This is a genomic window from Nocardiopsis eucommiae, assembly GCF_965344335.1.
GTDB classification, from domain to species: domain Bacteria; phylum Actinomycetota; class Actinomycetes; order Streptosporangiales; family Streptosporangiaceae; genus Nocardiopsis; species Nocardiopsis eucommiae.
On the sequence record NZ_CBDRIY010000011.1, the window covers coordinates 1 to 57,671 of the forward strand.

Sequence of the window (57,671 nt, forward strand, 5' to 3'; positions counted from 1 at the left end):
CCCCCCCCCCCCCCCCCCCCCCCCCCCCCCCCCAGGGCGCCGTCCCGGTCGCGGGGCGGCCCCCACACCCCTTCACCGACGATCCGCATGGCTCCGAAGCCCAGGCGGTGGACGGGCAGGTCCCCTCCGAGGAGGAGGGTGCCCGCCTGTTCTGCGACGGGGGGAGTGGTGTGTGCGTCGGTCACTGTCTTCCTTCCACTGCGGCACGACGGCCGGGTTCGTGCCATGGTGCCAGGTCGGCGGGGGCGCGACCCGTGTCCGCCGCCCGTGTCGCCCCGGCCGGGGTCCGCAGGATTCCAGGTGGCGCGGGGGCACGCAAGGCGTCCGGGGCCCGGACCGGGGGCTACCGGAAGGCGTCGAGGTGGTCGTCGACCCACCGGGCGTAGGTGCGCCCGGGACGGCCCATGACCCGTTCGTAGTCCGGTGACACACAGTCGTCGGGGGCGGCCGCGTCCTCCTCGCCGGGATCCGACTCCCACAGCAGCCAGTCGCAGATCTCCGGTGGGACGCCCTGGGCGAGCCATAGGTCGCGTGCCTCGGCCAGGGTCAGCGCCACGAACGTGATCTCCCGTCCCAGCGCCCCGGCGATCACGGCGGCGCGTTCGGCCGGGGTGATCGGTTCGGGGCCGGTGATCTCGTATGCCCGTCCGTGGTGGCCGTCCTCCAGCAGCGCGACCGTCGCCACGTCCGCCATGTCCGCCTCGTGCACGGGCGCCCCGGGCTCGTCTCCCCGGGGAGCCCGGACCACCCCCTCGGCCCGGATCGAGTCGGGGAGGGAGTCGAGGTCGTTCACCATGAACTCGCCCCCGCGCAGGTGGGTCCACTCCAGACCGGAACGCTCCACCGCCTCCTCCACGGGGCGGTGGTGCAGGTGGCCGAAGTCGTGCTCGGCGTCGGGGTCGGTCCGGACCGAGGCCGAGGACATCAGGACGATCCTGCGTACCCCGGACCGACGGATGCGGTCGACGACCTCCTCGGCGGTCTCGGGGTGCGGGTAGAGCAGGACCGCGTCCACGTCGTCGAAGACGCCGTTCAGGGTCGCGGGACGTTCCAGGTCGCCCTCGACGGGGTCGACGCCCTTGGGGAAGATCCGGCGGGCGGGGTCGCGGCTGAGCGCGCGGACGGCGGCGCCGCGATCGAGGAGTCTCCGGACCACCAGCGAGCCGACGGTTCCGCTGGCTCCGGTCACCAGTACGCGCATGGCGCGGGTTCCTCTCCATGAGTCGATGGGGTCACCGTCGATCATAATGGGACATGAGAGTCCCATAAAGAGGGTTCAAGGTCCCTTTTTGGAGCACGCGGTAGGTTGGCGCCATGACGAGCACGGAGAACCCGAGGGCAGGGGTGCGAGCCCGGACGCGGGGGGCGATCCTGCGCGCCGCCGCCACCGTCCTGGCCCATGACCGCAACGCCCCGCTCTCGGAGGTGGCCGAGGCTGCGCGCGTGGGTCGCAGCACCCTGCACCGCTACTTCCCCGACCGCGACGGGCTGCTGGCCGCGACCTACGAGGAGGCGCTGTCGGAGATCGGGCGGGTCATGGAGGAGGCGCGTGTGGAGGAGGGGTCGGCTCTGGAGGCCATGCGGCGCGTGGTCGCCGCCCACGTGGAGGTGGGGGACTGGGTGGTCTTCGCCTTCGGTGACACCGCCAACGAGGTCTTCGACGACGCCCCCGACGCCGCCGACCCCGAACCCGAGATCCTCACGGATCTCGTGCGCAGGGGGCAGGCGGAGGGCGTCTTCGACCCGGACGCCGATCCGGCCTGGGCGGTCCAGGTCCTGTGGGCGCTGGTCTTCACCGGGCTGGAGCGGGCCGGGCGCGGGCAGATGCCCCGGCACGCGGTGGCCCCGGCGGTCGTGCGCACCCTGGAGCGGGGGATCTGCGTCCGGACGTGAGCGGGGGGGCGATCGGGGAGCGCGACCGTTCAGCGGCCGTGCCGCTCGGGGGCGGTCGTGTGCGCCTGGAGGACCGGTGGGGTCAGGGCCACGCGGTGCTCTCCGCAGTGGCACCGCTGGTAGACGACCATGCCCTCACTGGTCGGATGGGAGGAGTCGGTGGTCCAGAGGTGTTCGTGCTCGGTCATGGCACCCAGTCTGGTGTAATGGCATTATGCATCTCAACCCTTACGGGCAGGGGCCGCTCTCCCTGGCCGTGGACCTGGCCAACCGGCCCTGCTCCGACACCGCGGACCTGGAACGGCGCTGTGCCGAGGTGGGCTTCCTCCTGGAACGCCCGGTGGGGGAGCACGACCTCTCCGAGGTCCGCGCCTTCCTGACCGGGTGGGCCGCCGTCGTGGACAGCGCGGACCCGCCCGCCCGGGCCGAACGCCTCAACGCCCTGCTCACCGAGTACTCGGGTCCGCCGAGGCTCACCGACCACGCGGGCACCGGCTGGCACCTGCACTACCGCCCCGACGACCTGCCCGCCCACCGGCAGATCGCCTCCCTCATCGCCGTCGGCACCGCCCTGCACCTGACCGGTCGCGGTATGCACCGCCTCGGCCGCTGCGCGGCCGGGGGCTGCGCGCACGTGTACGCCGACTTCTCCCGCAACGGGAGGCAACGGTACTGTTCCCCCGCCTGCGGCAACCGCGACGCCGTCCGCCGCCACCGCGCCCGCACGGGCGCGGAGACCGAGGGAGCCGACGCCGGGCTCTGAGCCGTGCGCCCCCTGTCACCGCCGGGGACGCGGGGTCGCCCGTACCGTCTCACCAGCGAGGATGTGACACTGGTGCGATGGAAGAAGGTCTCCCGCGTTTCGACGCGAGCAGCCAGCGCGCGCTCGCGGATCTGCTGGTCCGGTTGGAGGAGGGAACGCACCCGTCCACGGACGACGTCACCGCCCTCCTGGGGCCCGTCGACGGCGCACTGGTCGAGCGGGTCAGGAGCCTGTCCTCGCGCCTGGCGCGCCTGCGGCGGCGCGAGGGCGAACTCTCCGCGCTGATCGCCAGCACACGCGACCTCGTCGAGGTGCGGGACGTGGAACCGCTGCTCAGGCGGCTGGTCGACCGCGCGCACGACCTCGTCGGAACGGACGTCACCTACCTGTCCGTCCACGACAGGGAGACCGACGAGCTCTTCGTGCGCGCCAGCCGGGGGACCGTCTCCCCGCGCTTCCCGGGCCTGCGGGTCCCGGCCGGAGCCGGGATCGCCAGCCGCGTGGTGCGCACCAACACCCCCCAGTGGACCTCCGACTACGGCGTGCGGGACGACTTCGACCGCGATCCGGGGATCGACGCCGCCATCGCGGAGGAACAGCTGCGCTCCCTCGTCGGGGTGCCGATGTCCGCCAACGGCGAGATCCTCGGGGTCCTCTTCGCCGCCGACCGCGCCTCCCGTCCCTTCGCCCGTGAGGAGATCGCCCTGCTGTCGGCCTTCGCCGACCAGGCGGCGGTCATCCTGCACACGGCACGCCTGTTCGCCGCCGCCACGGAGGCGGCGGACCGGGCCGAACGCCACTCCGAGGCGATGGCCGCCGCCGCCCGTGTGCACGAGCGGCTGACCGCGCTGGTCCTGTCCGGGCACGGACCACACGAGGTGGCCCTCACGCTGGCCGAATCCCTGGGACGTCCCGTCGCGGTCGCGGACCGGGACCACCGCACGGTCACCCGCACCTCGGAGGCGGCGGACGCGTGGTGGCCGGGCGGTCGACTCGCCCCGGCGGTCGCGAGGGCCCTCGCCCGCAGCCGCGAGTCCGGACACTGCGCCTCGGTGGAGGGCCCGGGCCCGGACGTGGTGGTCGCCGTCTCCGCCGGGGCCGAACTCCTGGGGGTGCTGCTCGTGGGGGCCGGCGACGCACCTCTGAGCGACGTCGAGCGCCGCACCATCGAACGGTCCGGGCAGATCCTCGCCCTCCTCACCATGCAGAGCGAGGCGGTCACCCACGCGGAGGAGCGGGTGCGCGGGGAGCTCGCCCTCGACCTGTTCTCCGGTGCCGCGGACACCGACACCCTCCGACGACGGGCCTCGGCGCGCGGCATCGTCCTGGACCAGCCCTGGACCGTGGTCGTCGTCCCCGTCCCCGACCGCCACCGGCACGCGGCGTACCGGTCCCTGGCCGTCCACGAGGGGTGGATGGCCGCGGCCCAGGGGGAGGGCGTGAGCGTGCTGGTCCCCGGCCGGGACCCGACCGCCGCCGCCGAACAGGTCGCCCAGCGGGTCGGGGCGGCCACGGAGGCGCCCGTGCTGGCGGTGGGCTCCGCCGTCGGCTCCCTCGCCGACCTGCCCGCCGTCCTCACCGAGGTTTGGGAGTGCGCGGCGTTCCTGCCCGCGCTGGGCGTGCGCCGTGGGGCCTTCGAGGTGGACGACTACGCGCCCTACCTGGCGATGTTCGGCACCGACGGTGGTCGTGCGCTCTCCTTCGTGGACCGCGTGATCGGACCCGTCGTCGCCTGGGACGCCCGGCACCACTCCGACCTCACCGGAACCATCACCGCCCTCGCCGGAAACGGCGGGAGCGTGACCCGTGCCGCGCGCGCCCTGTACGTCCACCCCAACACGGTCAAACAGCGGCTGGAGCGGGTGACCTCGCTCCTGGGCGAGGACTGGCGGTCCGCCGACTCCCTGTTCCGGGTGACCGTGGCCACCCGCCTCCACCTGCTCCGACAGGGCGGGAAAGTGACAGGGTGACCGCGGGTTTCCTGTCCGTTTCGGACATGTCGCCGAGGTGAACGGCGCTGCTTGGATGGACCAATCCGCAGTGACGTACCCCACACCGGGGGCGCCCCTTCCCTCAGGAGTGAATCCACACGTGGTGCAAACCAGCAGGTTGTCCGGTTTCCGTTCCCTCAGCGTCCAGGAGCGGCGCGCGAGCCTGGCCTCCGTCAGCGGCCTGGACGCGTCCGTGTTCGACGCCCTCGACCAGCACGGCCTGAGCGTGGCCGCCGCCGACCACATGATCGAGAACGCCGTCGGCGTGATGGGTGTCCCGGTCGGCGTCGCCACCAACTTCACCGTCAACGGACGTGACGTCCTGGTGCCGATGGCCACCGAGGAGTCCTCGGTGGTGGCCGCCGCGAGCAACGCCGCCCGCATCGCCCGGGTCCTGGGCGGCTTCCACACCAGCGCGACCGGCCCGGTGATGCAGGCACAGATCCAGGTCGTGGACGTGGCCGACCCCGAGGCCGCGCGTCTGCGGGTCCTGGAGGCCCGCGCCGAACTCGTCGCGCTGGCCAACGAGCAGGACCCCCGTCTCGTCGAGGTCGGCGGCGGCGTGCGTGACCTCACCGTCCGCACGGTCACGGCGTTCGACGAGACCTACGTCGTCGCCCACCTCGTGGTCGACGTGCGCGACGCCATGGGGGCCAACGCCGTCAACACCATGGCCGAGGCGGTGGCGCCCCGGCTGGCCGAGGCCGCCGGGGGCCGTCCGGTCCTGCGCATCCTCACCAACAAGGCCGACCTGCGACTCACCCGCGCGCGGGCCGTGCTGGACACCGAGGCCCTCGGGGGCGAGGCCATCGCCACCGACATGATCCACGCCTACCGCCTGGCCGCCGCCGACCCCTACCGCGCGGCCACCCACAACAAGGGCATCATGAACGGCGTCTCCGCCGTCGTGCTGGCCACCGGCAACGACACCCGCGCGGTCGAGTCCGGGGCCCACTCCCACGCCGTCGACGCGCAGGGCCGCTACACCTCGCTGTCCGCCTTCGAGCGCGACACCGACGGCAACGTCGTGGCCACCCTGGAACTGCCCACCCCGGTGGGCCTGGTCGGAGGCGCGACCCGCACCCACCCCGCGGCCCAGGCCGCCGTCGCGCTCACCGGGGTCGCCGACGCCACCGCGCTCGGTGAGCTCGTCACCGCCGTGGGCCTGGCACAGAACATCGCCGCCGTGCGGGCCCTGGCGGGCGAGGGTATCCAGCGCGGCCACATGTCCCTGCACGCCAGGAACATCGCCGTCGCCGCCGGAGCCAGCGGCGACGAGGTCGACCGCGTCGTGGCGGTGCTCGTCCAGGAGAAGGCCATCCGCCAGGACCGCGCCGAGGCCGTCCTCAGCCAGCTGAGGGGTCGATGATGTCCGGGCCCGCGACGGAGCCGGAGGAGGACGGCGGCCGCCTGCTGGAGATCTGGGGCGACACCGTCGACTCCCGTCACACGATCTGGGCCATCGCCCTGGGCGTCGGCCTGACTGTGCCCCTGTACCTGGGCGCCGAACTGCTGTTCTCCCGGCTGGTGGACGACGCGACGGTCGCCGGGACCTACGCCCTCCTCGTCGGGCTGGTCGGCTGCCTGCTCGCCGGGTTCGTCGGTGCCCTGCTGTTCGCGCCCAAGCGCGTGGTCACCGAACACGCGCCCACCGAGGAGAGCCGCCGCGCGGCCATGGACGCCGTCGAGGCCGACTACGGCCCGCTCGGCGACCCCAGCGAACTGTCCGAACCCGTGCGGAGTGAGCTGCGGGCGCTCGGGCTCTACGACGACCTGCTGGCGCAGCACCGCCGCCGCGAGGAGAGGGAGGCTCCGTGAGTCCCGAACTACTGACCGACGCCTCCTGGGCCCTGGGCATGGGCCTGATCGGCGCCGTGGTCTTCGCCTTCATCGGCCTGGCCTCCTACACCGACGAGACCGCCACCATCGCCCCGCTGACCCTGCTGGTGGTCCTGCTCGGTGTCCCGCCCGCGGGTGTGTTCACGTTCTTCATGGCGGGGATCGTCGCCAAGCACATCACCCACGCCATCCCCACCGCACTGCTGGGCATCCCCGGGGACACGCTGGCCGTGCCCATGCTCAGGGACGCCCAACTGCTCCGTGAGCTCGGGGTGCCGCACATCGCGCTGCGCAAGGCGATCTCCGGTGGCGTGGTCGCCGCCTTCCTGTCGGTGCCCCTGGCCGTGCTGTTCGCGTGGGCCCTGAGCCCCTTCGCGGACGCCATCGGAGAGGCGGCGCCGTGGATCTTCGTGGTCGCGGCCGTGCTCATCGCCTACACGTCCAAGGGCCGGCTGGCGGCGGTGCTCGCCCTGATCCCGTTCGTGCTGCTGGTCGTGGGCATGCAGGCCTTCGTCTCCCAGACGACCGGAGGGACGCTGACGATCAGCTTCTTCCTGGGCATCGCCACCGGGCCGCTGATCGCGGACCTGTTCCTGTCCCTGGCGCCCTCGGGGCGGGAGTCGCTGCGGCGCCGCGCCCGTCGCCGCTTCGACCTGGCGCCCGACACCCGGACCTGGTCCGGCCGCATCCCCAACCCGCTCAAGGTCCTGGACCGCAAGCAGGTCGGGTACACGAGCGCCGCCGCGGGCGTGTCCAGCGCGACCTTCGTGTTCTCCCCGGTCGCCATGACGGTCCTCATGGGCGAGATCGTCGGCGCCCGGATCAAGAACGGGTACCACCGGCTCACCACGGTGATGTCGGTGCGCAACGGCACCACGGAGTCCACCTACATCGCGGAGACCCTGATCCCGCTGATCGCGCTGGGGCTGCCCCTCTCGCCGATGGCCGCCGGGCCGGCCGCGCCGCTGTTCAACGCGCCGCCGGTGCACACCGTCAACACCGAGACGGGGGAGACGCACAACCTGCACGACCTGCTGTCCAGCGGCGAGTTCCTCCTCTACGGACTGCTGGGCGTGGTCATCGCCTCCGTCATCGCCTACCCGTTCGCGATGACCTACGCGCACCGGGCGGCCTCGTTCGTCATGCGACGGATCTCGCACGAGGCGATCATCGGCGCCTTCGCCGGGCTGATCCTGGTGATCTGCCTGTACGAGGGCGGCCTGCTCGCGGTGGGAGTGACCCTCACCGTGGGCCTGGTGGGCGGGCTGTTCGGGAAGATGTTCAACATGCACAGCGGCGTGCAGTTCATGGGCTTCTACGTCGCCGTCCTGACCGTCCCCCAGCTGCTCGCGCTGGCGGCCTGAACCCCCCGGACGCTCCGCGGCCCGACCCCGTCCTGGTCGGGCCGCGGAGCCGTGTCCGGGGTCAGCGCGCGGTGTCGCGTCGGGCCACCGAGGCGAGGTCGGCCTCGATGCGCGCGGTGGTCTCCAGCAGGGCGGGGAGCAGGTCGCGCCGGACGTCCTCGATCGAGGCTCGGTTGGCCTGCGCGGACACGTTGGTCGCGGCGATGACGTGACCGCTCGCGTCGCGGACGGGGGCGGCCAGCGAGCGTAGCCCCTCCTCCAGTTCCTGGTCGACGATCGCGTACCCCTGTTCGCGCACGCGCAGGATCTCGGACCGCAGGTCGGCGGGGCGGGTGAGGGTGAACCGGGTCAGCGGCCGCAGCTCCACCCGGTCCAGGTAGGCGTCGAGCTCGGCGTCTCCGTACCCGGCCAGCAGCACCCGGCCCATGGAGGTGGTGGAGGCGGGGAAGCGGGTGCCCACGGCGATGGACACCGCCATGATCCGCGAGGTCGCCACGCGGGCGACGTACAGGACGTCGTCCCCTTCGAGCACCGACACCGAGGCGGACTCGCGGACCTTCGCGGAGAGGTCCTCCAGGTGCGGTTGGGCCACGTCGGGCAGCCCGGCCGAGGCGACGTACGCGTACCCCAGCTCCAGCACGCGCGGTGTGAGGGCGAACATGCGGCCGTCGGTGCGTACGTACCCGAGGTCCACCAGCGTCAGCAGGAACCGCCGGGCCGCGGCCCGGGTGAGGTCGGTGACACGGGCGACCTCGCTGAGGGTCATCGACGGGCGCTCGGCCGAGAAGGCGCGGACGACCATGAGGCCCCGCTCCAGGGACTGCACGAAGTGTGCGCCGCGTTCGGGGGCGTCTTCGGTGGTCATGGGGCCTTCCAGGTCCGGGTGCGGGGGTCGTGTCGGTGCCGCGTCGGGTCGCGGCCCTCGCGATGTTCTCATACCGAACAGTCGGGCCGTGTCTTGACCCGTCCAGGGATCGGCGCTAACGTCGTACCCGATTGTTCGCACTGTGAACATTGATTCGCTATACGAACGGGAGGGTCGCCATGGCCGTGCCCCTGGACGAGGCGGTCCGGCGGCTCGTCCGCGACGGTGACACCGTCGCTCCGGAGGGGTTCACCCACCTCCTTCCCGTGGCGGCGGGGCACGAGGCCATCGGCCAGGGCCTGCGGGACCTGACCCTGGTCCGGATGACACCCGACCGCACCCCCGCGCCCACCGATACCGAACCGCCCGTGCTCCGCGCCCTGACCAGCGTCGCCTGAGACCCGGTGGGCCCTCACCACCCGGGCCCCGAACCGCGTCCTCGGCCGGGACGGACCGGCCCCCCACCACCCCCCCCACGGCGGCGCCACCGCGCCGGGCCACCCCCTCGGGGCCTCCGGGCCCGTCCGAATGGAAGGACCACATGTCCACCACCCCCGACGGCGGCGGGCCGTACGTGCCCGGCTACGTGCGGGACCACGGTTCCCACCCGCCCCTGGACTACCCCGGCTACCGGAGCACCGCGCTGCGCCACCCCCGGCGCCCGCTCACGCCGCTGCCGCACACGCTCACCGAGATCACCGCGCCCGTCCTGGGGGAGGACCGCCTCGGCCCCCACGACCACGACCTCACCCGACAGCACGACGGCGAACCCCAGGGACAGCGCGTCATCCTGCACGGCCGGGTCCGCGACAGCGGAGGCCTCCCCGTCCCGCACACCCTCGTGGAGATCTGGCAGGCCAACGCCGCCGGACGCTACCGCCACGCCGGGGACACCTGGCCCGCCCCGCTCGACCCCCACTTCAGCGGGGCGGGGAGGGTCCTCACGGACGCCGAGGGGCGGTACCGGTTCGTCACCGTCCGGCCCGGTGCCTATCCCTGGAAGAACCACCGGAACGCCTGGCGTCCCGCCCACGTCCACTTCTCGCTGTTCGGACGCGCCTTCACCCAGCGCCTGGTCACCCAGATGTACTTCCCCGACGACCCCCTGTTCTTCCAGGACCCGATGTGGCAGTCGGTCCCCGACGAACGTGCGCGCGAACGCATGCTGGCCCGGTACGACCACGACGCGACCGAACCCGAGTGGGCCCTCGCCTACCGGTGGGACATCGTGCTGCGTGGACGCGAGCAGACCCCGTTCGAGTCCGAGGAAGAGGTTCAGGAGGAGGACGAGTGAACGCCCGGACCACCGAAGACGAGGTGCCCACCACCCCGTCCCAGACCGTCGGCCCCTACCTGCACCTCGGCCTGCCGTGGCCGGACGGCCCCTTCGCCGTGGCGGAGGGCACGCCCGGCGCGGTCCACCTGCGCGGCACCGTGTACGACGGGGCGGGCGCCCCGGTCACCGACGCCCTGGTCGAGACCTGGCAGGCCGACCCGGACGGGCGCTTCGACCACCCCGACGACCCGCGCGGGGCCCGCTCCCTGCCCGGGTTCCGGGGGTTCGGCCGGTGCCCCACCGACGCCACCGGCTCCTACGGGATCCTCACCCTCAAGCCGGGCGGCGTCCCGGGACCCACCGGCGCGCAGGCGCCCCACGTCGACGTCTCCGTCTTCGCGCGCGGCATGCTGCACCGGGTCGTCACCCGCCTGTACTTTCCCGAGGAGGAGGCGGCCAACGCGGCCGACCCCGTCCTGAACTCGATCGAGGACCCGGCGGCCCGCGCCACCCTCGTGGCCCACAGGGAGGAGGACGGCTACCGCCTCGACATCCGCCTCCAGGGGGAGGGGGAGACCGTCTTCTTCGACGTCTGACCGCGCGCCCGTCCGACCCAGGGAGCACCCATGACCGGCCTGTTCGACGGTGTCCTCAACCACGGCCCCCTCGGACCGCTCACCGACGACACCGCCTGGATCCGGGCCATGCTCGACACGGAGGCCGCCCTCGCCCGAGCCCTGGCCGACACCGGTGTCATCACCCGGGAGCGGGCCGAGACCATCGCCGCCACCTGCGTCGCCGCCCACTATGACCCGGCGGCCCTGGGGCGGGCCGCCGCGGGCGGTGGCAACCCGGTCATCCCGCTGGTCGGGCAGCTCACCGCGGACGTCCGTGAGGTGGACCCCGAAGCGGCCCGTCACGTCCACCAGGGCGCCACCAGCCAGGACGTCATGGACACCGCCGCCATGCTCCTGGTCCGCAGGGCCGGTCACGCCCTGCGCGCCGAACTCGCCGCCCTCACCCAGGAGCTGCGCGCCCTGGCCGACCGGCACCGCACCACCCCCGTGCCCGGTCGCACCCTGCTCCAGCAGGCTCTGCCCACCACCTTCGGAGCCGTCGTCGCGAGCTGGACCTCGGGCCTGACCGGTGCCGCCGAGCGGCTCGGCGAGGTGCTGGACCACCGCCTGGCCACCCAGCTCGGCGGAGCCGTGGGCACCCTCGCCTCCCTGCACCCACACGGTCCGGCGGTGGCGGCCGCCTTCGCCGCCCGCCTCGACCTGCCCGAACCCCTCCTGCCCTGGCACACCGAACGCGGTCGCGTCACCGAGATCGCCGGCGCGCTCGGCCGGGTGAGCGGAGCGGCGGGGAACGCCGCACAGGACGTCGTGCTGCTCGCCCAGACGGAGGTCGGTGAGGTCAGCGAGGAGGGCGGGAGCGGCGTGGGCGGATCCTCCACCATGCCGCACAAGCGCAACCCGGTCGCCGCCGTCAGCGCCCTCGCCGCCGCCCGTCAGACACCCGGGCTGGTGGCCACCCTGTTCGCCGCGCAGATCCAGGAGCACCAACGCGCCGCCGGTGCGTGGCAGGCCGAGTGGCTGCCCCTGACCGACCTGCTCCGGCGTACCGGCTCCGCGGTCTCCTGGTTGCGCGTGAGCGTCGAACGGCTCCGCGTGCACCCCGACCGCATGGCCGCCAACCTCGACCTCACCGGCGGGTCCGCGCTCAGCGAGCGCCTCACCGCCGACCTGACCCCCGAGCTCGGCCGCCTGGCGGCCCACCAGCGCGTCGGCGCGGCCTGCCGGGCCGCGGTGGACGAGGACCGCGACCCGGTCGAGGTCCTGGCCGAACACCTCCACGACCTGCGCACCCGTGACCGGATCAGATCCCTGCTCGACCCCGTCGACTACCTCGGCGCCGCACCGGTGTTCACCGACCGGGTGACGGGTAGGACCGGCCGGACGGCCTCCACCGACCAAGAAGAAGTAGGAACCGATGAGCGTTGACCTCCACCACGTCGTGAGCGGACCGGCGGACGCACCGCCCCTGGTGCTGGCCGGATCCCTCGGCACCACCCATCGGATGTGGGAGCCGCAGGTGGACGCGCTCTCCGCCGTCTTCCGGGTGATCCGCGTGGACCTGCGCGGACACGGGGCGTCGCCCGCGCCCGAGGGCCCCTACAGCATGGCCGACCTGGGCGGGGACGTCCTCGCCCTGCTCGACCGGCTCGGGATCGGTCGCGCCCACTACGTGGGCCTGTCCATCGGTGGCATGGTCGGCCAGTGGCTGGCCGTCCACGCCCCCGAACGGGTCGACGGGCTCGTGCTCCTGGCCACCTCCCCACACATGGGGCCCGCCCGGAACTGGCGGGACCGCGCCGCCCTGGCCCGGGACCAGGGGACCGTCGCCCTGGCCGACGGGGTCGTGCAGCGGTGGTTCACCCCGGCCTTCGCCTCGGAACACCCCCACGACGTCACGCTCCTGCGCGACCAGATCGTGGACACCCCCGACGAGGGTTACGCGGGCTGCTGTGGCGCCATCGAGCACCACGACGTACGGGACGACCTGCACCGCGTCACTGCTCCCACACTGGTCGTGGCCGGAGCCGACGACCCCTCGACCCCGGCCGAGGAGCACGGGGCGCTCATCGCGGAACGCGTGCCCGGGGCGCGGTTCGTGGTGCTGGAGGGCGCCGCCCATCTGCTCTCGTGGTCGCACGCGGCCCGGGTCAACACCCTCATCACCCAGCACCTGGCCGCGATCGACCGCCATGGCGCCGGGACGCGGGTGCGCCGGAGCGTGCTCGGTGACGCCCACGTGGACCGGGCCGAGGCCCGCACGAGCGCCTTCACCGAACCCTTCCAGGACCTCATCACCCGCTACGCCTGGGGCGAGGTGTGGACCCGGCCCGGACTGGACCGGCGCACCCGCAGCTGCATGGTGCTCACCGCCCTGGTGGCCAAGGGCCACTGGGACGAGTTGGCCCTGCACGTGCGGGCCGCCCTGCGCAACGGCCTGACCCCGGACGAGGTCGGGGAGGTGTTCCTCCAGACGGCCGTCTACTGCGGGGTCCCGGCCGCCAACAAGGCGTTCGCGATCGCGCAGGGGGTCTTCGACGAGGACGCCAAGGAGGCGTGAACCGGCGCCGCGCCGGAGGGGGCGGACGGCGCACCGCCCAGGAGCGCGGCCGTTCCCCGCTCCGTCGGTGGTCGGGTGTACAAGGGAGGGCATGGACCACAACGGACAGGATCTGACGGCGCGGGGCGCACGCCTACGCGAGCTGCACCGGGGGCCGGAACCCTTCGTGATCGCGAACGTCTGGGACGCCGGGTCCGCCCGGCTGCTGGGCGGGCTCGGCTTCGCGGCCCTGGCCACCACCAGCGGGGGGCTGGCGCACGGGCTGGGACGCCGGGACGGCGCCGGGCTGGTCTCGCGCGAGGAGACCCTGCGCAACGCCTCGGTGATCGCGGCCGCCACGGACCTGCCGGTCTCGGCGGACCTGGAGGACGGCTTCGGGCGCGCCCCCGAGGAGGTGGCCCGCACCTTCATGGCGGCCGGAGCCACGGGGATCGTGGGCGGTTCGGTGGAGGACACCACCGCCGACCCCGACGCGCCGATCCACGAGTTCGGGCTGGCGGTCGAGCGGGTCCGGGCCGCCGTGGAGGCGGCGCGGACCCTGCCCTTCCCGTTCACGGTCACCGCCCGGGCGGAGAACCACCTGTACGGACGCCAGGACCTGGAGGACACGATCCGAAGGCTCAGAGCCTTCGAGGAGGCCGGGGCCGACGTGCTCTTCGCCCCGGGGCTGCCGGACGCGGACGCCATCCGGGCGGTGTGCTCCTCGGTCGGCCGCCCCGTCAACGTGCTGGCCTCGGGGGCGGCGGCCGGGATGTCCGTGGCGGAGCTGGGTGCCCTGGGGGCCCGGCGGATCAGTCTCGGGTCGGGGCTGTCGCGGTCGGCGCTGGCCGGAGCGCTGGCGGCCGCCCGGGAGATCGCCGAGGAGGGGACCTTCGGGCGGATGTCGGCCGCGGCGTCGAAGTCGGAGATCGACGGAATGCTGTGAACGGGACGGCGCGAGGGGTCAGCGTTTGTAGGCCACCCCGGCCGTCTCCCACCGCTTGACGTCGGGGTCGACGGGACGTGGACGCGGCTCGTTCCCGGGGTGGCGCCAGCTGGCGCAGTCCACCAACGTCGGGTCCGCGTCCCGCCCGTCGGTCCAGGGGCTGACCGGTTCCAGGCCCTCGAACACCTGGGAGGCCTCCGCGGGGGTACGGACCCGCCCCCAGGCGGTGCCGAACTCCAGCATCATGCCGTCCATCCAGGCGGCGGCAGCCGGGTCGTCGGAGACGACGTGCGAGTAGATGACGGCGGAACCGGGCACGACCCGCTCCATGAGGGAGCGCACCATGCCGAACGGGTCGCTGTCGTCGGGCAGGCAGTGCAGCAGGGAGACCAGCATGACGCAGATCGGCTGGTCGAGGTCGATCAGCTTCTCGGCCTCGGGGGAGTTCAGGATCTCGTCCGTGTCGCGGACGTCGGCGTGCAGGAAGGCGGTCGACTGGCTGTCGCCCAGGAGCGCCCGCCCGTGCGCGAGCACGATGGGATCGTTGTCGACGTAGAGGACCCGGGCCCTCGGCTCGGTCCGTTGCGCGACCTGGTGGGTGTTGTCCGTGGTGGGAAGGCCCGCGCCCAGGTCCAGGAACTGGTCCACCCCCTGGGAGACGACGTGGTCCACGGCACGACCGAGGAAGGCCCGGTTGTCGTTGGCACAGGCGACGAGCTCGGGCATGTGCTCGGCCAGCGCCTCACAGGCCTTGCGGTCCGGCGCGAAGTTGTCTTTCCCTCCCAGGAGGTAGTCGTACATCCGCGCGATGCTCGGAGTGTCCATGTCGATGTGTGGGGGGAAGCGATCGGCCATAGAGAGAGGTACCAATCAGGACTAGTCGTGCGGGGTCATCTCCAGGCGAATCGTAACCGTGTTTCGGTGTCCTTACTGGCGTTTTCCACAAGAAAATCGATCGGGAACGTCAAGTGCCATCCCCGGTTCCCGAATAGCGCTTCGCGGAACGGTCGAAACCGGGCAGGTGATCCGCGACATGCCCTGGGGCCACGGCCCTGACACGGTCTCCGACCCCCTCCGGCAGGGGAGGTGGCGGGGGTGTGACGGGAGAGGACCAGAAGCCCGCCGGGGAAAGGGGATTGGTTGTTCGTGCCTGTGCGGCGACAACATCGATTCCGGTTTCACCGTGTTCCCGGGAATGGTCTCCGTCCCCGCCGTTCCCGAACTCGGTACCCACGGAGGAGGAGCCCTTCGCGCCGCCCGGCAGGCCCCGGACCAGTTCCACCAACGCGCGCCGTTCCCGGCCCGCCCACCGGGTCAGGACGAAGGGGTCGCGGTCGGCCTCGGCCCCCAGCGCCGCCGCGACCGCTCCCAGGTGCGCGCAACGTCCGTCCCAGTGGTCGCAGGAGCACGTCGCGACCAAACCGGCCCACCCGTCCGGCACCAGGTCCAGACCGAGCAGCGCGAACACGCGGGCCGCCGCCTCGGGCAGTTCCCCGGCGAGAACACGGGCGCGGAACAGCGGCTGCGAGGCCAGCGCCGCGCCCACCCGATCCCACTCCGGTCCCTCCCAGACGGTCCGGATCAGGCTCACCTCGTGCCCCAGGACCCGGGCCGAGACCTCACCGGGCCGCACCGAGAACCGCTCCACCGCCGAGCCACCGCCACCGGCCCCGCCCAGCGCTTCGCGCACCAGCTCCGACCAGCTCATCCCGAGACCGCCTCCGGCGCCAGCCGCACCACCTCGCGCAGGTCCTCCACCGACAGTCCGCCCAGCCAACCCTCGCCGGTGGCCACGGCGCCGTCGGCCAGCACGCTCTTGCGCGTGATCATCTCGTCCACCCGTTCCTCCACGGTGCCCACGCACACCAGCTTGCGTACCTGCACGTTCCGGCGCTGACCGATCCGGAAGGCCCGGTCGGTGGCCTGGTTCTCCACCGCCGGGTTCCACCACCGGTCCACGTGCACGACGTGGTTGGCGGCGGTCAGGTTCAGCCCGGTCCCGGCGGCCTTGAGCGACAGCAGGAACACCACCGGCCCCGCCACCGTCTGGAAGTGCTCCGTCATCCGCTCGCGCTCGGCGCGGGAGGTCCCGCCGTGCAGCCACAGCACGGGTACCCCCAGCCGGGACCTCAGATAGGGAGCCAGGCGCTCACCCCAGCGGGCGTACTGCGTGAAGCACAGCGCCTTGTCCCCCTCGGCCACCGCCTCGCCCAGGATCGACTCCAGACGGTCGAGCTTGCCCGAGCGGCCCGCCAGCGCCGAGCCGTCCCCGAGGAACTGCGCCGGGTGGTTGCAGATCTGCTTGAGCCGGGACATGGACGACAGCACCAGCCCCTTGCGCTCCTTCTCGTCGGCCTCCGCCATCCGCTCGGACAGGTCGTCCACCACCGCCTTGTACAGCGAGGCCTGCTCGGGGGTGAGCGTGCACCAGGTGCGCATCTCCTGCTTCTCCGGCAGGTCCGCGATGATCGTACGATCGGTCTTCAGACGTCGCAGCACGAACGGCCCGGTGAGCCGCCGCACCAGGTCCGTTCCCTCGCCGGTGCCCTCCTCCGCCTCGGCCCGGTCGGCCACCGCGCGCTGGAAGTCGGCCGCCGTCCCCAGCAGCCCGGGGTTGGCGAAGTCCATCACCGACCACAGCTCTCCCAGGTTGTTCTCCACCGGGGTTCCGGTGAGCGCGATCCGCGTCGCGGCGGGCAGCGAGCGCACCGCCCGCGCCTGCCGGGTGGCGTGGTTCTTCAGCGCCTGGGCCTCGTCGCAGACCACCCGGTGCCAGGGCATGCCCGACAGCTCCTCGGCGTCGCGCGCCACCACCCCGTAGGTGGTCACCACCAGGTCGCAGCCGCCCACGAGGCGCGCCAGGGCGTTGCCGGTCGGCCGGTCGGGCCCGTGCTGGACGTGCACCCGCAGCCCCGGGGCGAACCGCTCCGCCTCCTTGCGCCAGTTGCCGACCAGCGACACCGGGCAGACCAGCAGGGTCGGGCCGGGCACCGCCTCCCCGGCGCGCTCGTCGGTGAGCAGGGCCAGCAGCTGCACGGTCTTGCCCAGCCCCATGTCGTCGGCGAGCACGGCGCCCAGCCCGAGCTCGCCCAGGAACCGCAGCCAGGCCGAACCCCGGTCCTGGTAGGGGCGGAGCGTCCCCTCGAACCCCGGTGGGGAGCCCATGGGGCGGAGCGCGGCCTCGGCCCCGCCGTCCAGCAGGGCACCCAGCGGACCTCCGGCCACCACGTCCGCCACCGGCAGCGGGGTCGGCTCCGCGCCGATCGCCGTCCGCAGCGCCTCCTCGCGCCGGACCGGCCCCCGGCCGCTCCGGCGCATCAGGTCCAGGGCGGCCTCGACGCGTCCGGGATCCATCTCCATCCACCGGCCGCGCACCTGGACCAGTGAGCGCTTGAGCCGCGCCAGTTCCGCGAGCTCGGCCAGTTCCGTCTCGTCCAGCGGCTCCTGCCCGCCGGGGCCGCGCAACAACGCCTCGAAGGACACGTCCACCAGTGCGGTGGGGCCCACCCCGCCGCGACCCCGCCGTTTCGGTTCCTCGCTGACCGTCATGCGCAGCGCGAGGGCGCCGCGGCCGCTCCACTCGGGCAGGACCACGCCGAACCCCGCCGAGGTGAGCCGGGCGGCGGCCTCGCCCACGAAGTTCTGCGCCCGCGCGGTGTCCATGGTGAGACGGGCCGGGGCCAGGTCCGCCAGGGCGCGCCGGAGGGCGGGCAGGTGGCGGGCGGCCCGGCGCAGGTCGGCCAGGGCGGTCGACCCCACGTCCTCGGGAAGCCAGGCGGCGCCCTCACCCAGCCAGACCCGTTCCAGGGGCAGGCGCAGTCCGGGGTCGGAGGTGGAGCGCACCCAGAACTCCAGGGTCCAGGGGCGCGGGCCGCCGTGCGCGCCCTCGGGCTCGGGTTCGCGCAGGACGAAGAGGAGTTGGGCCCGGCCCCCGCCCCGGACCCGGGAGCGCCACTCCCGCAGCGGCCCGCGCAGCGCGCGTGCGGTGTCGGTGTCCACCCGGGTGTGCCGCCCCGTGAGGGCCGCCGCCAGCCGGGCGGCCGGCGGGACCTCGGGGCCCGGGAGTGTGTCCTCACCGGTCGCCCCGGGCGCGGCGGTGGCCAGGCGCCGGGCGACGGCGTCGGTGAGCAGTTCGAGCGGGGCCAGCACGCACAGCCGGGCCGCCTCGGCCCGCTCCGCCGGGGGCAGGTGGGCGACCGCCGCCGGAGGGAGCGCGCGGGTGAGGGCCGCCAGGTGCTCCTCGGCGGTGTCCAGGGGGGCGGGACGCCACCGGGCCAGGGGCGGGTCACCGACGAGGTCGGGCAGGACGCCTCCGGCCCGGACCAGGTTCTCGGCGAGGACGTGCACCGCGCCCAGGTGCGTCAGGGCGGGCCCGGCCGCCACGGGCAGGGAGTCGAGCGCCGACAACAGGGTGTCGGCCTCGGCAGGGGTCAGCTCCAGCCCGGGCACCGTCCAGGCGCGGAACTCGGCGGGCGCGGTGTCGTCGGTGTCGGACGGGGCGGGCGCCCCGGAGCTCCCCGGCAGCCACAGGAGCGGCGCGGTCGCGCCGGGGGAGTCGGGATCGATCCCCGCCTTGGCGGCCACCGCGCGCAGCTGCGCCAGCCCGGCGGCCCCGGGGTGCGCCCCAGCGTCAGGGGCACCCGAGGCCTCTCGGGCCCCGTCCCCGCCCTCACCCCAGAGCACCAGCGTGTCCCTGGACCACACCGCGTGCAGAACCCGCACCACACCCCCCGCACCGAACACGAACGTCGTCGGCACCCAGTATCACCGGGGCCGACGACGTTCCGGGACGCGGTCAGAGGTTGTTCGGCACGGTGTTGCCGACCGACTCGATGCCCTTCCTCAGGTCGGTGCGCCACAGCAGGACGCCGCCGATGACGAAGAAGACCACCAGCGAGAAAATGGCGGTGCGGAACCCGCCGGTCAGGTTGACCACCAGGGTGATCGAGGCCGCGCCCAAGAGCACCGACCCCCGGTCGGCCAGCTGGAACAGGCTGAAGTACTCGGCCTCGCGCCCGCGGGGGATGAGCAGCGAGTACAGCGCTCGCGCGAGCGACTGGGTCCCGCCCAGCACCATGCCGATGCCCGCGCCCAGCAGCAGGAACAGCGCCGGGTCGTCGGGCGGCAGGTAGTAGCCGCAGGTGACCAGGGCGCACCAGACGACCAGGCTGGCCAGGACGGTGTTCTTGGTACCGAACCGGCGGCCGATCCACCCCATCAGCAGGGCGCCCGCGAAGGCGACGAACTGGATGAGCAGGATGGTCGCGCTCAGGATGGCCAGGGACAGGTTGAGGTCCTGGCTGGCGAAGCTGCCCGCGAAGTAGATGACGGCCTGGATGCCGTTGTTGAACAGGACGAACGCGATGAGGAACTTCAGTGTGTTCGGGAAGTGGCGCATCTCCCGCAGGGTGCGCCAGTACTGCTTCAGGGAGGCGCCCAGTCTCGGGGGGCCCGGCTCTGCCGCCAACCTGCCGTAGCGGTTGCGCAGCATTCGGATGCCGATCACGGAGAAGACGAACCACCACAGGCCCACCGACGCGAAGGCGATGCGGACCGCGTGTCCCTCCGAGACCCCGAGGGAGTCGGCGGAGGCGAGCAGGCCCATGTGGGCGGCGAGCAGGAGACCGCCGCCCAGGTAGGCCATTGCCCACCCGGTCACGGACACGCGGTTGCGTTCGTCGGAGGTGGCGATCTCCGGCAGGAAGGCGTTGAAAACCACCAGGGACATGCCGTAGAAGGTGTTGCCCGTGATGAACAACAGCGCCGCCAGCTGGTAGTCGCTGGTGAAGTACAGCGAGCTGACACACAGGGAGCCCGCGGCGGCGAGCCAGAACAGCCAGCGCTTCTTGTGCTGGGTGTGGTCGGCCAGGGCGCCCACGACCGGCAGCATCACGAGAAGGAGGAGACCGGCGACCGTGGTCACCATCGGGTGCAGGGAGTTCGGGTGCATGCTGATCCACTCGACCCCGAGCGGGTAGAGCACCAGGCCCGGCTGTGAGCAGTCACCGGCAGCCCCCGCCTCCGAGCAGGCCAGCCCCGACAGGTAGGGGCCGATGAGCACGGTGACCACCGAGGTGATGAACACCTGGTTGGCCCAGTCGTAGGTGTACCAGCCGCGCTGTTCGCGTCTGCGCTGGGCGGGGTCGGACGCGGGGGAGTTGTCCGCCGCCGGTGGCGAGGGTGTGGTGGACATGGAGGGGGGCTATCCGTTCTTCGTGGTTCTGGGGCCGGGCTGGTTCCAGCGTCCCCGCCGGACGAGCACCTCGCGCAGGGCGACGGTGTTGTCGGTGATGATTCCGTCCACGCCCGCGTCCAACAGGCGCTCCATCACCTCGGGCTCGTTGACCGTCCACACGTGCACCTGCATGCCGAGCCGGTGCGCGGCGCGGATCACGTCCCGGCTGAGGATGGGGAAACCACCGTGGCTCATGGGGATCTGCGCGCAGACGGGGACGCGGCTGGCGGTGGGGCGCAGCAGCGGAGAGAGCGAGGCCAGCCGGAGCCGGGCCACGTCGACCGGCCCGCAGGAGGTGGCCACCCGGGGGCCGTAGAGGCGTCGGGCGCGCTCCAGACGGGCCTGGTCGAAGGAGCCCACGCACACGCGGTCCCAGGCCTGGGTGCGGCGCAGCACCTCGAGCATGGGCAGGACGGCGCCGTCCGACTTCAGGTCGATGTTGAAGCGTGCCTCGGGCCAGGCACCGAGCAGGTCCTCGAGGAGGGGGACCGGTTCCTTGCCCGCCACCCGCGCGCGTGCGACCTCCCGGTGGGGCAGCGCGGAGATGGCGCCGTTCCGGTCGGTGGTGCGGTCCAGGGTGGCGTCGTGGAAGGCCATGAGCACGCCGTCACTGGTGGCGTGCACGTCCGTCTCCAGGTACGTGTAGCCCAGGTCGACGGCGTGCTGGAACGCCACCGCCGTGTTCTCCAGCTCGGTGCGGCGCACACCCTGGTCGTCGGTGAGCCACCCGCCCCGGTGGGCGAGGGCGACGGGAACGGGGGAGGAAAGGTACGCGTGAGTCACGTCTTGAAGTATGACGGTTCCCAGGTGGCGGACGCTCGCGGAGGGGCGGCCGTGTCGACGGTCGTGAGGAACCTGGAATGCCAGGTGGCACGGACCCGTCCCCGCGCGCTCCTGGAAGGGCGTCAGGGTGTCGTTCCTCCTCCGGAAGGAATCCGTTCATGTCGCACGCCTCCCACGGCCACCCCTGCCGTCAACGGCTCTGCTCCCGCGCCACCGCCAACCCCTGGCGGCCGGTGCGGACCCCCGCCCGCACCCCGCGCGGGGGCATGACGACGGGCCGGTGCGCCGCGTCGCCGCTGGCGGGCCATCGGACCCCCGGTGACGTGCACCGGCTGGCCCAGCAGATGGCGGAGGTCCTGGTGGGCAGGCGTGCCCCGGAAGTGCTGCGCGACCACGTGACCGTTCCGGTCCGCGAGGAGCTGCGTCGTCTCCGTGGCACGGTCGACTGCGCGATGGCGCCCCGGTTGACACGCGTGTTCCACCAGCCGCTCGGTGCCGGAGGGATGGAGGCCAGCGCCGTGATCGCCTGCGACAGCCGCACCCGGGTGTTCGCCTTCCGCCTCCGCCGTGAAGGGGACCGCTGGGTCTGTACCCGCCTGGAGACCGACCGGACCGGCTGAGCACGCGTCGCCACCGCCCTCACCCGCCCCGCACCCGCCCCGCCCCGGGCCGGACGCGGGGCGGGTCCCGGCGGGGCCGGATCCCTGCCCGCGCTCCTCAAGGGGCTCCGAGCCGTCGAAACCGGGCGGGGTCCCGGCGTGCTCGCGCCGCGGCCGAGGCCCCCCGGGAGCCGTCCGCCCAGCGGGCGTGGCGCGGCGGAGGCCGGTGCGGACGCACTCAGGACGCGAAAGGTATGGATGTGACGAATCGTGCGTCGATAGGGTCCGTGTGGGATGACCCCCTGACCGGGGGCACCTTCGGTCACCGGCATCCCCGTACCCCAAGGGAAGGAGACGGCGGACCGCGCCCGCGCGGCCGCCACTCGTGTATGAAACCCGTTGACATCGCTCGCCTGCACGGCCTCAGCGCACCCTCACTCTCCCCGGACGGCACCCGAGCCGTCCTCGCCGTGTCCCGCCCCGACCTGGAGGAGGACGCCTACCTGGGTTCCCTCTGGAGCGTTCCCACCGACGGCTCCGAGCCCGCCCGCCGGATCACCCGGGGCACCCGCGACAGTGCCCCCGGCTTCTCACCCGACGGTCGCTGGATCGCCTTCCTCCGCCCCGACGAGGACAAGCGCCCCCAGATCCACGTCCTGCCCTCCGACGGCGGTGAGCCGTGGAAGATCACCGACCACCCGCTGGGCGCCGGGGCGTTCGCGTGGAGCCCGGACTCCACGCGCCTGGCCTACAACGCGCGGGTCCCCGAGGAGGGCCGCTACGTGGACGGCGCTCCGGACCAGGAGCCCCCGCGCCGGATCACCGCGTTGAAGTACCGGCTCGACGACTTCGGTTTCACCAACGACCGGCGCCAGCACGTGTTCGTGAGCGCCCCCGTCGACCCCTCGGGTGAGGTGGGTGAGCCGGTCCGGGTCACCGAGGGTGACGCCGACCACGGTCGACCGACGTGGACCCCGGACGGCACGGGGCTGGTGTTCGACGCCGCCCTGCACGCGACGCGCGACACGGACCTCGTCGGTGACCTGTGGGTCTGCCGCCCCGAGGCGGGGGCGGAGCCGCGCCGGATCACCCGGGGCGACCTGAAGGCCGGTTCGGTGAGCCTCTCCGAGGACGGCTCCACCGTGTACTTCGTCGGCGACGAGCTCGGCCCGGACCTCGACGACTTCGTCGGCCGGGGGACGGGCCTGTGGTCGGTGCCCCTCGACGGTTCCGAGGCGCCTCGGAGGCTGACCGGGACCGAGGACCCCCGGATGAGCGCGCGCCCCCGGGTGACCGGCGAGGGCGTCCTGGTCGCCGGTGAGAACCGGGGCGCGGTCGAGCTGTACCGGGTCACCCCCGGTGGCGTGCGCACCACGGTGTTCGGCGGGCGTGTCCAGGTGGGCGCCTTCGACCACGCGGGTGGTGTCACCGTGGTGACCGCCGCCGGTGAGCGCGACAGCGGCGAGCTGTACGCGGTCACCGAGGACGGCACCAAGGCGCTGACCTCCTTCACCGACCAGGAGCTGGACCCGTTCCCGGTCACCGAGCTGACCGCCCGCACCGAGGAGGGCAACGAGGTCCACGGTTGGCTGGCGGTGCCCGAGGGTGAGGGCCCGCACCCGGTCGTGCTCATGATCCACGGCGGACCGTACGCCCAGTACGGCTGGCAGCTCTTCGACGAGACCCAGGTGTACGCGTCAGCCGGGTACGCGGTGCTCTACTGCAACCCGCGCGGCTCGTCGGGCTACGGCCAGGAGCACGGTCGGGCGGTCATCGGCTCGGTGGGCGCCACCACCTCCGTCGACGTCCTGTCCTTCCTGGACGAGGCGTTGAAGGACGACCGGTTGGACGCCACCCGGGTGGGGGTCATGGGCGGCTCGCACGGCGGCTTCATGACCACGTGGATCGCGGCCCACCACGGCGAGCGCTTCCGCGCCGCCATCAGCGAGCGCGCGGTCAACGCGATCGACAGTTTCCAGGGGTCGTCCGACATCGGCTCGTACTTCCCGGAGCCGCTGTACGGCCCGGAGGAGACCTGGGCGAAGGAGAGCCCGCTCAGCCACGCGGACCGGATCGACCTGCCGTTCCTCATCATCCACTCCGAGCAGGACTGGCGCTGCCCCGTGGAGCAGGCCCAGCGCCTGTTCGTGGCGCTCAGGAAGCGGGGCCAGGAGACCGAGATGCTCCTGTTCCCGGGAGAGGGGCACGAGCTGTCGCGTTCGGGCCTGCCCAGCCACCGGGTGGCCAGGTTCGAGGCGATCCTCGACTGGTGGGACCGCCACCTGTGATCCGTCGGGGTCGGGCTCCCCGAGGAGGCCGACCCCCTTCCCCGTTCGAGTGTGATACGCGTCATGGTCACGTCGCGGCTTGGTCCGTTTGTGACCCGGCCGCCTCGGGAAGAACGGAGCGCCACCCTCGTCCCCGGCGGGGTTCCGGGCGGCGGCGTGCCCGTTCCGGGAGGGGCGGGTCAACCATGGGGAGGTAACGAACGGGTCGCGTCCGGTCCAGGGGATGAATTAGTGTTCCCCCAGGTCGGAACGCCCCAGTTCGTCACCACCAGGGTGACAGCGTACGACCTGCCGTTGCACCCCGCTCAGCAGCTGTCCTTGTCCCAGGAGCGGGGGCCGTCACGACGCCCGGCGAGTTCCCGCGACCCTTCCCGTCGCCGCCGGTATCCCTCCGCCACGCATCCCCGCGCCGTCCCTCGGCGCTCCTTCGGGATGCCCCGTGCCGGTAAACGGATGTGGGAGAAAGGCAGTCGGTGCTTTGACTCGCAACCCCGAACCCACCCGTCGCCTGACGACGGTCGGCTTCGTCGCTCTCGGCGCCGTGGTCCTGTCCTCCGGCGTGGCGCTGGCCGACCAGACCGAGTCGGAGGCCCGCGAGCGCTACGAAGAGCTCCAGGAGGAGCTCTCCGGGCTGAACGCGGACTTCAACGAGGCCAAGGAGGACCACGCCGCGACCGAGGCCGAGCTGGAGGACCTCCAGCAGCGCCTGGAGGACGCGCAGGAGGAGCTGGACGCCAAGTCCGGCCAGGTCTCCGTCATCGTGCAGGGTGCCTACACCGGCGCCACCCACAGCTCGATGGGCGTGCTGTTCGGTGGTGACGCCGACAACGCCCTCCAGAACATCGCCGATCTCGACTACCTGTCCGAGGGGCAGCAGACGACCCTGGCCGACTACGTGACCGAGGTCGAGAACGCCGAGGAGCTGTACAACGCGGCGGAGGCGACCGAGGAGGCCGCCGCCCAGTCCCTGGAGGCCGCCGAGGAGGCCGTGGCCCGGGGCGAGGCCGCGCTCGACGAGCAGGCCGAGGTCCTGGAGAGCCTGGGCGGTGTCGACCCGACCGTGGGCGAGGCCGCCGCGGACGGGGGCGCCGCCGGTGCCTCCGGCGGTACCGCCGCCGTCTCCGGTGACGTCCAGGCGGTCCTGGACTTCGCCCGCGCGCAGATCGGCAAGCCCTACGTCTGGGGCGGTACCGGGCCCGACGGCTACGACTGCTCCGGCCTGACCCAGGCCGCGTGGGCACAGGCGGGCGTGAGTCTGCCGCGCACCACCTACGACCAGGTCAACGCCGGTACCCCGGTCTCGCGCGACCAGCTCCAGCCCGGCGACCTGATGTTCTTCTACGACGTCTCGGCCCCGAGCCACGTGGGCATCTACGCCGGCAACGGCATGATGATCCACGGCTCGAACCCGTCGAAGCCGCTGGAGGAGGTCTCGCTGGCCGCCTACTGGGACGGTGTGTTCACCAGCGCCGTCCGGCCCGGCTAGGACCGGTACGCGCGGTGTTCCCCGGTCGGCCCTCTCCGGAGGGCGGGCCGGGGTTCCGTCGTTCGGGGCGCCCGCGTATCCTTCGGCGCATGGCTCGTCTCGTTCTCAGGGTCGCCGCGGGTGTCGCGGTCGTCGTCGCCCTCTTCTGGTTGTTGTCGGTGATCGTCGGCCTGTTGGTGTGGGGCGTCATGATCGCGCTGGTCGTCGGAGTCGTCCTGCTGGGCCTGCGCATGCTGAGGTCCGAGGGGTCCGACCCGCGCCGCTGACCCGGCCGTTCCGAGCCGCCGGGCGGTCGGACCACGCCCCCGTGGCCAGCCGGACCGGCCACGGTGACACAGCGAGCAGGGGTGCCACTCACTCTGTGTGGGGAAACATCGCTATAGTGACTCTGTGTCACTGAATAAGCACGTAGGGTCCCATGTTGACGGGGTGTCGCACCGTGGCCGGGTGGAACGGGTCGCGACCCGCGTCTTCCGCAACGACTGGAGCGGGCTGACACCACCCGCCACCGGCTGCTGGACACCGGAACTCACCGTCAGCGTCATCATCCCCGCGAGGGGCGGCCAGGACCACCTCGACCTGGCGCTGGCCTCCCTGTCCGCCCAGACCTACCCCGAGCACCTCTTCGAGGTCGTGGTGGTCGACGACCACTCCGCCCCACCGCTCACGCTCCCCGACCAACGCCCGCGCCGCTGCCGCGTGGTGGCCTCCCCCGACGGCGGCTGGGGCGCCGGATACGCCCGCGCCTACGGAGCGCACGCCAGCACCGGCGACATCCTCATGTGGATGGACGCCGACATGGTCGCCTGCCCCGAGTTCGTCGAGGCCCAGGCGCGCTGGCACCACGCCCACGCCGAGTGCGTCACCCTCGGCCGCGTCCGCTTCGCCGACGCCGACCCCCTCGACCCCGGGGCCCTCCTGGCCGCCGCCCGTTCCGGAGACCTCCACCGCGACCTGGACACCGGGGGCCGCCACGACTGGATCGAGCACCTGCTGGACCAGAGCGACGACCTGCGCGACGCCGACCACCTCGGCTTCCACGCCTACCTGGGCGCCGCGGCGGCGGTGCGCCGCAGCCTCTACGAGGCGGCCGGCGGCGTCGACCCCGACCTGGACCTCGGCCAGGACACCGAGTTCGGCTACCGGCTCTGGCAGGCCGGAGCGGTCATGGTCCCCGAGCACACCGCGACCGCCTGGCACGTCGGCCCGGCCTCCACGGCACGCACCCGCCTGCCCTCGGAACGCTTCCGTACCGAGGTCCTGGCCGAACTCATGCCGCACCCGCACGCCTACCGGGAACGCGTCCCCGAGGCGCGCCGCCGCACCCCGCTGGTCCACGCCGTGGTGGACGTGACGGGAGCCCCCTACGACCTGGTCCGGGGCTGCGTGGACCGGCTGCTCAACGGCACCGAGACCGACCTCGCCGTGACCCTGGTCGCCGATTGGGAGGGCGCCGGATCCGCCCCCGGCGGTTTCGACGGGCCCCAGCTGGACCTGCGTCTGATTCAGGCCAACTACCTGCGGGAACCGCGGATCTCCTTCGCCGCCACCGCGCCCAGGACCGGTTTCCCCTCGCCCTTCCTCCTCCAGGTGCCGGTGGCGTGGGGGCTGGGTGAACTGGCGCTGTCCCGGCTCCTGGCCAGTGCCGAACGCGCCCGCGCCGGGCTCACCGAGCTCTTCCTGGCGGCCTCGCCCACCCGCGACGCCGGGGTCCGGCTCTGGCGTACCCGGGCCCTGGCCCGGGCCATGCGCGTGTGCGACGACGAGGAGGACCTGGCCGACGTGGTCGCCGCGCTCCACGGCCGCTACCGCATCCACGGCGGGGAGGGCACCCTCACCGACCTCACGCTGCACCGCTCCGTCCCGCCTCCGCCCCGGGCCGCGGTCGAGTGCCCGGGGCCCGTCCCCGTCGCGCTCGTCCACGCTCATGGGGGCGACACGGAGACGGAAGCAGGGGAAGAGCGGGAGGAGAGCGAGGGCGAGGAGGAGCCTCGCCGACGGTGGTGGCGCCGACGTCGACGCCGGAGGCCACGAGCGCGGCTCCGCTCGCTCTGGTACCGGGCCTGCCGGGCCTGCGGGCGCGAGATGCCCGACGAGGACGACCCCGGTGGGGACCCGGCCGCGACCGGGTAGGTGGGGGAAGACACCGACCCGGCCGGACGGGCTCCGGCGTACCGCGCAGCACCCGTCCGTGACGCATGACCCAGCGCTACGTGGTCAGTACGTAAGGTACCGGATCAAAGGTGTGGATCGGGCGCGCCACCGGGGTGACGCGCCCCGAACCACGGTGCCGTCTAGGACCCGATCGCCTCGATGGAGGCCAGCAGGTCCTCACGCAGAGAGTCGTTGACCGGGGTCGAGTCGGTCTCCTCGGAGGCCGCCGCCTGGCCCTCCGGACTCACCACGTACCGCAGGAACGCCTTGACCCGCTCGGCCTCGGCCTGGTCGGCGTAGTCCTGGCACACCGTCTCGTAGCTCACCAGGACCAGTGGGTAGCTGCCGGGTTCGGTGGTGCCGTAGTCCAGGGCCAGAGCGAGGTCGTGCTCGCTGGTGTTGTCCTCCCGGCGGGGCGAGTCGGCCACGACCTGGGCGGCCGCCTCCGGCGAGATCTCCACGAACTCGTCTCCCACGCCGATGCTCGCGGCGGGCAGCCCGTGCAGGTGGGACATCTCCACGTACCCGATGGCGCCGTCGGCCCGCGAGACGGTGTCGGCGATACCGCTGTTGCCCTGCGCGGACTCGCGCGGGGTGATCGGCCACTGCCCGTCGGCCTCGTGCGGCCACGAGTCCGGGGCGGCCTCGGCCAGGTAACGGGTGAAGTTCTCCGTCGTGCCGGAGTCGTCCGCCCGGTTGACCTGGGTGATCGCCAGGTCCGGCAGGTCGGCGTCGGGGTTGTCCTCCGCGATCTGCGGGTCGTTCCAGCGTGTGATGTCCTGGTTGAAGATCTTCGCCACGGTGTCCGGGCTCAGGTTGAGCTCCTCGATCCCGTCGAGGTTGAACACCACCGCGATCGCCACCACGTACGCGGGCAGGTTGATCGTGTCCGACCCGTCGCAGCGCGACACGGCGTCGGCGTTCTCCTCGGGGTCCATCGCCGCGTCGGTCCCGGCGAAGGTCACCGCGCCGTCGATGAACTGGTTGCGGCCGCCGCCCGAACCGATCGAGTCGTAGTAGATGCGCGCGTCCTCGCAGGCCGACTGGAAGCCCGCGATCCACGTCGTCATCGCGTTCTCCTGGGCGCTGGACCCGGAGCCGTGCAGGCTCCCCGAGAAGCACTCCAGGTCGTCGGGGACGGCCGGGCCGGCCCCCTGGACGGCGTCGTCGCTACCGCAGGCGGTGGACGCGAGCAGAAGTCCGGCCAGCGCGGCCGAGGCCGCGCCCCGGTAGGCGTTCGAACGGCGCTGGGTGCGGGTGCGCTTGTTGGGCGGGAGCACGCTTCCTCTATCCCCTTCGTCGGAGTCGGTGGTCCTCGTCGTCCTGACCGCTGGTCGCCGGTACCCGGCACGTTGTCGCTGGTGATGGAAGACCGCCGATGAATTTAACCATTGCCGGACCAACTTCCCCAACGCGGGTGTGTGCGGAACCGGACGTGTCCGTGGCGGCACGGGGGACTCCGGGTGGACGGAAGGTGAACGAGGAGTTCTGCCCCGGTGAAAGTCGCTCCCTCCGACCCTTCGTCACCAGTCCGGGCGGGCATGTATGACACGCCGAACGACCGGGCACGGGTCCTGGGTGATGAGCGCGCACAGCACCGACCCGAACGGGCAGCAGACCCCCACCTCGACCTACCGAATCCAGCTGAGGCCCGGTTTCGGTCTTCCCGAGGCGACCGCACTCCTGGATCAGCTGCACCGGCTCGGGGTGGGCGCCGTGTACCTGTCACCCCTCCTGGCGGCCACCCCCGGTTCGGACCACGGGTACGACGTGGTGGACGCCACACGCGTCTCCGAGGCGCTGGGCGGCGAGGGCGCCCGCGCGGACCTCGTCGCGCGGGCGCACGCGCTCGGCATGGGGGTGGTCGTCGACATCGTCCCCAACCACATGTCGGTGGCCCGACCCGACGCCAACCCGTGGTGGTGGGACGTCCTCGAACACGGCCGCGACTCCGTGTTCGCCCGCTGCTTCGACCTCGACCACGACTCCGGGCCGATCCTGGTGCCGGTCCTGGCCGACGACGGTGACGACGGCCGCGCGGCCCTCGCCGAGCTCACCCTCACCGACGGCCACCTGGTCTACTTCGACCTGCGCTTCCCGCTGGCCCCCGGCACCCACAGCCCCGGAGACGACCCGGCCGACGTGCACGCACGCCAGCACTACCGGCTGGTCTCCTGGCGTCGCGGAGACAGCGAGCTCAACTACCGCCGCTTCTTCGACGTCGACCACCTCGCCGCAGTCCGGGTGGAGGACCCCGGGGTCTTCGACGCCACCCACGCCGAGATCCTGCGCTGGGGCGTCGACGGGCTGCGCGTGGACCACGTCGACGGGCTCAGCGACCCCGGGGGCTACCTCCGCCGCCTCGCGGAACGCTTCCCCGGGTGGATCGTGGTGGAGAAGATCCTCGCCCCCGGGGAGTCCCTGCCCGCCTCCTGGCCGGTCGCCGGGACCACCGGGTACGACGCCCTGCGCACGGTCTGCGGGGTGTTCGTCGACCCCGACGCCGAACCCGTCCTGACCGCTCTGGCCCGCGATCACGGCGTGCCCACCGACACCGAGGCCGTCGACCACCAGGCCCGCTCCCACGCCGCCAACGAGCTCCTGCGCGCGGAGGTGCGCAGGATCGCCGCGACCCTGCCCGGTTCCGGAAGCGCGGAGGAGGCCGTCACCGAGCTCCTCGCCTCCTTCGACGTCTACCGCTCCTACCTGCCCGAGGGCGAACCGGCCTGGGCCCGGGCCGTGCGCGCCGCCGCCGAGCGCCGACCCGACCTCCAACCCGCCCTGAAGACCCTCGACCGCACCGTCCGTGAGAACCCCCACGGGGAGACCGCCCGCCGGGTCCAGCAGACCAGCGGCATGGTCGTGGCGATGGGCACCGAGAACACCGCCTTCTACCGGGGGACCCGCTTCGTCGCGCTCAACGAGGTCGGCGGCGACCCGGCCCTGTTCGGAGTGGGCACGGCCGCCTTCCACGAGGACAACCTGCGCCGCGAGGCCGCCGAACCCCGCACCATGACCACGCTCTCCACCCACGACACCAAGCGTTCCGAGGACGTCCGCGCCCGTCTGGCGGTTCTGTCGGAGATCCCCACCGAGTTCGCCGACGCCGTCCGCCGGTGGAGCGCTCGTGCCCCGCTGCCCGAACCCTCGCTGGACCTCCTCGGCTGGCAGACCCTGCTCGGTGCGTGGCCCCTCAGTGACGAGCGCCTGGTCGAGTACCTGCTCAAGGCCGCCCGCGAGGCCCGACTCGGTACCTCCTGGACCGCTCGGGACACCGACTTCGAGGACCGCGTCCGCGCCTGGCCCGGGCGGCTGCGCGCCGACGCGGACCTGTACGCCGAGGTCGGGGCCATGGCCGCGTCGCTGCGAGAGCCGGGTTGGAGCAACGCGCTCGGGCAGAAGGCCGTCCAGCTGCTGGGCCCGGGCGTGCCCGACCTCTACCAGGGCACCGAACTGTGGGACCTCTCCCTGGTCGACCCGGACAACCGCAGGCCCGTGGACCACGGGGCGCGTGCCGAGCTCCTGGACCGCCTCGAACGGGGGTGGCGCCCGCCCGTGGACGAGACCGGCGCCGCCAAGCTCCACCTGGTCCGCACGTGCCTGCGCGCCCGCGAGGAGATGCGCCCCACCGGCTACCTGCCGCTGGCCGCCCAGGGGCCGTCCGCCGAGCACGCCCTGGCCTACGCCCGTGCGGTGCGGGGCTCCCGCGAGCCCGCGCTGGCGGTGGTGGCCACCCGGTTGCCGGTGACACTGGCCGACGCCGGGGGCTGGGCCGACACCGTGCTCCCGCTGCCCTCGGGGCCGGGGGAGTGGACCGACCTCCTCACCGGGCGCACGCTCGCGCCGGAACGGGTCGACGGTCTCACCACCGCGCGCCTGTCCGAGGTCCTCGACCACTACCCGGTGGCGGTCCTGGCCAGGGGGCGCACCACCATCAACTGACTAGTCAGTCGATCAGGCGTTGCCGGGTCTTTTCGTGCGAGGCGAGTCGGTTATGGCCAGGTTATTCATGGTCTGTGCGGCGGGTGACGTGTTGCGAAGAGGAGGGCGTCCCGGTGAATGGATTGCGATAATCGCCATGGCGTTGGTACGTTCTCCACGTGACAGACAACGTGGCCGACGACGTTCGGGGCAGGGCCCGCGAGGCGATCCGCAGATCCGGACTCTCCCAACGGGAGTTCGCGACCCGGCTCGGCATCGACCCCAGCAAACTCTCCAAGTCCCTGACCGGCACCCGGCGGTTCACCGCCCTGGAACTCGCCGGGATCGCGGACGAGACCGGAGTGACGGTCAACTGGCTGATCAACGGTGAGGACGACGCCGAGACGGTCTCGGCGGCCCCGCGCGACTCGTCGGCGGTTCGGCCGCCGCCCGCCCGACTGGCGGACCACCCGAAGGCCGCCCGGGAGCACAACCGGCGCCTCCAGATCATCGAGGCGGCCTGGACCCTCATCGCGGAGCGCGGGTACCACTCGGTGCGCGTCGCCCAGGTCGCCCAGGCCTGCGGGACGTCCACCGCCACCGTCCACTACCACTTCCCGACCCTGAACGACCTCCTCGTGGAGGCGCTGCGGCACTCGGTGAAACAGGCGTTCGACCGCCAGGTCGCGGAGCTGCACACTCTCGCGGACCCGTACGAGCGCCTGCTCCGCCTCGTCGAGCTCCAGCTGCCCGGCTCCGACCGTCTGCGGCTGGAATGGTCCGTGTGGCTCCAGGTCTGGACGGCCGCGGCCCTGGACCCCGGGATGCGGGACCTGCACGCCGACTCCTACCGGCGCTGGCACGAGACCATCGCGCGCACCCTGCACGAGGGAAGCCGGAGCGGCGTCTTCCGGGACCTCGACGTCGAGGAGACGACCCGACGCCTCACCGCCCTGATCGACGGCCTGGGCATCCAGGTCATGACCGGCATGCCCGGACGGACCGTCGGACACATGCGCGACACCCTGCGCTCGGTCATCGACCGTGACGTCCTGGGTCGCTGACCCCAGCAACCACCGCACACGCCGAGAGGGAGCCCCATCGTGAGCGACACCATGAACCCCAACCCCATCCTGACCTGTGCCCTCACCGGCGCAGGGGACACCGTCGGCCGCAGTGAGCACGTCCCCGTGACACCCCGCCAGATCGCCGCGGCCGCGGTCGAGGCCGCCGAGGCGGGCGCCAGCGCGGTGCACATCCACGTCCGCGACCCCGAGACCGGTGCCCCCTCCCGCGACAACGCCCTGTACCGGGAGGTCGTCGACCGCATCCGCCAGACCGGGGTCGACATCGTCATCAACCTCACGGCGGGGATGGGCGGCGACCTGGTGATCGGCCAGGACGACCCGCTCCAGTTCGAGGAGGGCACCGACCTCGTCAACGGCCTGGACCGCCTCCCGCACGTGGAGGAGCTGCTGCCCGACATCTGCACCCTGGACTGCGGGAGCCTCAACTTCGGCGACGGCAGCCAGGTGTACATCTCCACCCCGGACATGCTGCGCGCGGGCGCCAAGCGCATCCAGGAGCTGGGGGTCCGCCCGGAGCTGGAGATCTTCGACACCGGCCAGCTGTGGTTCGCCAAGACCATGCACGCCGAGGGCCTCATCGACGACCCGACGATGTTCCAGCTGTGCACCGGCATCCCCTACGGCGCGCCGTCCGACCCGGGCGTCCTCCAGTCGATGGTGAACCTGCTCCCGGAGGGCGCGCAGTGGGCGAGCTTCTCCATCGGCCGCAAGCAGATGCCGTGGGTGGCGCAGTCGGTACTGCTCGGCGGGCACGCCCGGGTGGGGCTGGAGGACAACCTTTACCTCAGCCGCGGGGTGAAGGCCACCAACGGCCAGCTCACCGAGAAGGCCGTCTCCCTCATCGAGAGCCTCGGTGCCCGGGTGGCCACGCCCGCCGAGACCCGCGCCATGCTCAAGCTCCGCAGTGCGTAGTCCCCGCCCCCGACCCCCGAACACTGGAGTCACACGATGACGGAGAACACGAGAACCACCCCCGAGACCGTCCGCACGGTCGCCTGCGTCGGAGCGGGCGTCATCGGCGGCGGCTGGGTCGCCCACTACCTCGGGCGCGGCTACCAGGTGGTCGCCTGGGACCCCGCCCCCGACGCCGAGACCAAGCTGCGCGGGCTGGTCGCCTCGGCGTGGCCCGCCCTGGAACAGCTGGGCCTGGCCGAGGGCGCCGCCCTGACGAACCTGAGGGTCGTGGACACCCTCGCGGAGGCCGTGGCCGACGCCGACTTCGTCCAGGAGAGCGCTCCGGAGCGCCTCGACCTCAAGATCGACCTCCTCGCCGAGATCGACGCCGCCACCCCCGAGGGCGTGGTCATCGCCTCGTCCACCTCGGGCTACAGCATGAGTGAGATGCAGGTGGAGGCCGCGACCCCGGAACGGCTCGTCGTCGGTCACCCCTTCAACCCGCCCTACCTTGTGCCCCTGGTCGAGGTCGTCGGCGGTGATCGCACCGAGCAGTGGGCCGTCGACTGGGCCTCGGACTTCTACCGCGCGGCGGGCAAGTCCGTGATCAGCATGGACCAGGAGCTTCCGGGGTTCATCGGCAACCGCATCCAGGAGGCCGCCTGGCGCGAGGCCCTGCACATGGTCGCCGAGGGCGAGGCGACCGTCGAGCAGATCGACCAGGCCATGACCAGCGGACCCGGGCTGCGCTGGGCCTTCTTCGGACCCTGTCTGACCTTCCACCTGGCCGGGGGAGAGGGCGGTATGGCGCACATGCTCGACCACTTCGGCCCGTCCCTGAAGTCGCCGTGGACCCGCCTGGAGGCGCCCGAACTCACCGAGGACCTGCGGAACCGCATGGTCGCGGGCACCGACGAGGTCGTGGCCGGGCGCTCCACCGCCGAACTGATCGCCCAGCGCGACCGCCGTCTGATCGCGGTGTCCCGCGCCCTGGAGGAGGTCGAACGGGCGGAGGCCGCCGAACGGAACGGGGGAGCGGCGTGAGCGCGACCCTCACCCAGCGGCTGCGGCCCGAGTGGATCGACTACAACGGCCACCTCAGCGAGGCCTACTACGTCCTGGTCTTCGGGTTCGCCACGGACGCGCTGATGGACCGGGTCGGTCTGGACGCCGCCTACCGTGCCGGGTCCGGCTGCTCCCTGTACACGGTGGAGGCGCACGTGCGGTACCTGCACGAGGTCGGCGCGGACGCCGAGGTGGAGGTCCGCACCCGGGTGATCGGCCCGGCCCCGGGCCCGACCGGTGCCAAGAAGGTGCGGATCTGCCACGAGATGTGGGTCGGGGACGTCCTCGCGGCGACAGAGGAACTGATGGCGCTCCACGTCGACCAGGCGCTGGGACGGGCGGTTCCCCTCCCCGACGAGGTCGCCGCGCGGCTGGCGGCCCTCACCGAGCCCGCACCCGACTACGCGGGCCGGGCCGTCGGCGCCTAGCACGCGGCCGGTGAACGGAGCGGACCCCGTCCGCGGACGCGCGACGGGGCCCGCTCCGACACCCTGGTCAGACGGTAGGCTGACCGCGATCATGACGAACAGGACCGGACCCGAACTGCGCATGCCCGCCTCCCTGGCGGCCTCCCTCACCTGCCCCGTCTGCGCGCGCCCCCTGGGCCAGGGGCTCACCTGCGCGGGCGGCCACAGTTTCGACGTCGCGAGGGAGGGCTACGCGAGCCTGCTCACCGGCGCCACACCGCCCGGGTCCGGTGACAGCAGGGACATGGTCGCCGCCCGGCAGCGCTTCCAGGAGCGGGGGCACTACGACCCCATCGGTCGCGCCCTGGCCGAGGAGCTCGAAGGCCGACACGTCATCGTCGACGTCGGCGGCGGCACCGGGCACTACCTCACCCAGATCCTCACCGCGCTCCCGGACTCCGTCGGCCTGACCACCGACGTCTCCAAGTTCGCCGCGCGGCGGGCCGCCAGGGCCCACCCCCGCAGCGGGGCGGTCACCGCGGACTCCTGGCGGCGCCTGCCCCTGGCCGACCACACCGCCGACGCCCTGATCAACGTCTTCGCCCCCCGCAACGCCCCCGAGTTCCACCGCGTCCTGCGCCCCTCGGGGGTCCTGCTGGTCGTCACGCCCGCCCCCGACCACCTGCGCGAACCCCGAGCGGCCCTCGGGCTGCTCGACGTGGACCCCCGCAAGGACGAACGCCTGGCCGAGAGCCTGGGGGACCACTTCGCGCCGGTCGCCACCCGCGATCTGCGCTTCACGATGGAACTGGCCCACGAGGAGGTCCTGACGGTCGTGGGCATGGGCCCCAGCGCCCGGCACGTCGCCCCCGAGGAGCTGCGGGCCCGCGTCGCCGCGCTTCCGGACCCCTTCACCACCACCGCGTCGGTCCTGGTCCGGACCTACCGCAGGTCCGGGTAGCGGCCGGTCACACCGGTCGAGGAACCCTCGGCGTGGCGCCCGGGCCAGCGGGGTAGGCCACCCCCCGTGAACGAACCGGCCACGCACCCAGCACCGTCCACCACCCCGGACCCCACACCGCTCGCCACCCCCGGACGCGGCGCCCGGGGGGACTTCTCCGTCTGGGCGCCCCGGTGCCGTCGCGTCCGCGTACGCGTGGACGGCGTCGACCACCCCATGGAGCGCACCGCCGACGGGTGGTGGCACACGAGGATCGAGGGCGCCGGACACGGAACCGACTACGCCTACCTCCTCGACGACGACCCCCGGCCCCTGCCCGACCCCCGCTCCCTGTGGCAGCCCGAGGGTGTGCACGCGCCCAGCCGGGTCCTCGACCACGCGGCCCACACCTGGTCCGACACCGTGCGTCCCGCATGGACGGGCCGACCGCTCGCGGGGGCCGTCGTCTACGAACTGCACGTCGGGACCTTCACCTCCGAAGGCAGCCTCACCTCCGCGATCGACCGCCTGGACCACCTGGCCGACCTCGGCGTCACCCACGTCGAACTCCTGCCGCTCAACGCCTTCGACGGAACCCACGGCTGGGGTTACGACGGCGTCCTGTGGTCCACCGTGCACGAGCCCTACGGAGGCCCCCGCGCACTCAAGGCGTTCGTCGACGCCTGCCACCAGCGTGGCCTGGCCGTGCTGCTGGACGTCGTCTACAACCACCTGGGCCCCTCCGGCGCGTACCTGCCGCGCTTCGGCCCGTACTTCTCCGGGGAGAACGACTGGGGGCCCGCGCTCAACCTGGACGGGCCCGACTCCGATCCGGTCCGGCGGCTGATCATCGACGGCGCCCTGGACTGGCTCCGGCACTACCACCTGGACGGGCTGCGACTCGACGCGGTCCACGCCCTGCGCGACGACCGCGCCGTCCCCCTGCTCGCCGAACTCTCGGCCGAAGTGGACGCCCTGGCCGCCGGGCTGGGCCGCCCCCTGTCCCTCATCGCGGAGTCCGACCGGAACGACCCGCGCACCGTCCTGGCCCGGGAAGCCGGGGGCCTCGGCATGACGGCGCAGTGGTCGGACGACCTCCACCACGCCCTGCACGTCGCCCTCACCGGCGAGAACCACGGCTACTACGCGGACTTCGACGGTCCGGGGGTGCTCGCCGAGACGCTGCGCCGGGTCTTCTGGCACGACGGGACCCACTCCACCTTCCGGGGCCGCGACCACGGGGCCCGGGTCGACACCGCGCGGATCCCCGGCGACCGGTTCCTCGGCTACCTCAGCACCCACGACCAGATCGGCAATCGCGCCCGGGGCGACCGGATGGGCGAGTACGTCTCGCCGGGCCTGCTCGCCTGCGGCGCCGCCCTCGTCCTCTGTTCTCCCTACACCCCGATGATCTTCATGGGAGAGGAGTGGGCGGCCACCACGCCCTGGCCGTTCTTCGCGTCCTTCACCGACCCCGCCCTGGTCGACGGCGTCCGCCGTGGGCGCCGCCGTGAGTTCGCCGCCCTCGGCTGGGCGGAGGAGGACGTCCCCGACCCCATGGACCCGGCCACCCGCGACAGCGCGGTGCTGGACTGGTCCGAGGCGGACCGCGGGCCGCACGCCCAGGTGCGCGACACCTACCGGGCCCTGATCGCCCTGCGCCGCGCCGAGCCCGAACTCGCCGACCCGCGTCTGGACCGGTTCACCGTCGACGCGAGCGAGGACGGTCGAACGCTGACCCTGGTCCGGGGGACGCTGCGTCTGGTCTGCAACCTCGGTGCGGACGAGGCCAAGGTGGAACTCGCGGCGGAACCGAGCGAGGTGCTGTGGGAGAGCGGGCGCCCGAGGGTCGCCGGGAGCACGGTCGCCGTTCCCGGGGAGTCCTTCGTGATCCTGCGGATCTGAGCGCGGCGGGCGGCGGGGTCAGGGTCCCCGCGCCGCCGCCTCCTCGCCGCCACCCCGACCGGAGCCGCCAACGCCACCCGATCGGTGCACCGTCGGGCCCGATCCCTCGCGCACCGCTCACCCCACCGGGCCTGCGAAGTCCGCCTCGTCCTCGCCGTTCACCACCGAGACCAGCACGGAGGAGGGGGAGTCCGGCCCCCCGCACACCATGTCCGTCACGTGCGTACCGGTCTCCAGCTCACCGAGCGGCGCCTCCGTGGTGGCGGGGCCCTCGTGGCCCTCGTACGAACACCGCACGTCCAGGAACCCCGTGCCGAGGACGCGGCCCAGCTCCGGCACCTCCAGGGTCAGGGTGAACCCCACCTGTCCGGAGGGGGTGAGGGCGACGTCGTCCACCGTGTAGACCACGTCCTCCTCCACCCCCTCCCGGAACTCCTCCTCGTAGGCGCCGACCGGGTACGGGAAGACCGCTCCCTCTCCGAAGGCGTACTCGGAGCCGCGCACGGCCCCCTCCGCGGAGTCGTCCCCCTCATCGCCCTCCGGCTCCTCCCACTCGTCCGTCGGTGACCCGGACGGGTCGGTGGCGGTCCCGGGCGGTTCCGGCGGTTCCGCGGTGACCTCCCGTTCCGGGGTACCGCAGCCGGTGAGCAGGAGGATCGGAAGGACCAGGGCGCAAGGGAGGATTCTTCGCATCCCTCCACGCTAGGTCAGGGGTGTCCGCCCTCGACGTTCCCGTCGCGCGCCCTCCCGGCCGGAACCGGCCAGGGACCGGAAGACCTCCACCCACTGGTCGGGGTGGACCAGCCCCACCGGCGCGCCGCCGGGCACCCGCGCCGACCGCAGGGCGGCGGTCACGCGCCCTGCGGGGTACACCCGGGACAGCGACGCCGCCAGGGAGCCGCCCACGCCGCCGAAACCGAGTTCGACCACCCGCCGGTACTCGGCCCGTCGCTCCGGGGGCACCAAAGGCGTGGCTCGCCTCTTCAGCACCAAAATCCCGGCGTCCACCCGAGGCACGGGATGGAAGCGGTCGCGACCGATCCGCCCGGCCAGCCGCCACGACCACCACGGCCAGCTGAGCACGGTGACCAGACTCCACCTCCCGTAGGCCCCGGTGCGTTTGCGGGCGTACTCCAGCTGCGTCACGAGGGTGGCCGAACCGAGTCCCGGCGCCTCCAGGCACCAGCGGACGATGTCGGAGGTCCGGGAGTAGGGGACGTTGCCGACCACGGAGAACGGCGCACGGGGCGGCCGCGCCCGGGTGAAGTCGCCGTGGACGATCCGCACGCCCCTGGCGGGGTCCCGGTAGCGGGCCGCGAGCCGTTCGGCCAGCCGGGGGTCGAGTTCGTACGCGATCACCCGGTGGGCCGTCCGGGCGAGGAACCGGGTGACGGCTCCGTCACCGGGGCCGATCTCGACCACGAGGTCGTCGGAGGTCACCCCGGACAGCCGTACGACCCAGCGCGCGGTGCCGGGGTCGGTGAGGAAGTTCTGGGAGAGCCGCCGCCGTCTGTTCGGGCGCGTGCCCCCCTTGCCGGAACCGTCGTTGCGTCGGTCGGGGGTCCGGTGGGCGGGGTCTCTGCGGGAGTGGCGTGCCACGCGTGGTCCGTTCTGCCGCCTCGGAGGGCGGACTGACGTGGACGGGCGGCACGAGGGAACGCCACACCGGGGTGGGCGCACACCGGAGACCGGTGTGATCCAAGGCCGCCCGTCCGAAAGGGAAGGACGTCGGCAGGACCTGGACCGGTACGCGGCGGATCGACACTCGTCCCGTCCGGGGCACGGCGCGCGGAGCGACGTGACCCGACACGGGCATGACTCTCCTGGCACCGCCGACGTCGCCCCGGGGAAAACGGGGGCGGAAACGGCGGTGCGCTCGGAGGGGTTCGGCTACCGGTCCAGTGGTACGGACCGGTGACGGGTGTGGGAGGGAGCGACCACGGACCAGGCGTGCTGGCCGCGAACGATCGCGCAGAAGGCTGACATGGACAGCACGTTAGGTGAGGGGGCCACAGTCCGGCAACGGGTTTTCCGGCCCGCCCGGACCGTCTGCCCCACGGCGGGCCGGGGCCGCCGAAAACACGCTCGCACGAACCACGACGGTCGCGCCATACTCGGCCCCATGCCTGACTTCTCCGACTTCGACACGCGTCACTACCGCACGGTCGACGTGGCCACCGGCTACGACGGCTGGTCCAGCACCTACGAGGACTCGGTGCTCGACGCCATGGACCTCGCCCTCCTCGACGGACTCACCGCACCCGACTGGTCCCGGGTCCGCCGCGCCGCCGACCTCGGCTGCGGCACCGGACGCACGGGATCATGGCTGCGTGGCAGGGGCGTGGAGCACGTGGACGGGGTGGACCTCAGCGCCGGGATGCTCTCCCTCGCCGAGGAGCGGGGCGCCCACGACACCCTCACCCGGGGCGACGTCCGTGCGACCGGACTGCCGGGCCACACCTACGACCTGGTGATCGCCTCGCTCATCGACGAGCACCTGCCCGACCTCACGCCGTTCTACGCCGAGGCGTGGCGGCTGACCCGGCCGGGAGGCCGCTGTGTGCTGGTCGCCTACCACCCGCAGTTCATCATGGCCTCCGGCATGCCCACGCACTTCACCGACGCCTCGGGGGAGGAGGTCGCCATCACCACCCACGTGCACCTGCTCGGTGACCACGTGAGCGCGGCCCTGGCCAGCGGCTGGTGCCTGGAGGAGCTGAACGAGGCGGTCGTGGACGACGGCTGGGTGGCGGCCAAGCCCAAGTGGGAACGGTACCGGGGGTACCCGATCTCGGCCGCCCTCGTGTGGGCCCGGCCCGACTGACCGGACGGGGGATCACGGCTCGGTCAGCACCTCGATCCAGCGCTCCTGGTGTCGCGCGACGTACTCCGAGGCCGGGCCCCAGTGGTCGGCGTGCCCCTCGGCGTGCAGACGCGCCCACGGCATCCTGCCGGTCCGTGCGCCCTCCTCCAGGACGTCGAACATCCCGCGCACCCGACGCAGCGCCGCTCCGGGAAGGGCCCGGCGCTGTTCGGCGTCGCAGCCGTAGCCGTCGGCCAGCGCCCGCAGCCTCCGGCCGTCGGCCTCGGGGTCGCCGCCCTCGTGCAGGGGGACGAACCCGTGCGCGGCGTAGCCGAGGTCGCCCATCCGACTGGCCGGACCGGCACCGTCCCAGTCGATGAGGCACCAGGACTCGGACCGCCGCCCGCCCCCGGCGAACGCCTCCTGTGTCCCCTCCCGATCACGGACCAGGTTCCAGGGGGCGAGGTCGTTGTGGCAGATCACCTCGGGTTCCTCGGACGGGAAGAGGCGTTCCCATCCGGCCTCCTCCGGAGGCCGGAAACCGGCGGTGAGGTCGTGCAGCCGCCGGGCCATCGCGCCCAGTTCGCGGAGCTCCTCGGTGGTCATGGGCGGCATCCGGTCGGCCGGGACGCCGGGGACGTACGCCAGGCACTGGTGGCCCTCGGGGCGTTCGCCGTAGGTGACCGGGGCGCCGGTGTAGCCGCGTCGACGGAGGTGTTCCAGCAGGGAGGTCACCGCCGGGGAGGAGGGCAGCCAGGGCTTGCGCACGGTGCCGCCGATCCGCAGGACCCGGTCGGAGACGTTGCCGCCCTCCAGGACCTCGACGTCGTCCTCCGGGCCTGGGTGGTCGTGTGTCACGCGGCCATCCTCACGGAGGGGACCGGGCGGCGTCCACCGGAATTCCCGGCCGGTTCCTCAGTCCCTCCGCCGCGGACGGTCCGTCAGGTCCGCCTCGTGCATCCGCCCGAGGGGGACCAGCAGGGTCAGCATGAGCACCCCCATGCCGAGGAACACCGCCCGGACCCCGAGGAACTCCGCGAGCAGCCCGCCCGCCAGCCCGCCCAGGGGCATGGTGCCCCAGGCCAGCAGGCGGTAGACGCTGTTGACGCGACCCATCAGGTCGGCCGGGGTCACACGCTGACGCAGCGACACGGTGATGACGTTCCACACCGTGATCCCGACGCCGCCGAGGCAGAATCCGGCTCCCACCAGCCAGACGTCGGGCGTCAGGCCGGGGACCAGCAGGAACAGCGCGAACAGGGGGACGCACAGCCGCAGGGCGAGGGCCCGGCCGAGCACCCGCTCGCACCACTCGGCCACGAACGACCCCAACAGGCTCCCCGCGGCCAGGGCGGTCAGGAGCGCGCCGTAGGCGGGTTCGGACAACCCCATCGGGGAGTCCGGGCCCACCGCGTACAGCACGATGACCGCGAAGCAGGCGCTGGTGGCGAAGTTGGAGACCCCGACCATCACGGCGAACGAACGCAGGAGACGGTGGGACCACAGGAAGCGCAGTCCCTGGCCGATGTCGGCGCGCACGCTGGTGGGCGGTCCCGTGCGTTCGACCCGGAACCCTCCGCGTACCAGGAGCAGGACGCCCAGGGCGGCCACCCACAGCGCGGCCGGGGTCACGAACGCCAGGGCCACACTCGCTCCCACCAGGGCGCCGCCCAGGGGCGGGCCGACGAACTGCTGGGAGGTGAACTCCACCGCGTACAGCCGCCCGTTGGCCCGGGAGAGCCGGTCACGGTGGACCATCTGCGGCAGGATCGACTGCGCGGAGGTGTCGTACAGGGTCTCGGCCGTGCCGACCAGGAACGCGGCCGCGTACAGCAGCCAGATCGATCCCACGTCCAGTGCCAGCCCCACGGCCAGCAGGAGGACGAGGGCACCGCGTACGGCGTTGGCGCCGACCATGGCCCGCCGCCGGTCCATGCGGTCGGCCAGGGCACCGGCGGGCAGGGCGCACAGGAGCCAGGGCAGGCCCAGGGCCACGGTGACGCCCGCGACGAGGACGGGGGAATCGGTGAAGCGCAGGGCCGCCAGGGGCAGGGCGACCTTCAGGACACCGTCCGCCAGGTTCGAGAGTCCGGACGAGGTCCACACCCTCCAGAACCCTCCGCCCAGCGAGCGGGTCACGGGTGAGGTCTCGGTCAGGGGATCAGGGGGCGTGTGCCCTTGGGGGTCGGACATACGTCGAGACTGACAGATCGATTGAGAAAACTCAATCGATTGGGGTTGCTCAATCAGTGCCGCGTTCCGCGTTCAGCCCCCATGTCGGTGGCCGGGTGTACGGTGCCCAGCATGAACGCTCTCCGCCTCGAACCGTGGTCCGAGTCAGCCCTGGAGGTTCTGCGCCGCCAGAACACCCCCGAGATGACCGGGCACCTCGGGGGACCCGAGACCGAACAGGCGGTCGTCGACCGGCACCAGCGCTACCTGAGCCTCAGCGGCGGTGAGATGCTGATCGTCCGGCTCGGCACGGTGGCGATCGGTTCGGTCGGGTACTGGGAACGAGAGTGGCGGGGGCAGCAGGTCCACGAGACCGGGTACGCGATCCTTCCGGAGTTCGGCGGTCACGGGTACGCGGCGGTCGCCCTGCGGTTGGCCGCCGGTCGGGCTGCGGTGCGGGGCACCCGGCGTCACCTGCACGCGTTTCCCCACGTGGATCACGCGGTGTCCAACGCGGTCTGCCGCCGGGCCGGGTTCGAGCTGGTCGGCGAGGTGTCCTTCGAGTACCCCCCGGGCACCTGGCTGCCGTCCAACGACTGGCGCCTCGACCTGAGAACCCTCGACGCCTGAGCGCCCGATCCGTCCGCTGGTCGACCGCTCGCCGACCAGGCGGAGGTTCCGCCGGTCCGCGGAACTGGCCCTAGGCTGCACCCATGGCAGAACCGGACCCCGAACAGCCCGCCCCGCGCCAGCGGCGCCCGGCCACCGCCCGGGAGGCCAAGGCCCTCGGCCACCCGTTGCGCCTGCGCATCCTGCGCCTGTGCCTGAGCAGGGACCGCACCAACCGGGAGCTCGCGGACCGGCTCGACACCAACCCCGGCACCGTGCTGCACCACGTCCGCGCCCTGGTGGACGTGGGATTCCTCGTCGCCGGACCGGTGCGCAAGGGCGCGGCCGGGGCGCTGGAGAAGCCCTACCGCGCCACCGGGGAGACCTGGTGGCTGGACGACCCGCTCCGTGGCACCCCCACGGAGGAACACTCCTCACCGCTCGCCGCGTTCACCACCGAACTCGACGAGGCCGACCCCGACTCCGTCCAACTCGTGGGGCGCTTCGCCCTGCACCTGAACGAGGAGGAGGTCGCCGAGTTCAACCGGCGGCTCCTCGCCGTCATCGACGAGTACGTCACCACCGACCACCAGCGCCGAGACCGTCCCCTGCGCGGCGGAGCGCTCATCCTGCACGACATCCCCGAGGACTGACGCGGGTCCTCGGCTCAGAAGGACTGCCACGGACCCTGCGGGGGCCGCTGGCCCTCGCCCGGCTCCGACCAGTCGCACACCCCGTCCGCGAACACCTCCCGGGCCCGTTCGGCCTGGTCCTCGTCGAACTCCGCCGGGTGTGCCACCTCGTCGAAATCGGTGAGGCGGCACTTGACGACGTCGGAGGAGAGCGGGCCGCCCGCCACGATCCTCGGTGAGCCGTACGTGGGGAAGGCGTCGGCGCAGCGGTCGCCCCCGCCCTCCGGCAACGGCAGCTGCGGGGCGACCACGCGCTCGTCCCCGATCCAGCAGGAGTCCGTGAGCCACTCCGGGCGGGAACCGCGCAGGTGCTCGGCGGGTGCCCCCCGGGGGTCGTCCCTGGCCAGCTCGGCGGCGGAGGTCACCCACGCGTCGAGTTCGGTCAGCGCGCGTCCGGCCACCGGCTGGTCGGCGGAGAACACGCCGCCCCGGTGCGCCTCCACCAGCATCACGTGGTTGTCGGCGGTGCCGTTGGCGGCGAGCAGGCGTTCGCGGGTGCTGAACGAGTGGTACCGCATGTGGATGTCCCCGTCCGGGGCGTGGTCCTGGTGGGGGCGGTGGTCCACGATCGGGACGTCGGCCAGTCCGCCGCCTCCGTGGAGCAGCCGCCCGCTGTCGTGGGCGGCCCGGATCGCCGTCGGGTCGCCCACGGTGCGTTCGGCCACCACCCCGCCGTCCCGGTCGAACCCGCCGACGTGCTCGTTCAGGTGCAGGAACTGGTCGGCGTCGATGGCCCCGTCGAGCAGAGCGGACAACCCGTACTGCACCCCCACGTTGTCCAGGGGAAGACGGGGCTGCCCGGTCTCGGGGTCGGTGCCGTAGACGTTGCGGGCGTGGGAGAACACGTCGCAGCGGGCGCCGTCCGGGTTGTCCTCGGGATGGTAGCGCTCCTCGGTCGGCAGCGCGGACGGGCACACGCCCCGGGGATCGATCCGGGCGGCGGCGTCGGCCATCGCGCCGATCCCCTCCCAGGTCCCGAACCCGGAGACCGCGCGCTGCTCCTCCCTGGTCAGGGCGTCCGGATGCGCCTCGGCGTAGGTGCGCAGCAGCAGGGCGTCCGACACGGCGGGAACGGTCGCGAATCCGACGTCCGGGTAGCTCTGGGAGACCACGATCCCGTCGAGCAGCCCGGGATAGTTGTCGGAGATCTGGTGGGACTGGTAGGCGCCACCGGAGGAACCCCAGCCCAGCGTGTGGTCGGGGACGCCGAGGGAAAGGATGAACCGCTGCTTGACGGCGCTCATGGTCTCGGCGGCCAACAGGTCGTCACAGTTGTGCCCGAACACGTTCAGGGAGGCTGAGGCCACCGCGTACCCCTGGGAGAGCATCCCGTGGTCCACCACCCCGGCGGTCCGCGCCCCCTGCACGAACCAGCCTCCGGGGCAGCCGCCCCCGAACTTGTACACCAGGCGGCGGTTCCAGCCCTCCGGAGCGGTCCACGGGTCCGGGGCCGGGTCGCGGGGGTCGTGCAGGACGGCCGTCTCGTACACGGAACGGTTGGCGGTTCCGGTCTCCACCCGGACCGTGTACGGCACCTCCTCACCGGTGGAGGTGGTCGTGCGGGCGACGTCGGCGGGCAGGGAACCCCCTTCCGGGAGCGGCGCGAACCGGCCGTCCGTGGTGCGGTACACGTAGCCCACCACGGTCTCCACCGAGCAGTCGTCGTCCGACGGATCGCCCAGGTCACCACCCCAGGCGAGCGTGAACTCCCCGGTCTGGCAGACGAACGGATCCTGGTGCGGCCCGGCGAACACGGGACCGGAGGCCGGGTGGTTGGTGACCACGACCCGGGCCTCGGTGGGGGTGCCGGGAGCCGGGGCCGCCCCCTCGGTCAGTGTGGCCACCAGGGCGGACCCCCCCTCCGGCAGGTCCGTGACCAGCCCCTCCAACACGTGTCCGCCCTCGGGGAGGAGTACGGGGCGCAGCGCGTCCGTGACGTCCGCGCCGTCCGCCGCCAGGCGCACCTCGTGCGGTTCGACCGTGGGCGGCGGTTCCACACGCACCAGCGCCGTCCCGCCCGTGACCGTGTCGGGCCGGGAGGACAGCACCCGGACCCGAAGCGCGTCGGGATCGACGTCCGTGGGCGACACGACCGGTGCGGCGGACGTGGGCAGCGTCAGTGCGGCGGCGTGGTGGAGCAGCAGCGGTGTGCCGGAGACGGTGAAGAGGACGGCGGTGGCGGCCGCGCCCGCGCCCAGGGCCACCCGGCCCCACAGGGGCCTCAACGTCCGGCCCCCGCACGGGTGGACGTGTTCCTCCCCGTGCCGGAGCCCGGACCGAGATGGCAGTGGTGGCCGCTGTCGCACGAGGAGATCGTCCCCGTGCGGCACGGGTCGGGGTCAGGGACACACCGGGGGTGAGACGGGCTTTGCGCTCCCATGTCGCCACCGATACCCCGATCGGTGGCGAAACACACCAAACGCCCGGGACCCGGGCGGTCGTTTCCCGGGTCCGGTGTGCCGTCCTCAGGTGTGGTGGACGTCCCGCCCGGTCACCCGGCCCGGCGTGATCCTCAGGATCTGGTCGCGCGGCCCCTCCGCCCAGGGCTGGGGGAGCCGCCCCTGGGGGATGCGCTCCAGTTCGGCCTGGTCACGCACCCAGCGGCAACGTCCGGAGGCCAGGACACTCCACCCCTCACGCCGCTCCTCGTCGAAGTGGTCGATCTGGAAGGCCGCGTGCCCCCGTGCGTGACGCATGATGGTCCCCGCCAGCGTGGACCGGAAGACGATCGTGTCGTTCACCATCGCGTAGTTGACCGGCAGCACCGTCGGTGCGGCGTCCCCCTCGATGGTGAACGCGACCCTCCCGATGTCGTGCGAGGCCAGGAGGTTGAAGCAGGTCTGGCGCGCCAGGATGGTGAACGCCGAGTGCTCGTCGTCCGCCAGGTCGGCCCCGGTCGTCATCTGGTCGCTCTCGGGGAGCCGGTTCGTGCCCTCCTCTGCGCTGCGCTGCTCTGGGGGCGAGGCCGGTCCCGTCACCCAGCTCCGGTCCCGTGCGGACGCGTCCGTACCGCCTGATCCAGTCATCACGAACCCCCGAAGTACCGTGCCCTCGATGTCATCCCTCCGCCATCATCGCTGGTCGTGCTCCCGAGGGCGGAGGGGCACGAGCCCCCTGTCCGACGGCGAAGGTCCCCACCTGCGGACTACCCGCCAGGACACTCGCCCCAAACGAAAAAGGACGTTTGACTCGTATGCCGCCAATCAGAACTGTCTAGGGTGGGAGACGCACCGTGTCCCCCACACGACCCGAGGCGGCCGCGCCGCCCCGGTCACCGCACCAGCGCTGAGGAGAACCGCCCCGATGGCCGGCGACGCAACGATCCGGGTTTTCCTGGTGGACGACCACGAGATCGTCCGACGAGGGGTCGGAGCACTCCTGGACGACGAGGACGGCATCGAGGTGGTCGGAGAGGCCGGAACCGCCGCACGGGCCCTGGCCCGGGTCCCCGTCCTCGAACCCGACGTGGTCGTGCTCGACGTCCGCCTTCCCGACGGCGACGGCGTCACCGTCTGCCGGGACCTCCGCTCGGCGCTCCCCGACACCCGCGTGCTCATGCTCACCTCCTACTCCGACGACGACGCCCTCTACGGCGCCGTCATGGCGGGAGCCTCCGGCTACATCCTCAAGCAGATCCACGGCACCGACCTGGTCGGCGCCGTCCGCACGGTGGCCGGGGGACGCTCGCTGCTCGACCCCGAGTCGACCACGCGCATGCTCGAACGGCTCCGCGCGGACGCCGTGCGCGAGGACCCGCTGAGCGATCTCACCGACCAGGAACGGCGCGTCCTGGAACTCATCGGTGAGGGCCTCACCAACCGGGAGATCGGGACCAGGATGTACCTGGCCGAGAAGACCGTGAAGAACTACGTGTCCCGGGTGCTGGCCAAGCTCGGCATGGCCCGCCGCACCCAGGCGGCCGCCTACGCCGTGCGGATGTCGATGAACCAGACCGCCTGACCCGTGCCCGGCTAGACCGTCCGCCTCTCGGAGTCCCGCCGGGCCGGAACCGACCACTTCACCACGGTGCCCTCCTCGGGACCGGAGACCACCGACACCGCTCCGCCCAGCTCCTCGGCGCGCGAGGCGATGTTGCGCAGACCGCTGCGGTGACCCCCCTCTCGGAAACCCCGGCCGTCGTCGGAGACCCGCAACACCAGCGCGCCGTCACCGACCGACACCTGGACGTCCACCGAGGCGGCCCCGGAGTGCCGTGCGGCGTTGGACAGCAACTCGCGCAGCACGGCGACCAGGTGTTCGCCGGTCCCCTCGTCCACCCCGTTGTCCACCGGACCCTGGGTGAGCAGACGCGGCGCGAACCCCAGGGACTCCGTGGCCGAGTTGACCACCGCCAGCACCTGGGAGCGCAGGGACGCGTCGTCACCCGCGGAGCTCTGGAGCGCGAAGATCGTCGACCTGATCTGCCGGATCGTGTCGTCCAGGTCGTCCACGGCGGACTGGACCCGCCCCGCCGACGTGGAGTCGTCGATCCGCCGCACCGTGCCCATCAGGGTGAGGGCGGTGGCGTAGAGCCGCTGGATGACCGTGTCGTGCAGGTCCCGCGCGATCCGGTCCCGGTCCTCCAGCACACTCAGTCGCTCGGAGTCCAGCCGGGCCTCGGCCAGTTCGAGGGCGACCGCCGCCTGGTTCGCGAACGAGGACAGCATGCTCAGCCAGTTGCTCTGGAAGGGCTCCCGGTCCTGGTCGCGGGCGAGCACCAGGACGCCCCGGGCGCCGTCCGGCGGACCGAAGGGCAGCACCAGCACGGGGCCCATCCCCAACCGGCCCAGGAAACCCACCCCGAGGTGTTCGAACTGGGCGACGTCGGTCCGCACCGGCGTCCCGCTCAGGTAGACCCCGCCCAACAGGGTGTCGGCCTCCCGCGGCAGGGTGGCGCCCCGCACCCCGGCGGACAGTGGCGCGCACGGGTCGTCCGGACCGTCCCACACCCGAACGGTGAGGGTCTCGGGTTCCTCCCCGGGCATGGCGATCACGGCGAGGTCGGCGTGGGCCATCACCCGGGCGCGCCGGGCGACCAGCCCCAGCACCTCCTCCGGGGCGGCGCCGGACAGCAGCCGGGTGGTGATCTGCCCGGAGGCGTCCAGCCAGGTCTCCCTGCTCTGGGTCTGCGCGAAGAGCTGCGCGTTCTCGATCGCCGTGCCCGCCGCCGTGGCCAGGGCCCGCAGCAGCAGCTCGTCGTCCCCGGTGAACTCGGCGCCACCGAGCTTGTCGGTCATGTAGAGGTTGCCGAACACCTGGTCGCGGATGCGGATCGGCACCCCGAGGAAGGTGTGCATGGGCGGGTGACCGGCGGGAAACCCGCGCGACTCGGGGTGTTCGCGCACGTCCCGCAACCGCAGGGGTCGGGGTTCCTTGATGAGCAGCCCGAGGATGCCCTCGCCCTTGGGCCAGTGCTCGATCTGGTCGATCTCGTCCGGCCCCAGCCCCACGGGGATGAACTGGCTCATGTCACCGTCCGGCCCGATCACCCCGAGCGCGCCGTACCGTGCCTCCACGAGGCTGGTCGCGGTCTCGGTGATCCGCAACAGGAGGGGTTCGAGCTCCAGGCCCTCACCGATGGAGACGACGGCTTCCAACAGTGTGCGGATGCGCTCCTGGGTCCGCGAGATCTCGGTCATCCGGGACCGGACCTCGTCCAGCAGATCGTCCAGCCGTACCTCGGGCAGTGACAGCCGATCCTGGCCGAGGTGGCGGTGGGGATCGCCGTCTGGGGCGCGCATGGGGGACTCTTTCCGGCAGCTGTCCTGGGTCCGCCACCGAGTCTAGGCGGGAGTTTCCGGCCCCCGTCGCCGCCTCGGCGTCCGTCAGGTGCCCCGGGTCACCGGCGATGACCAGGCAGTTCCCCCAGCTGCGTGTTCTTCAGCGCGCAAGTGTCAAAAGCCCCCTCCAGAGAGGACCTTGGGTCCGTCATGCGTGTGGGAGCTCGCTGTGGACGCTCACTGGTAGAGACGCCCTAGTGGGTCGAACACGACTCGGGAACCTTCCCCGAGTAGCTCGCCCCCGATCACCCTTGGCGCTCTGCTAGCCGCGACCACCACGGTCACGCCGGCCATACCCGCCACGGGCGTCAGATCCACGGGGCCGCGACCGCAGAATCGAAGAGTGTTCAACTGTGGCAGTTCACGGATCCAGGGGTCCAATACCACGGACTGGCGATCGTGAAGGATATCGATTTTGTTGAGCAGAGGGAGATTGCCCAGTATTTTTGTGAAGTTGCGATCTTTTGTATGTTCTAGATCAATTGCTATCTCTTGCAATGCCCGCAATTCGTTGATGATGGCTGGGGATCCGGGTGGCGTGTTTTGAATAGTAAGGTTGGCGAGGCTGAGGGATTGGCTGAGTAGCCCTTCGATATTTGTCAACCCTAGACAGCTCAAAAGGGTGATTCCTCTGATGCGATTCGGTGCTGAATTAAGGTAAGTGAGATCTTCTATTTGCTTCTGGAGTCGAAGGGTGAGTTTGACTTCGCTTTTTTTCTGGGGAAGTAGTTCCTTGAGGGGAAGGTTTGGAATGTGGACGTCGAAGAGAAGATATTCCAGTTCTTTGAGGAGTGGTAGTAGATGTAGGTCTGAAGTTTTGTCGGGATGGCTGAGGTGTAGAATCTCGATGGGGTTTTCTGTGAAGTGTTTGATGTGACTGATCGAAGAGTCTCCGACGTTGAAAAGTCCTACTAGTCCTCGTGATTCACTGAGGGGGCTCAGGTCGATTTTGTGCCAGGGTTTGTCCCTTTCTGGTATGAGGTGGACGCTTGTCAGTTGCTGCATTTTAGCGAGAGGTTTGAGGTCGTCGCCATTTGAGCCCTGGACGGAGGCGTGGCGGGCATGGGGTGAGTTTTGGGCTAGTAAGTGAAGGTGTCTAGCCGCAACCTGGATGGAATGGGCGTAAGGTGAAGAATTTTCGTTGAGGACCACGCGGGCCAGCTCGGCTGATGCTCCTCTATGCCAAGCGTTGTGCAGAGAATCAAACACTGCCCGACCCCGGAAATTCAGGCACTGGCCGATGATCGGGACCGATGCGGGACCGCCGATCAGTGATGCGGCCTCGATGGTCTTCGCTGCCTGTCTCGCGTTCTTCGGTGGACTTTTCGCGAGCAGGGGCAGTGCGGATTCACCGACCATCCCCAGTGCGTGAACGTGCTCCTTCATCCGAGGCGGCAGGATGCTCCGGACCCGTTCCTCCACTTCCTCACGCAGGCGCTCGGCCAACTGTGGTGAGGTCTCCAGGCAGGCGAAGGCGACCAACAACAGCCGGTCGTGGTGCTTCTTCACCTGGTCGGCGCGGTCCAGCAGCCCAGTGACCAGCTCCTCCCTCTGCGTCGGGGTGGCGTGTCCGGCGGCCATCACCACCACCTCGTGCCACTGGTCGTCATGGGCCTTGCTGACCAGGAGCGGAAAGCTGTCGTCCTCCACGATCGCCTTCGCGGCCAGGTACTCCTCGAAGGTGCGGTGGAGAAAGCTCACCCGGTCGACGGTCGGGCACTGGAGCAGCCCGCTACGGACGACAAGATGGGTGAAGACCTCCTCCGGTTCCTCCTCGACCCGGTGCATGGTCCGCAAAACCCTGGAGACCTGGCGCTGTGCGGTCGCTCGCGGTGCGTCCGAACTGCCGTTGATGATCAGCCATTTGGCGAGTTCCTGGAGCAGCAGCACCAGTTCACCTCGGGACAGCTCCACCCCCGCGATCCCGCGCTGGTGGTCGCGGTCCTTCAGGAGCATCGCCAGGGCGGCCTCGTACACCTCCATCCGGTCTCTGGGCAGGGACGTGTGCCGATCTCGGTGCAGTGCGCACAGCAGCGCGCACAGCAGGGGCGTCGCGGCGATCGCGCGCAGGTGCCGCTGTCCCAGGACCTTGCGCGTGAGCTCGTTCTCGTAGGTGTTCAGGAGTTCCAGTTCGGTGTCGTCCGCGACCTCGCTGCGCACCGCCTCGTGCCAGTGGTGGATGAAGGAACTGACGTCCTCGTCGGTGAGCGGTTGGAGTTCGGCGCTGACGAACCCGTCCGCCTCCAGCCAGGACTCCTGGGCCGCCCCGGGCCTGGTGGTGACCACGTACCGGCACTCGGGGAAGTCGGTCATGAGCTCCCGCAGCCAGCGCCGGGCCGCCTCTCTCTGTGCCTGGGGGAGTTCGTCCACCCCGTCGACCAGGACGATTCCTCTGCCCTCGGCGAGTACACGGTTCGCCCAGCCCTCCGGGGCCTGGTCCGCCAGGTGGCGGCCGGTGTGCCGGACGAAGTCGGCGGGCTCGGGCAGCTTCTCGCCCACGTACTGGCGGAGCGGAACCATGAAGGGGATCAGCCCGTTCCAGGCGGACATCGCCTCGGGGAAGTCGCCCCGGCAGGCGCGCACCCCCACCCAGCGCATCAGGGTGGTCTTGCCGGTACCGGCCGGTCCGCGCAGGAAGGTGCGTCGGGTGTGGGCCAGAGCCTGTTCCACCCGTAGGTGACCGGTGTGCACGGTGTCGGCCCACAGAACGTCCTGCTCTCGGTCCTCCTGCTCCCAGGACACCCGCAGGCTCAGGTACGCCAGGGTCAGCGGGTACCTCTGGGTCCGCGCGTCCGTGCCGAACAGCTCCAGGACGTCCCACCGCTCGGCGGCCGTCCTGCGGTACGCGGTCACGAAGGCTGCCTCGGCGTCCTCCTCCCGGCCCTTCCCCTTCCGCTCCTCCGCCTCCGGGATGCGGTCCAGCAGTTCGTCCAGCTTGCCCAGCACCAGGCTCTCCCGGCGCAGCAGTTCGCTGAACGCCCCGGCCTGGAAGTGCGGCAGCGTCCTCAGGGTGGCCATCACGTAGGCGCAGGACTCCGGCAGCACCCGGTCGTAGAGGGCGACCGCCTGCCCGCCGAGGTCCCTGGTGGCACCCGGAGCCCCGGCCCGCACGTACCGCTCCAGGTACAGGGGGTCGAGGTCCTGTTCGAACAGGACGCGGTCGGTCAGTCCGGCCCGCTCGAAGGAGTCCGCGACGGCCAGTACCGCCGCCTCGCGCTCGTTCTCGGCCAGCCCCTGGAACTCGTGGTCGAGGTAGCCGACCACCCGGTCGGCGATGCTCTCCTCGATCTCCGCGAACCTGCGCTCCAGCTTGCGCTGGTCGCGTCTTCCGGTGACCCTCTCCTGGACCAGGTCCACCACGGTGGTCGCGGTGTTCTCCGCGATCGGGTTGCCGATCCAGAGGCCACAGGCGGCCTTGACTACCGAGACACCCAGCTTGAGCGCGGCTTCGTACACGTGCGGACTCCGGGGGGTTGGAGGGAACGGGGGCAGGATCCACACTAGGACGCGAAGGGCCGGTCCGGGCGTTCTCCACAGCCCGAACCGGCCTTCCGTCCGAAGACGGCCTCCCGTGCTCCGCCTGCCTGCTACCTACTGCCTACAGGCTCTCGGTGGTGAACTCCACCGGCTCCGGGTCGAAGCCGTCGGGACCGCCACGGAACAGCGCGTATCCCGCGTCGCCCTCCGGCATGGCCGGGTGCGCGGTGCTCAGCAGCAGGTCGGGGTGACCGTCACCGTCGTAGTCGGCCAGCGAGTGCGGGAGGTGGGCCCCGAGGTCGCCGCGCTCCGGGACCGGGAGTGCGGTCGCCCGCTCGCCGGTCAGCCCGTCGGGGCCACCGAACAGCAGGGTGGCGGCCTCGTAGGAGTGGAACGGGCCGGTCATGGCCACCGCGTCGTCGTAGCCGTCGCCGTCGACGTCACCCACCAGGAGTCCGTTGCCGAACCCGTCCCCGTCCTCGGCGTCGCCGGGAACGCCCTCGCTGTCGAGGGTGAGACGGGACGGTTCGGCGTCCAGGAAGCCGTCCCCGCCCGCGTAGGAGTCCACGTACCCCGGGTGCAGTTCGTCCTCGTATCCGGGTTCGTTGTTGGGGATGCCGCTGACCCCGACGAGCAGGTCGGGATGGGCGTCGCCGTCGAAGTCGCCGTTCGCGTACGCGTGGTTCAGCGCGGTGTCACCGAGGACCTCCTGCGCGGGGCCGTCCGGGCCGGAGCGGAGCACCAGGTGGGGCGCGGGGGACTCGTCGCGGTTGCGGACCAGCAGCAGGTCCAGGGCCGCGTCGCCGTCCGCGTCGATGACGTCGAGCTGCGCGTCCCCGGCGTCCTCGGGCAGGGCCACCTCGCCGCTCTCGGCGGGGGAGCCGTCCCGTTCGAAGGGCCCCTGGTGGAAGGCGGCCTCGTACTCGTCGATCGGGCTGCCCTGGAGGTGGTCCAGGGCGGTGACGTCGGTGTGGCCGTCGCCGTCGAAGTCACCGACGACCAGGGACACCGCGTACATGTCGCTCGGGTCGTCCTTCTCCAGCCAGGGCAGCGGCACGGCCTCCCCGGTGGGGCCCTCGGGCCCGCCCCACACCACGTAGCCGCTCCCGGCGTCCACGAGCAGGTCGGTGTGGCCGTCGCCGTCGAGGTCACCGGTGCCCAGGACGGTGAGGAGCTCGCCGTCGTCGGGCAGGCCGAGGTCCGCGCGGGTCAGCGTGACGGAGCGGTCGGGGGACAGGCCGTCCGTTCCGCCGAGCAGCACCCCCACGTAGGGCTGGCCGGTCTCCGCGTCTCCGGAGCGTCCGGTGATCGGCACGTCCGGGAACCCGTCGCCGTTGACGTCGTTCGCCGCGGGGGTCGTGCTGCTGGTGTTCTCCACTTCGTCGAGGTCGGTGCTCGGCGCGCCGCAGGCCGTGGCCAGCAGCACGAGCGCCGCACTCAGGGGGACGGTGGTTCGGTGAAGGATGGGGATCTCCCTGGGGTGAGGGGGACGGGAATCCGTCCGGTCGTGGGCAGTACGGACCTCGGACCGTTCACCGGTTCAGGGGCGTGGTCCCGGGACGCTCCGGGGCCGTTCTGGTACACCCTTCCGTGTACTCGTCGGTCGATAAGTTCTCCGTGAGGACCGCGCGCGTGCGTCGGACGGCCGTCGTTCGGCCGCCGTAGGGGCCTGCCCGGACCCCCGGGTCCCTGCCTCCCCTCACGCGATCGGCGCCGCGAACCGGTACGACGACGGAAGGGCCGGGGCGGCGTGTGCCGTCCCGGCCCTTCCCGACGCGGGGGAGAGGCCCCCGCCCACTGCTGCCCGCTACTTGGTCACCTTGGCGGAGATGCTGTCCAGGTCGTCGTGACTGGTCTCGCGGCTGACGATCAGCGCGCCCAGGGTGATGGTGCCGACCAGGACCAGGTAGCCGCCGACCCAGGCCAGTCCGAAGGTCCCCGCGAGCCAGGTCGCGATGTAGGGCGCGAACGAGGCGCCCAGCAGGCTGGCGAGGTTGTAGGCGGCCGAGGCGCCGGTGTAGCGCACCTTGGTCGGGAACAGCTCCGGCAGCACCGCCGCCATCGGGCCGAAGGTCAGACCCATCAGGGACAGGCCGATGATCAGGAAGGCCATCACCCCGACGGTCCCGCCGCTGCCCATGAGCGGACCCATGGCGAAGCCGAACGCGATGATCGTGCACGTGACCGTGATCAGGACGGGCCTGCGGCCGAACCGGTCCGCGAGCAGTCCGGAGATCGGTGTGAACAGCGCGAAGAACAGGACACCGATGAGCAGGAAGACCAGGAAGTCGGTGCGTTCGTACCCCAGTCCGGTCTCCGCGTCCGTGCCGAAGCCCAGGGAGAAGACCGTCATGAGGTAGAAGAGCACGTAGGTCGCCAGCATGATGAGCGTGCCGATGACCACGGCTGGCCAGTTGTGGCGGAAGACCTCGACGATGGGGGTCTTGACGCGTTCCCCGGAGGCGATGACCTTGGCGAAGGCGGGCGTCTCGTGGAGGGTGAGCCGCACCCACAGGCCGACGATGATCAGCACGGTGGAGAGCAGGAACGGAATGCGCCAGCCGAAGGCGAGGAAGTCCTCGTCCGACATGGCCTGGCTCAGGATGAGGAAGACGCCGTTGGCCAGGAAGAAGCCGATCGGCGCGCCCAGCTGCGGGAACGTGCCGTAGAAGCCGCGCTTGCCGGGGGGTGCGTTCTCGGTGGCCAGCAGCGCCGCACCGCCCCACTCGCCGCCCAGGCCCAGGCCCTGGCCGAACCGGCACAGCGCCAGCAGCAGCGGCGCGGCCACGCCGATCTGCGCGTAGGTCGGCAGCAGGCCGATCGCGATGGTCGCGATACCCATGGTCAACAGGGAGGCCACCAGGGTCGCCTTGCGGCCGATCCGGTCCCCGAAGTGGCCGAACAGCCAGGATCCGATCGGGCGGGCCACGAAGGCGATGGCGAAGGTCGCCAGCGACTGGAGGCGCGCCGCCATCAGGTCGCCCTCGGGGAAGAACAGGTAGGGGAAGACCAGGACCGCGGCGGTCGCGTAGATGTAGAAGTCGTAGAACTCGATGGACGTGCCCACAAGGCTCGCCGTGAGGACCTTCCGCTTCGGGTTGGTCGGTGGCGCCGCCGTCTCGGCTTGTGGCCGTTCCGGCGCCGGGTTGTCTTCGGCGACGTCCTTCATGAGGAGTTTCTTTCCAGGTCAGTGCGGGTCGATGGAGGGATGTTAGCCGCGGTGGACGCCATATGGAACTTTTGTCTCAACATTTGGACGCTGGGGGCGAGGGTCGACGTTCCGCCACGCGAGCGGACACATCGGGATCAACCGCCCTGACGGCCCTCCGGTCCTCCCGGTGATCCGCCTCACCGGTCGCGGTGTCACGTTCTGGGACGCGGGTTCCGTCATGTGGGTCGAAGTAGCGAGGAGGAGACCCTTGACCCACCGGATCCTGGTGCTCGCGCTCGGGTCCCGCCTCCGGGCGGCGAGGTCCTCCCAGGGGACCGGCTCGCGGGAGGGGTCAGCGCGCGGAGTAGCGGTCCCGCGACCCCAGCCTCGGGACACCGCTCACCCGCACGACCCGGGTGCAGTGGTCCCGCAGGGTCTTCACGAGTTCGCCGTTGGGCCGGTCGCTGCGCTCGACCCACTCCTGGGCGGCGCTCACGCTCGCGCCGCCGGCCATCTGGCGGCGGCGCAGACGTCGCTCGCGGACCCGGTCCTCGGCCTCCACGTACCAGAGCTCCGCGAACAGCCCGCGCACCCCGGCCCACGGTTCCTCGTCGCTGGCGAGGTAGTTGCCCTCGGTCACGACCAGCCGCGTGCGGGGCCCGATCACGTGCTGGGCGGCGATGGGCTCGTGCAGTCTGCGGTCGTAGTCGGGGACGTACACCGGGTTGTCGGTCTCGGCCAGGAGCCGACGCACCATCGCCAGGTAGCCGAACGCGTCGAAGGTGTCCGGCGCCCCCTTCCGGTCCCGGCGGCCGATTCGGTCCAGCTGGGCGTTGGACAGGTGGAAGCCGTCCATGGGCAGGTACCCGGCGGTGCCCGCCCCCGCCTGCTCGTCGACCGCGTGCACCAGGTAGCGCGCCAGGGTGGACTTGCCCGCGGCGGGGGCGCCGGTCAGTCCGAGGATCACACGTGCGGGACCCACGGGTGGGTCCTCGGGGACGAGGGCGAGCACGTCGGTGACGAGGGAAGCGAGCATGGCCTCCAGCCTAGACCCACTCGTCGTAGGAGATTCGGAGTCGCCTCGCACGTGAAGGGGGATCCCGGACCCCGGGCCCGTGAGGGACCGGGGTCCGGGGCCCGCGCTCAGGCCCGCCTGGCGGTGGCGGGGACC

General features: G+C 72.2%; 47 protein-coding genes and 2 pseudogenes. 28 read left to right on the top strand and 21 right to left on the bottom strand.

Translation table 11 applies throughout. The annotated features are described in order from the left end of the window. Positions 1-185 (bottom strand): annotated as a pseudogene (locus ACRWK8_RS08825) (hypothetical protein); the annotation flags it as partial. A gap of 158 nt (positions 186-343) precedes the next feature. Continuing rightward, positions 344-1,201 (bottom strand): NAD(P)H-binding protein, encoded by an 858-nt coding sequence (locus ACRWK8_RS08830; protein WP_431869505.1) that lies wholly within the window; start codon positions 1,199-1,201, stop codon positions 344-346. Positions 1,202-1,314: 113 nt separating this feature from the next. Here ACRWK8_RS08830 and ACRWK8_RS08835 point away from each other — a divergent pair, with 113 nt between their 5' ends. Beyond that, positions 1,315-1,893, top strand: coding sequence for a TetR/AcrR family transcriptional regulator (locus ACRWK8_RS08835; RefSeq protein ID WP_431869507.1), 579 nt, complete (start codon positions 1,315-1,317; stop codon positions 1,891-1,893). A 29-nt stretch (positions 1,894-1,922) separates the two neighbouring features. On the opposite strand, the gene ACRWK8_RS08840 is transcribed toward ACRWK8_RS08835, so the two are convergent. Further along, the gene (locus tag ACRWK8_RS08840) at positions 1,923-2,081 is read right to left on the bottom strand and encodes a hypothetical protein (RefSeq protein WP_378736552.1); all 159 of its coding nucleotides are present in this window, start codon (positions 2,079-2,081) and stop codon (positions 1,923-1,925) included. 26 nt (positions 2,082-2,107) lie between these two features. Here ACRWK8_RS08840 and ACRWK8_RS08845 point away from each other — a divergent pair, with 26 nt between their 5' ends. The 5 genes from ACRWK8_RS08845 to ACRWK8_RS08865 all read left to right on the top strand — a co-directional run bounded on the left by ACRWK8_RS08845 (position 2,108) and on the right by ACRWK8_RS08865 (position 7,850). Continuing rightward, a complete protein-coding gene (locus tag ACRWK8_RS08845; protein WP_378736550.1) occupies positions 2,108-2,656 on the top strand; it encodes a CGNR zinc finger domain-containing protein in 549 nt (182 codons plus the stop codon). A 77-nt stretch (positions 2,657-2,733) separates the two neighbouring features. Next, positions 2,734-4,626 carry a helix-turn-helix domain-containing protein gene (locus ACRWK8_RS08850; RefSeq protein ID WP_431869510.1) on the top strand — a complete coding sequence of 631 codons (1,893 nt, stop codon included), beginning with the start codon at positions 2,734-2,736 and terminating at the stop codon, positions 4,624-4,626. A gap of 121 nt (positions 4,627-4,747) precedes the next feature. Further along, complete coding sequence (locus tag ACRWK8_RS08855; protein WP_431869512.1) at positions 4,748-6,016, top strand: hydroxymethylglutaryl-CoA reductase, degradative; 1,269 nt, start codon at positions 4,748-4,750, stop codon at positions 6,014-6,016. Next, positions 6,016-6,465 carry a hypothetical protein gene (locus ACRWK8_RS08860; RefSeq protein WP_431869514.1) on the top strand — a complete coding sequence of 150 codons (450 nt, stop codon included), beginning with the start codon at positions 6,016-6,018 and terminating at the stop codon, positions 6,463-6,465. The genes ACRWK8_RS08855 and ACRWK8_RS08860 overlap by 1 nt, the downstream gene beginning before the upstream one ends. After that, positions 6,462-7,850 (top strand): tripartite tricarboxylate transporter permease, encoded by a 1,389-nt coding sequence (locus tag ACRWK8_RS08865; RefSeq protein ID WP_378736542.1) that lies wholly within the window; start codon positions 6,462-6,464, stop codon positions 7,848-7,850. Before ACRWK8_RS08860 ends, ACRWK8_RS08865 begins: the two co-directional genes overlap by 4 nt. Before the next feature lie 61 nt (positions 7,851-7,911). Here ACRWK8_RS08865 and ACRWK8_RS08870 read toward each other — a convergent pair whose 3' ends face one another. Beyond that, the gene (locus ACRWK8_RS08870; RefSeq protein ID WP_378736540.1) at positions 7,912-8,715 is read right to left on the bottom strand and encodes an IclR family transcriptional regulator domain-containing protein; all 804 of its coding nucleotides are present in this window, start codon (positions 8,713-8,715) and stop codon (positions 7,912-7,914) included. A 179-nt stretch (positions 8,716-8,894) separates the two neighbouring features. Between ACRWK8_RS08870 and ACRWK8_RS08875 the strand changes: the two are divergent. The 6 genes and pseudogenes from ACRWK8_RS08875 to ACRWK8_RS08900 form a co-directional block, all read left to right on the top strand. Beyond that, positions 8,895-9,050: pseudogene (locus tag ACRWK8_RS08875) on the top strand (CoA transferase subunit A); the annotation flags it as partial. Between the two features lie 206 nt (positions 9,051-9,256). Further along, positions 9,257-10,009, top strand: a complete 753-nt coding sequence (gene pcaH / locus ACRWK8_RS08880; RefSeq protein WP_378736538.1) for a protocatechuate 3,4-dioxygenase subunit beta — start codon at positions 9,257-9,259, stop codon at positions 10,007-10,009. After that, positions 10,006-10,587, top strand: coding sequence for a protocatechuate 3,4-dioxygenase subunit alpha (gene pcaG / locus ACRWK8_RS08885; protein ID WP_378736536.1), 582 nt, complete (start codon positions 10,006-10,008; stop codon positions 10,585-10,587). Before pcaH ends, pcaG begins: the two co-directional genes overlap by 4 nt. A gap of 30 nt (positions 10,588-10,617) precedes the next feature. Further along, positions 10,618-11,994 carry a 3-carboxy-cis,cis-muconate cycloisomerase gene (gene pcaB, locus ACRWK8_RS08890; protein WP_431869517.1) on the top strand — a complete coding sequence of 459 codons (1,377 nt, stop codon included), beginning with the start codon at positions 10,618-10,620 and terminating at the stop codon, positions 11,992-11,994. After that, the gene (gene pcaDC, locus ACRWK8_RS08895; protein WP_431869519.1) at positions 11,984-13,126 is read left to right on the top strand and encodes a bifunctional 3-oxoadipate enol-lactonase/4-carboxymuconolactone decarboxylase PcaDC; all 1,143 of its coding nucleotides are present in this window, start codon (positions 11,984-11,986) and stop codon (positions 13,124-13,126) included. Before pcaB ends, pcaDC begins: the two co-directional genes overlap by 11 nt. Before the next feature lie 91 nt (positions 13,127-13,217). Then, positions 13,218-14,051: an isocitrate lyase/PEP mutase family protein gene (locus ACRWK8_RS08900; protein ID WP_378736530.1), complete on the top strand. Its 834-nt coding sequence runs from the start codon at positions 13,218-13,220 to the stop codon at positions 14,049-14,051. 18 nt (positions 14,052-14,069) lie between these two features. On the opposite strand, the gene ACRWK8_RS08905 is transcribed toward ACRWK8_RS08900, so the two are convergent. The 5 genes from ACRWK8_RS08905 to ACRWK8_RS08925 all read right to left on the bottom strand — a co-directional run bounded on the left by ACRWK8_RS08905 (position 14,070) and on the right by ACRWK8_RS08925 (position 21,069). Further along, a complete protein-coding gene (locus tag ACRWK8_RS08905; RefSeq protein ID WP_378736528.1) occupies positions 14,070-14,906 on the bottom strand; it encodes an SAM-dependent methyltransferase in 837 nt (278 codons plus the stop codon). A gap of 109 nt (positions 14,907-15,015) precedes the next feature. Then, positions 15,016-15,759 carry a hypothetical protein gene (locus ACRWK8_RS08910; RefSeq protein ID WP_431869522.1) on the bottom strand — a complete coding sequence of 248 codons (744 nt, stop codon included), beginning with the start codon at positions 15,757-15,759 and terminating at the stop codon, positions 15,016-15,018. Then, the gene (locus tag ACRWK8_RS08915; protein ID WP_431869653.1) at positions 15,756-18,773 is read right to left on the bottom strand and encodes a DEAD/DEAH box helicase; all 3,018 of its coding nucleotides are present in this window, start codon (positions 18,771-18,773) and stop codon (positions 15,756-15,758) included. Before ACRWK8_RS08915 ends, ACRWK8_RS08910 begins: the two co-directional genes overlap by 4 nt. Positions 18,774-18,846: 73 nt before the next feature. Next, positions 18,847-20,244, bottom strand: a complete 1,398-nt coding sequence (locus tag ACRWK8_RS08920; RefSeq protein WP_378736524.1) for an MFS transporter — start codon at positions 20,242-20,244, stop codon at positions 18,847-18,849. Positions 20,245-20,253: 9 nt separating this feature from the next. Then, entirely contained in the window at positions 20,254-21,069 is an 816-nt protein-coding gene (locus tag ACRWK8_RS08925; protein ID WP_378736522.1) for a glycerophosphodiester phosphodiesterase family protein, read from the bottom strand. 158 nt (positions 21,070-21,227) lie between these two features. On the opposite strand from ACRWK8_RS08925, the gene ACRWK8_RS08930 reads away from it, so the two are divergent. The 5 genes from ACRWK8_RS08930 to ACRWK8_RS08950 all read left to right on the top strand — a co-directional run bounded on the left by ACRWK8_RS08930 (position 21,228) and on the right by ACRWK8_RS08950 (position 27,575). Then, positions 21,228-21,689 (top strand): Rv3235 family protein, encoded by a 462-nt coding sequence (locus tag ACRWK8_RS08930; protein ID WP_378736520.1) that lies wholly within the window; start codon positions 21,228-21,230, stop codon positions 21,687-21,689. 368 nt (positions 21,690-22,057) lie between these two features. Beyond that, positions 22,058-23,956 carry a S9 family peptidase gene (locus tag ACRWK8_RS08935; protein WP_378736518.1) on the top strand — a complete coding sequence of 633 codons (1,899 nt, stop codon included), beginning with the start codon at positions 22,058-22,060 and terminating at the stop codon, positions 23,954-23,956. Positions 23,957-24,434: 478 nt separating this feature from the next. Next, a complete protein-coding gene (locus tag ACRWK8_RS08940) occupies positions 24,435-25,442 on the top strand; it encodes a C40 family peptidase (RefSeq protein ID WP_378736516.1) in 1,008 nt (335 codons plus the stop codon). An 89-nt stretch (positions 25,443-25,531) separates the two neighbouring features. Further along, complete coding sequence (locus ACRWK8_RS08945) at positions 25,532-25,708, top strand: hypothetical protein (RefSeq protein WP_378736514.1); 177 nt, start codon at positions 25,532-25,534, stop codon at positions 25,706-25,708. A 163-nt stretch (positions 25,709-25,871) separates the two neighbouring features. Beyond that, positions 25,872-27,575: a glycosyltransferase family 2 protein gene (locus tag ACRWK8_RS08950; protein WP_431869526.1), complete on the top strand. Its 1,704-nt coding sequence runs from the start codon at positions 25,872-25,874 to the stop codon at positions 27,573-27,575. Positions 27,576-27,736: 161 nt separating this feature from the next. Here ACRWK8_RS08950 and pstS read toward each other — a convergent pair whose 3' ends face one another. Beyond that, the gene (gene pstS / locus ACRWK8_RS08955) at positions 27,737-28,876 is read right to left on the bottom strand and encodes a phosphate ABC transporter substrate-binding protein PstS (protein ID WP_378736510.1); all 1,140 of its coding nucleotides are present in this window, start codon (positions 28,874-28,876) and stop codon (positions 27,737-27,739) included. Between the two features lie 301 nt (positions 28,877-29,177). Here pstS and treY point away from each other — a divergent pair, with 301 nt between their 5' ends. The 7 genes from treY to treZ all read left to right on the top strand — a co-directional run bounded on the left by treY (position 29,178) and on the right by treZ (position 37,816). Next, on the top strand, positions 29,178-31,538 hold the full coding sequence (gene treY / locus ACRWK8_RS08960; protein WP_431869529.1) for a malto-oligosyltrehalose synthase: 2,361 nt from the start codon (positions 29,178-29,180) through the stop codon (positions 31,536-31,538). Positions 31,539-31,696: 158 nt separating this feature from the next. Further along, complete coding sequence (locus ACRWK8_RS08965; protein WP_378736506.1) at positions 31,697-32,581, top strand: TetR/AcrR family transcriptional regulator; 885 nt, start codon at positions 31,697-31,699, stop codon at positions 32,579-32,581. 39 nt (positions 32,582-32,620) lie between these two features. Further along, positions 32,621-33,517, top strand: coding sequence for a beta-keto acid cleavage family enzyme (locus tag ACRWK8_RS08970; RefSeq protein ID WP_378736504.1), 897 nt, complete (start codon positions 32,621-32,623; stop codon positions 33,515-33,517). 36 nt (positions 33,518-33,553) lie between these two features. Continuing rightward, positions 33,554-34,543: a 3-hydroxyacyl-CoA dehydrogenase NAD-binding domain-containing protein gene (locus ACRWK8_RS08975; RefSeq protein ID WP_378736502.1), complete on the top strand. Its 990-nt coding sequence runs from the start codon at positions 33,554-33,556 to the stop codon at positions 34,541-34,543. Next, the gene (locus ACRWK8_RS08980; RefSeq protein WP_378736500.1) at positions 34,540-34,992 is read left to right on the top strand and encodes a thioesterase family protein; all 453 of its coding nucleotides are present in this window, start codon (positions 34,540-34,542) and stop codon (positions 34,990-34,992) included. Before ACRWK8_RS08975 ends, ACRWK8_RS08980 begins: the two co-directional genes overlap by 4 nt. A gap of 91 nt (positions 34,993-35,083) precedes the next feature. Beyond that, entirely contained in the window at positions 35,084-35,932 is an 849-nt protein-coding gene (locus tag ACRWK8_RS08985; protein WP_431869532.1) for a putative RNA methyltransferase, read from the top strand. Between the two features lie 66 nt (positions 35,933-35,998). Beyond that, positions 35,999-37,816, top strand: a complete 1,818-nt coding sequence (treZ, locus tag ACRWK8_RS08990) for a malto-oligosyltrehalose trehalohydrolase (protein WP_431869534.1) — start codon at positions 35,999-36,001, stop codon at positions 37,814-37,816. A gap of 117 nt (positions 37,817-37,933) precedes the next feature. Here the strand turns inward: treZ and ACRWK8_RS08995 are convergent, their stop codons facing one another. Both ACRWK8_RS08995 and erm read right to left on the bottom strand, forming a co-directional pair. Continuing rightward, positions 37,934-38,509: a hypothetical protein gene (locus tag ACRWK8_RS08995; RefSeq protein WP_431869536.1), complete on the bottom strand. Its 576-nt coding sequence runs from the start codon at positions 38,507-38,509 to the stop codon at positions 37,934-37,936. Between the two features lie 9 nt (positions 38,510-38,518). Then, the gene (erm, locus tag ACRWK8_RS09000) at positions 38,519-39,415 is read right to left on the bottom strand and encodes an ErmE/ErmH/ErmO/ErmR family 23S rRNA (adenine(2058)-N(6))-methyltransferase (RefSeq protein ID WP_431869538.1); all 897 of its coding nucleotides are present in this window, start codon (positions 39,413-39,415) and stop codon (positions 38,519-38,521) included. Between the two features lie 523 nt (positions 39,416-39,938). Here erm and ACRWK8_RS09005 point away from each other — a divergent pair. After that, positions 39,939-40,640, top strand: a complete 702-nt coding sequence (locus ACRWK8_RS09005) for a class I SAM-dependent DNA methyltransferase (RefSeq protein ID WP_431869540.1) — start codon at positions 39,939-39,941, stop codon at positions 40,638-40,640. 12 nt (positions 40,641-40,652) lie between these two features. On the opposite strand, the gene ACRWK8_RS09010 is transcribed toward ACRWK8_RS09005, so the two are convergent. Beyond that, the gene (locus tag ACRWK8_RS09010; protein ID WP_431869542.1) at positions 40,653-41,477 is read right to left on the bottom strand and encodes a phosphotransferase enzyme family protein; all 825 of its coding nucleotides are present in this window, start codon (positions 41,475-41,477) and stop codon (positions 40,653-40,655) included. Between the two features lie 57 nt (positions 41,478-41,534). Then, positions 41,535-42,812, bottom strand: a complete 1,278-nt coding sequence (locus tag ACRWK8_RS09015; protein ID WP_431869544.1) for an MFS transporter — start codon at positions 42,810-42,812, stop codon at positions 41,535-41,537. 111 nt (positions 42,813-42,923) lie between these two features. Here ACRWK8_RS09015 and ACRWK8_RS09020 point away from each other — a divergent pair, with 111 nt between their 5' ends. Then, positions 42,924-43,421 carry a GNAT family N-acetyltransferase gene (locus tag ACRWK8_RS09020; protein WP_378736484.1) on the top strand — a complete coding sequence of 166 codons (498 nt, stop codon included), beginning with the start codon at positions 42,924-42,926 and terminating at the stop codon, positions 43,419-43,421. A gap of 83 nt (positions 43,422-43,504) precedes the next feature. Further along, positions 43,505-44,053, top strand: a complete 549-nt coding sequence (locus tag ACRWK8_RS09025; protein ID WP_378736482.1) for a winged helix-turn-helix domain-containing protein — start codon at positions 43,505-43,507, stop codon at positions 44,051-44,053. 14 nt (positions 44,054-44,067) lie between these two features. Here ACRWK8_RS09025 and ACRWK8_RS09030 read toward each other — a convergent pair whose 3' ends face one another. Both ACRWK8_RS09030 and ACRWK8_RS09035 read right to left on the bottom strand, forming a co-directional pair. Then, on the bottom strand, positions 44,068-46,317 hold the full coding sequence (locus ACRWK8_RS09030; RefSeq protein ID WP_431869546.1) for a DUF6351 family protein: 2,250 nt from the start codon (positions 46,315-46,317) through the stop codon (positions 44,068-44,070). Positions 46,318-46,557: 240 nt separating this feature from the next. Beyond that, positions 46,558-47,118, bottom strand: a complete 561-nt coding sequence (locus tag ACRWK8_RS09035; protein WP_378736478.1) for a pyridoxamine 5'-phosphate oxidase family protein — start codon at positions 47,116-47,118, stop codon at positions 46,558-46,560. A gap of 277 nt (positions 47,119-47,395) precedes the next feature. Here ACRWK8_RS09035 and ACRWK8_RS09040 point away from each other — a divergent pair, with 277 nt between their 5' ends. Continuing rightward, positions 47,396-48,052 (top strand): response regulator, encoded by a 657-nt coding sequence (locus ACRWK8_RS09040; protein WP_378736476.1) that lies wholly within the window; start codon positions 47,396-47,398, stop codon positions 48,050-48,052. Between the two features lie 11 nt (positions 48,053-48,063). On the opposite strand, the gene ACRWK8_RS09045 is transcribed toward ACRWK8_RS09040, so the two are convergent. The 5 genes from ACRWK8_RS09045 to ACRWK8_RS09065 form a co-directional block, all read right to left on the bottom strand. Continuing rightward, positions 48,064-49,833 carry a sensor histidine kinase gene (locus tag ACRWK8_RS09045; RefSeq protein ID WP_431869549.1) on the bottom strand — a complete coding sequence of 590 codons (1,770 nt, stop codon included), beginning with the start codon at positions 49,831-49,833 and terminating at the stop codon, positions 48,064-48,066. Positions 49,834-50,049: 216 nt separating this feature from the next. Further along, entirely contained in the window at positions 50,050-53,328 is a 3,279-nt protein-coding gene (locus ACRWK8_RS09050; RefSeq protein ID WP_431869551.1) for an NACHT domain-containing protein, read from the bottom strand. A gap of 142 nt (positions 53,329-53,470) precedes the next feature. Continuing rightward, on the bottom strand, positions 53,471-54,775 hold the full coding sequence (locus ACRWK8_RS09055) for an FG-GAP repeat domain-containing protein (RefSeq protein WP_431869553.1): 1,305 nt from the start codon (positions 54,773-54,775) through the stop codon (positions 53,471-53,473). Between the two features lie 381 nt (positions 54,776-55,156). Further along, complete coding sequence (locus ACRWK8_RS09060; protein WP_431869555.1) at positions 55,157-56,518, bottom strand: MFS transporter; 1,362 nt, start codon at positions 56,516-56,518, stop codon at positions 55,157-55,159. 334 nt (positions 56,519-56,852) lie between these two features. Continuing rightward, the gene (locus ACRWK8_RS09065; protein ID WP_431869557.1) at positions 56,853-57,536 is read right to left on the bottom strand and encodes a nucleoside/nucleotide kinase family protein; all 684 of its coding nucleotides are present in this window, start codon (positions 57,534-57,536) and stop codon (positions 56,853-56,855) included. Positions 57,537-57,671: the final 135 nt, after the last annotated feature.

Excerpts from the sequence above, each read along its gene's own strand:
- ACRWK8_RS08835 (WP_431869507.1), top strand. The coding sequence starts at position 1,315 with ATGACGAGCACGGAGAACCCGAGGGCAGGGGTGCGAGCCCGGACGCGG.
- ACRWK8_RS09020 (WP_378736484.1), top strand. The coding sequence starts at position 42,924 with ATGAACGCTCTCCGCCTCGAACCGTGGTCCGAGTCAGCCCTGGAGGTT.
- pcaB (WP_431869517.1), top strand. The coding sequence starts at position 10,618 with ATGACCGGCCTGTTCGACGGTGTCCTCAACCACGGCCCCCTCGGACCG.
- ACRWK8_RS08995 (WP_431869536.1), bottom strand. The coding sequence starts at position 38,509 with ATGCGAAGAATCCTCCCTTGCGCCCTGGTCCTTCCGATCCTCCTGCTC.
- ACRWK8_RS09025 (WP_378736482.1), top strand. The coding sequence starts at position 43,505 with ATGGCAGAACCGGACCCCGAACAGCCCGCCCCGCGCCAGCGGCGCCCG.
- ACRWK8_RS09045 (WP_431869549.1), bottom strand. The coding sequence starts at position 49,833 with ATGCGCGCCCCAGACGGCGATCCCCACCGCCACCTCGGCCAGGATCGG.
- ACRWK8_RS09060 (WP_431869555.1), bottom strand. The coding sequence starts at position 56,518 with ATGAAGGACGTCGCCGAAGACAACCCGGCGCCGGAACGGCCACAAGCC.
- ACRWK8_RS08945 (WP_378736514.1), top strand. The coding sequence starts at position 25,532 with ATGGCTCGTCTCGTTCTCAGGGTCGCCGCGGGTGTCGCGGTCGTCGTC.
- ACRWK8_RS09065 (WP_431869557.1), bottom strand. The coding sequence starts at position 57,536 with ATGCTCGCTTCCCTCGTCACCGACGTGCTCGCCCTCGTCCCCGAGGAC.
- ACRWK8_RS09015 (WP_431869544.1), bottom strand. The coding sequence starts at position 42,812 with ATGTCCGACCCCCAAGGGCACACGCCCCCTGATCCCCTGACCGAGACC.
- ACRWK8_RS09035 (WP_378736478.1), bottom strand. The coding sequence starts at position 47,118 with ATGACTGGATCAGGCGGTACGGACGCGTCCGCACGGGACCGGAGCTGG.
- ACRWK8_RS08930 (WP_378736520.1), top strand. The coding sequence starts at position 21,228 with ATGTCGCACGCCTCCCACGGCCACCCCTGCCGTCAACGGCTCTGCTCC.
- ACRWK8_RS08850 (WP_431869510.1), top strand. The coding sequence starts at position 2,734 with ATGGAAGAAGGTCTCCCGCGTTTCGACGCGAGCAGCCAGCGCGCGCTC.
- ACRWK8_RS08985 (WP_431869532.1), top strand. The coding sequence starts at position 35,084 with ATGACGAACAGGACCGGACCCGAACTGCGCATGCCCGCCTCCCTGGCG.
- treY (WP_431869529.1), top strand. The coding sequence starts at position 29,178 with ATGAGCGCGCACAGCACCGACCCGAACGGGCAGCAGACCCCCACCTCG.
- ACRWK8_RS08920 (WP_378736524.1), bottom strand. The coding sequence starts at position 20,244 with ATGTCCACCACACCCTCGCCACCGGCGGCGGACAACTCCCCCGCGTCC.
- ACRWK8_RS08830 (WP_431869505.1), bottom strand. The coding sequence starts at position 1,201 with ATGCGCGTACTGGTGACCGGAGCCAGCGGAACCGTCGGCTCGCTGGTG.
- ACRWK8_RS09040 (WP_378736476.1), top strand. The coding sequence starts at position 47,396 with ATGGCCGGCGACGCAACGATCCGGGTTTTCCTGGTGGACGACCACGAG.
- pcaH (WP_378736538.1), top strand. The coding sequence starts at position 9,257 with ATGTCCACCACCCCCGACGGCGGCGGGCCGTACGTGCCCGGCTACGTG.
- ACRWK8_RS08905 (WP_378736528.1), bottom strand. The coding sequence starts at position 14,906 with ATGGCCGATCGCTTCCCCCCACACATCGACATGGACACTCCGAGCATC.
- ACRWK8_RS08860 (WP_431869514.1), top strand. The coding sequence starts at position 6,016 with ATGTCCGGGCCCGCGACGGAGCCGGAGGAGGACGGCGGCCGCCTGCTG.
- ACRWK8_RS08845 (WP_378736550.1), top strand. The coding sequence starts at position 2,108 with ATGCATCTCAACCCTTACGGGCAGGGGCCGCTCTCCCTGGCCGTGGAC.
- ACRWK8_RS08870 (WP_378736540.1), bottom strand. The coding sequence starts at position 8,715 with ATGACCACCGAAGACGCCCCCGAACGCGGCGCACACTTCGTGCAGTCC.
- ACRWK8_RS08840 (WP_378736552.1), bottom strand. The coding sequence starts at position 2,081 with ATGACCGAGCACGAACACCTCTGGACCACCGACTCCTCCCATCCGACC.
- ACRWK8_RS08975 (WP_378736502.1), top strand. The coding sequence starts at position 33,554 with ATGACGGAGAACACGAGAACCACCCCCGAGACCGTCCGCACGGTCGCC.
- ACRWK8_RS09005 (WP_431869540.1), top strand. The coding sequence starts at position 39,939 with ATGCCTGACTTCTCCGACTTCGACACGCGTCACTACCGCACGGTCGAC.
- ACRWK8_RS08935 (WP_378736518.1), top strand. The coding sequence starts at position 22,058 with ATGAAACCCGTTGACATCGCTCGCCTGCACGGCCTCAGCGCACCCTCA.
- ACRWK8_RS08910 (WP_431869522.1), bottom strand. The coding sequence starts at position 15,759 with ATGAGCTGGTCGGAGCTGGTGCGCGAAGCGCTGGGCGGGGCCGGTGGC.
- ACRWK8_RS08900 (WP_378736530.1), top strand. The coding sequence starts at position 13,218 with ATGGACCACAACGGACAGGATCTGACGGCGCGGGGCGCACGCCTACGC.
- pcaDC (WP_431869519.1), top strand. The coding sequence starts at position 11,984 with ATGAGCGTTGACCTCCACCACGTCGTGAGCGGACCGGCGGACGCACCG.